This window comes from Dechloromonas denitrificans (genome assembly GCF_001551835.1).
GTDB lineage: Bacteria > Pseudomonadota > Gammaproteobacteria > Burkholderiales > Rhodocyclaceae > Azonexus > Azonexus denitrificans.
In genome coordinates, this window is record NZ_LODL01000019.1 from 193294 (window position 1) to 237848 (window position 44555).

The window sequence follows — 44555 nt, forward strand, 5'->3', positions numbered from 1 at the left end:
CCGCCATAGAGCTTGTCGGCCCGCAATTCGTTCCATGGCGCATCTTCCCGCAGGCGGCGCACCAGGTCGGGATTGCTGATGAAGGGCCGGCCGAAGGCGATCAGATCGGCCTGACCATCGTTCACAGCGGCTTGCGCCATGGCCCGGTTGTAGCCGTTGTTGAGCATCCAGGCACCGGCAAAACGCTGCTTGAGCGCCGCGTAATCGAAGGGCTTGGCCGTTGCCGGAGTGCGCTCACCGCCCGTTTCGCCTTCGATCACATGCAGGTAGGCGAGGCCGAGCGGCGCCAGTTGTTCGACGACGTAGTTGAACAGGGCCTGCGGATCGCTATCGAGCGGCGTGTCGCTGAAGGTGGTCAGCGGACTGAAGCGGACACCGGTCCGACCGCCACCGATTTCACCGGCCACCGCCTGCATCACTTCGAGCAACAGGCGGGCGCGGTTGGCGATGCTGCCGCCGTACGGCCCGCTGCGGTCATTGACGCTGTCGCGCAAGAACTGGTCGAGCAGATAGGAGTTGGCGGCATGTACCTCGACACCGTCGAAACCGGCTTCGATGGCGAGGGCGGCGGCGCGCCGGTAATCGGCGACCAGGCCGGGCAGTTCGTCATCGCGCAGGGCCCGCGGCGCGGAAACCGGGACGAAACCGTCGCGGGTAAAGGTCATCGCCTCGGGCCGCCGATTGGTCGGGGAAACCGGGGCGGCGCCGTCCGGCAACAGGGAGCTGTGCGAGATGCGACCAACGTGCCAGAGCTGGAGCACGATACGCCCACCTTCAGCATGCACCGCATTGGTCACCTTGCGCCAGGCGGCGACCTGCCCGGTCGTGTAGATGCCCGGGGTATCGAGATAACCCTGCGCCATCGGGCTGATCTGGCTCGCCTCGGCAATGATCAGGCCGGCACTCGCCCGCTGCCGGTAATACTCGACGGTCAGCGGACCCGGCTGCAAGCCTTCGACGGCACGGTTGCGGGTCAGCGGCGCCATGACGATGCGGTTGGCGAGCGGGATATCACCGACTTTGATGGGATCGAACAATGAACTCATGGATCTTCTCCTGGGTGGGAAATGCGTATGCTTTATTAGACCGGTCGTCTAATAACAATGGTAAAAAATAGGCCGCGGGCAACGGCGGCCGGTTCAATGCATGGCAACTCAGTGTGACAAAATCTTTTCCGTAACCTGCAGGGCGTTATCGAGGGCCTTGCTGTCGCGATGCAACTTGCCGAGCAAGCTGGCCCCCAGCCAGAGTTGGTAGAGCATCTGGGCGGTAGCGAGCGGTGCCAGGGCCGGCAGCGACCCGTCCGCCACACCGGCTTCGATCAATTGGGCGAGGCGGGCAACGATTTGGTCGGTGCCATCGCGCAGGGTTATCCGCATCGCGTCCGACAGGTCGGCCACCTCGGCACTCAGTTTGACGACCAGGCATTTCTGCTCGCTGCAGTCGGCACACTGCGAATGCCGCCACTGCTGCCAGAACTGCATCAGGCGTTGACGCCCCGAGACCTCTTCGTTGTGCAACAGGCCATCGATTTCGGCCAGGTAACAATCGAAATGATCCTTGAGCAAGGCCTGGCCAAACAACTCCTTGGATTCGAAGTAATGGTAGAACGAGCCCTTCGGCACGCCGGCCGTTTTCAGGATTTCGTTCAGACCGACACTCGAAAAGCCCTTGCCGGCAATAATCCGCTTGCCGGTATCGATAACGTGCTGCCGAGTGTTGTCGTGACGAATGTTCATGCGGACAAGATTGCCACAAATTAGACCGGTCGTCTAGTTCACGATTTATTTATTGCCGGCAATGGCTGGGCGACGCTTTCCGACCGGCTCCCCCGCCCTGGCTGGCGGATCAGTTCGAAGCAGCCCCGACGAAAGCCTCAATATCGACTTCGTCGATCTGCTCGGCTCGCATGAAGCGTTCGGCGTATTCCCGGTAAACGCCGGCCCGCAGGAAAATGTCGAACAGCTCGCCATCGATGTGCTGTTCCTTTTTCATCATCGCCATGATGCGGATCGCCTCCGACAGCTTCTTGCCTTTCTTGTACGGCCGATCAACTGCGGTCAACGCTTCGAAAATGTCGGAAATCGCCATCATCCGGGCGACCGGACTCATCTCCTCGCGGCGCAGGCGTTTGGGGTAACCGGTACCGTCCATTTTCTCGTGGTGGCCGCCGGCGATCTCGGGCACCTGGCGCAGATGCTTGGGAAACGGCAACTGGGTCAGCATCATGATGGTCTGGATGATGTGCTCGTTGATCTTGTAGCGTTCTTCGTCCGACAGCGTGCCGCGCGCCACGCCGAGGTTGTGCAGTTCACCCCGGTTGTAGAGCAGTTCCGGCGGCGGCATGCGGAAGCCCCAGCGATTATCGTCCGGCATCTGGTCGCGCACCCCGCGTTCGAAGCGATGCTCCGGCTTGTCGGCCAGCAACGGCTCGTCGACCGGCAGAGCGGACGCCGGTGTGCGTTCCTTGCGCGCCTTTTCCTCGTGCGAGATGCCGAGCCGGTCATCGAGCGTCCGCCGCCAGGTCCGGCCGGCAATCGCCTTGAGACGCTCGATTTTTTCCGGCGCCATGAATTCGCCGCCCTCGTTGCAGGTCGCGACGAAGGCAAAATCGGCATCGAGGGCTGCGAGCTGTTCGCTCAGCCTGTCCCGCGCCGCCGCTTCCGGCTCGCCACCGGCAATGGCTTGCAGGCAAGCGATTTCGGCATCGCGCTTGAGCACCTCGAAACGCATCCGGACTTCATGAATGCGGTCGTAAAGCGATTCGAGCTTGGTCGCCTTGTCGACGACATATTCGGGCGTCGTCACCTTGCCGCAGTCGTGCAACCAGGCCGCGACATGCACTGACTCCCAGCCCTCCTCGTCGAGTTGAAAGTCCTGGTAAGGGCCACTCGATTCGGCACAGGCCGCTTTCGCCAGCATCTTGGTCAGCTCCGGCACACGGGCGCAATGGCCGCCGGTGTAAGGGCTTTTGGCATCGATCGCGCCGGCGATCATCTGGATGAAGGACTCGAAGAGCACCTTCTGGGCATGGATCAATTCCTTGCTCTCGATGGAGACCGCCGACGATCCTGACAAGGCCTCAATGAAACGCAGGCGCGCCTGGTCGGTTTCGCTCAGCCGGAACAGCACCATGGCACCCACCAGATTATGCTGACGATTGAGCAGCGGCACGGCAATGGCATGATTTTTACCGGGCAGGCAGCTCGCATCGGCGACGCCCAGCGCCGTGAGGTCGGCCTCGCCGAGCAGGCCCGCCCGCGCGCAACCGGAGGCGATGGCCGAACTCAGCAGCGGCCCGGCCAAGGCCGGATCGAGCGCGGCGCTTTCGGCCAGCATCGGCGCCCCATCCGCTTTCATGGCGGCGGCCTGGACCAGCCGATCGTTCTCGGCCAGGTAGAGGATGCCGGCTTCGGCTTCGGCGGCCGAAATGGTTTCCCGCAACAAACTGGGCAGCAAGCGACTGAAATTGTTCTCGCTGGCGACCGCCATGCTGATATCGAGGAAACGCCGGATCGTCCGCTTCATGACGCCCATCGTCACCGCCAGTTCATTGACCTCGAGCACCATCGAGTCGACCGCGATCGGATGCGAGAACTCGAAGCGACGGATTGATTCTGCCTCCCCGACCAGTTGCTGCAATTCCTTGGAAATGCGGCGCGCCAGTGCCAGCGTTGCCGGGATGGCCAGCAAGATCACCAGCAGCATGGCGAAAACCAGCTGATGCATCAGCTTGTGAGCCGGCGCCATCAACTCCTGATCGGGAATCGCCGCTACCAGGAAAAGCGGATTGGTGCCTTCGAGCTTGAACGGGCGAATCGACGTGTGCCAACGCTCACCATCAAGCGTCAGCCCGCCGTTTTGCGCGGCCTGTTCATCCAGCTTGAAACTGGCGGACGTGAACTGGGCCAGCACCGGTACGCCCAAGTCCCGGATATTTGGTAGATGCAAAGGCTCCGGCGCCTGCCCGACCGTCGGCAGAGCTTTGCTGAAGTCATCGGCAGCGATGACCTGCCCCGCCGCATTGCTCAGCACCAGATGGGTACCAGGCGTCACTTTCTGCGCGGCAAGCAATTGATTCAGTGTTTCCAGGCCAATATCGGCCCCAACCACGGCGCCGCCCTTGCTGGCCCGGCTGGCGATGGTGGTGCCCGGCTTGCCGGAGGTAAAGAACAGGTAGGGCGGCGTCTTGATCTGGCCGCTGGCGCGCATGGCGGCGGTGTACCAGTCGCGGTTGCGCGGATCGAACTTCGCCGCATACTCGGGGCGTGTATCGCTGCGCAGCGTCACCAGCGCCGCGTCGAAATAGATGAAACGGCCGCTGCTGCCACCTTCGGCGCGCTCGATACTCTGCACGATGTAGGCCGTTCCCGCGGGCGCCGCAAAATACTTGAGTTCCGCCGCCTCCGTCACTCGCCGGAGCAGGAAGAAATCACCGCTCTCATAGCCGACATACAGTGAAGTCAGCGCACTTGAGCTATTCAGCAATTCGCGCATGAAATCGAGCTGGCTCAGGCGCCCCTCGAAAGTTCGTTGCTGCGTGATCTCATTGAGGCCAAGCAGGCGGGTCGCCACCTCGGCCGGCGCCAGCAGGCCGGTAAAATTACCGAGCATCTCGCGGTGGATGCGGGTACTCAGCTCGGCCGCGGTCGATTCAAGAATATCCTGGCTGATCTTGTAGCCGATGCCGCCGATCACCCCGCCGACCAGCAAGGTCAGGATCAGGAACAGGGTTGAGATATGAACCTGAAGCGGGAAACGGCGTTTCATGGCAGCCTCGACAAGCGAAGATATGCGGCCATGATACGCACACTACCGCCGCCAGGTCGATGGCGGAGGGCTTATCGCAGCGGAATGAACCGGCTTTTTGAAAATTGCCGTTTTTTAGCCGTCGACCGCAGCATCCTCATTCGGCAGCGGTGGTTGCGGCCGACTGATGACATAAAGCACCACGGTGCAGGCACCGAGAAAACCGACTGCGGCCAGGGCGCTCGGCACCCAGGTATCGGCCAGCCCGCGCTCCATCCACAACCAGACAAACAGGCCGAAGGCCGGCAGGGCCAGCAAGGCGCAAAAAACGGCAGTGGCCAAGGCCACTTTTTGTCCGATATGACGTTTCAGATCACTCACTCTACTTCCTCCACCATAAGCCATATTGAGCGATTGTCACGAGCATCGCTGGTTGAAAGACTGAGCGCTCCACTCTGATTACCACTGGCCTGGCGGCCGCTGCCGCCCAGCTCTATCCATTCGCCGAGGCGCCCGGAAACCGTCGTCGACAAGCGCTGGCTGTTGATACTGCCATAGCCGCCCTGACTGGCCGCCTGCTGGCTGATATCGAGCGTTACCCGCTCGCCGTTGAGGCGGGGTACGGCATAGAAGCCGCGTCCGACATCCTGATAAACCACCGTTTCATTGACCACTGCCCCACCCGGCCCGATCACCACCTGGCGCATCGGAATCGGCAAGGAACGGCCAACCTGGATAAAAGCTTGCCCACCTTCGACCGTCTGCACCATTTGCGCGGCGCTTTCGCCGCGCACGCTCTTGGTGTCCCAAACCCGGGCCTCGACATTGCTGCGCCGCGTGCTGCCGAGCACGACCTGGCCACTGGCCTCGCCGCCACGGGCGCTGTCCTCGGCCTGCCGGTTCTGGCTGACGCGAATGATCAAACGCCGCGTCGGCGTATCGATCGCCGCCAACGCCTTCTTGATGTCCGCCCGGTTGCGCGGCGAGGCACGCAGGAACAACTGGTTGTTCAGGCCGGTCAAGGTACCGCCCGGCTCGACCAACGGCAGCAGCACGGGCAGGACCTGCTCGACGCTCTTGCTCTTCAGTTCGATGACTTCCAGTTGCTGCGCCCAGACCGGCGCGGCAAACCACAGGCTCAGTAATAACAGGATTCTTTGCATGGCATGGCCTCCGTCAGAAATGCCGGGCTAGTTCTGGCACAGGGCGATGCGGTGGCACTGCGCGAGGTCCGCCGCCACCGCCGCGACGACGGTCGCGTCGGCCCGGCCGCTGGCCGCCCGTTCGTGCAGGATCGTCATGATCTGCGCCGGCGACATCGGCTTGCGATAGGGCCGCTCCTGGGCCAGCGCCTGAAAAATATCGGCGACGTTGATGATACGCGCCGCCAGCGGCAAGGCATCGCCACCGAGATGAAAAGGGTAACCGTGTCCATCCGGCGTTTCGTGGTGGTAAGAAGCCCAGCGGGCAATTTCATCGATCGCATGCAGCGGCTTCAAGACTTGCAGCGTGGCGTAGCTGTGCCCCTTCATGATGTCGAACTGATGCGGCGTCAGCGGGTCGTGGCCCTCGATGATCTCGTCGGGAATCTGTAGTTTGCCGATGTCGTGCAACAAACCGGCCACCTCGATTTTTTCGCAGGTGACGGCATCCAGGCCCAGGCGTTCGGCCAGGTAGCGCGACAGCCGGGCAACGCCACGTGAATGCTGCTCGGTATAGGGCGACTTGGCGTCGATGATGCGGGCAAAAATATCGGCGCAGCGCTTGAAGTCATTCCAGCCGACCATCTGCAAATCGCCATGGGACTCCATGTCCGTATGGTATTGATGCACGCACTCCGGCTGCAGCGCCAGCCAGAATGCCTCGCCCTCGGAGATCGCCATGAAGGCATCGATCAGCTCGGGAGCGAACATCCGGCCACGCTCCCTGGCCAGACGCAGGCGAATTTCCTCGACATGCGCCAACAGGGTCTGCTCGGCGTGAAACGGTGCAGCCAGCACGTCGATCCGATCGGCGAGATAGATCAGGTTGGCAAAGCGCGCCGTATTGTCCGGCAGGCTTTGTTGCAGCAACCATTCCCAACGGCTGTGGTGGAAACGGACGATATTGGCCAGATGTGCCAGCGGCGGAAAATCGACCAGCAAGTCGTAACCGCGAACGCAGTGCGCATCCGCCCCGGCCCACTCGAGATCGACGACCAACCGGCGATGGACGCGGGTCGATGAAACACCGCAGTCATGCAGCAGGCCGGCATCGTAGAGCAGCAGTTGCTCCGCTTCCGGCCAGCCCATGTGACAGGCCAACTCGCGCGCCAGCATGGCGACGCGGCGGCCATGCAGCACATCGTCGACACCGACCAGGTCGACGGCATGGGCGATGGTCATCACCAACAGCCTCAGGTCGATGGCCAGGTCTTCCGGAAGCGTGGCGGTAAGCAACGGTCAGCTCGCGTTATGCGGCAGGGCCAGATATTCCTGGGAATGCATTTCGGTCATCCGGCTAACCGTACGGGCAAACTCGGAGGCCTGCGTTCCCTCGGTGTACAGCGCCTCCGGGGCACAATCGGCGGTTGCGATCAGCTTGACCTTGTGGTCGTAGAAGACATCGACCAGCCAGGTGAAGCGACGCGCTTCCGAGGCCTGGTGCTGGGTCATCTTCGGAATATGGGAGAGCAGCACCGTGTGATAGGCGCGGGCAATTTCCAGATAATCGTTCTGCGAACGCGGTCCACCGCAGAGGGTGCGGAAATCGAACCAGATCACGCCATGACCGCGCCGCACGGTATCGACCTGGCGCCCGAGAATCTCGACATGGCCGCCCTTCTTACCCTCCTCGCCGGCCACCATCCGGAAGTAGTCGAGCATCTTCTTCTCGGCGGCAGAATCGGCCGGGTGATGATAGATCTCGACCTGCTCCAGCGCGCGCAGCCGGTAGTCGATACCGGCTTCGACTTCAAAGACGTTGAGGTGCTTCTGCAGCAGAGCAATGGTCGGCAAAAAGCTCTCGCGGTGCAGGCCGTCCGGATAGAGCTTTTCCGGCGGGTAGTTCGAGGTCATCACCAGGATGACCCCCTTGGCGAACAGCCCGTCCATCAGGCGCCCGAGAATCATCGCATCGGCGATGTCGGAAACGTGGAACTCGTCGAAACAGAGCAGTCGCACGTCACGGGCAATCTGCTCGGCCACCTTCAGCACCGGGTCCGTCTCACCCTTGAACTGCTCTAGATCGCGATGGATCTGCTGCATGAAGGCATGGAAATGGATGCGCCGCTTGCGCCGGTAAGGCACCGAGTCGTAGAAGCAATCCATCAGGAAACTCTTGCCGCGGCCGACCCCGCCCCAGAAATACACGCCTTGTGGCGGCGTCGGCGGTGCAAGCAGACGCTTCAGCGTACTGCCCCGCTTGACCTTGAAGGCAAGCAGGTTCGAATAGAGCGACTGCAGTGCGCTGGCGGCGGCCATCTGGGCGGCATCGGCAACATAGCCCCGCGTCGCGAGCAGGGCCTCGTAGGCATCCATCATGCCATGGGCGGAAACGTTCAGTTTTTTGTGCGGCATGACCAGATTTTAACAGGCCAGGCCGGCCCGCGCAGCGAAAGCGGGACTCGTCGGGAACTATCGGCGGCTGGCCAGCCAGCCGGACAACTCATCTTCCTGCATCGCCTTGGCGTAATACCAGCCCTGCGCCTCGTTGCAGCCGAGATCGATCAGCGTCTGCAACTGCGCCGCATCCTCGACCCCTTCGGCCAGCACGCGCATGCCGAGGCGCTTGCCGAGCTGGATCACCATTTCGGCGATACGCGCCCCCGACTGGTCCGAATCAAGCGCCGAAACGAAAGCCCGATCGATTTTCAGGCAATCGGCCGGCAGGCGATCCAGATAGCTGAGCGAGGAGAAGCCGGTCCCGAAGTCGTCGATGGCAACCGAAACGCCCTGTTTCTTCAAGCCCTGAAGACGCTCCTGGACCTGCCCCCAACCGTACATCGCCACCGATTCGGTAATTTCCAGTTCAAGCATGGCCGGATCAACCTGCGTATCGGCAAGGGCGGTCTCGACCAGACTGATGAAGTCCGGCTGGCGAAACTGGATGGCCGATACGTTCACCGCCATCCGCAAGGAAAAGCCGGCAGCAGCCAACTTGCGCTGGGCGCCCAGCGCCGTGCGCAGCACCCAGGCGCCCAGACCGACGATCAGTCCGGACTGCTCGGCAACCGGAATGAACTGGTCGGGCGAAACGAACTGTCCCTCGTCATTCCGCCAGCGCAACAAGGCCTCGACGCCGACCACACGGCCGCTGAGCAGATCGATCTGGGGTTGATAGGCAATGAACAGTCGCCGACTGTCGAAAGCGGCCCGCAAATCCTGCAACAATCTGACCCGCTCGCGGGTCTGTACGGCAACCTCGGCCGTGTAATAGGCATCGTTGCCGGTGCCGTCCACCTTGGCCCGCTTCAGCGCAATGGCGGCATTGCGCAACAGATCGGCACCACTGACCGGCGCCTCGCCTTCCCGGACGAAACCGAGCGAGAACGAGACCGACTGGAAGCCGGCTTCACTTTCAAAGGGATCGAACAGGATCTCCCGCAACACGACCGGATTGACGATGTCTTCAACGCCATAGACCCCGAATACGTCACCGCCGACGCGCGCCACATGAACGTCGGATGGCAGGCTGCTGCGCAGACGCTGGGCAATGGACTGCAACAACAAGTCGCCGAAACGGTAACCGAAGACATCGATGGTTTCCGAAAACTGGTCGATGTCGATCAAAGCGAGCAGTTTGCTCCGGGCGCCAGGCGGATGCACTTGACGATCGATCGCTTCGATCTGGGCTGCCCGATTCGGCAGTTCGGTCAAATGGTCGACATAGGCCGTGTTACGCAAGCGCTCGACTAGGCCGACGTTGTCGCCACATATGGCGATGTTGGCGCAGAACACTTCTAGTAAATGGCGATCGATTTCATGGATTGCTGCGGTCGACTCGATATAGGCGGCAAAATTGCGGCCGAGACTCCCCTGGAAAAACAGTGCCAGACTGCGTTCGCCCAACTGGTTGCGGCGCTCCCGCAGGCAATGCGTCAACATCTGGCTGACCGCAGAGTCGCCCAGATCACCCAGCGAGTGACTGACCAGGCCCTGGTAGCGGCCAGCCGCAGCCAGCACGATGCAGTGATCCTGCCCGGGGCCGGAACAGGCGCACATCATGCCTTCCGGCGGCACGCCGAGCAGCGCGGCAATCTGCGTAATCACCCCGGCCGCAAAGGCCTGCAACCCCTGCTCGGCAATGAAACGATTGGCGCCGTCGATAATCAGCTCCAGGCCGCGCCGGCTGGCGTCGAGCCGTTCAATCTGGTCATAGGAGCGAATGGCCGCCGTCACCGTCGTATAAAGCTTGTTGCGGGTCAGCTCGGACTTGGTCTTGTAATCGTTGATGTCGTAACTGCTGATCGCATCGAGCTCCGGGGCATACCCCGGTTGCCCGGTCCGAAGAATGATGCGGACATTGGCCAACGCAAGCTCACGGCGAATTCGTCCGACGGCCCGCAAGCCGGCATCCTCCGACTCCATCACGACATCGAGCAGCACCACGGCGATGCCGCGCTCACTACGCAGAATGTCAATCGCCGCATCGCTATCGTAAGCGTGCAGGAACTTCAGGCGCCGGCCGAGAACCAATACATCCTTCAGGGCAAACTCGGTCGCCTGATGGACATCCTCGTCGTCATCAACAATCAGGATCGACCAGAAACCTGCCGGATCATTACCCTGATCAAGCGGCTCGTCCTCGACGAAGGCAATGCAATCATCATCGATACTCGACATCCCCTACTCCCCTCTCTTCGATTTTTTTCGACGATCCCCCGCGCTGGAGTATGAATATAAAGCAGCCAAAAAAAAAGAGCCCATTGCGGGCTCTTTTTGACACCAGGGCAGATCAACTGCCGGCGATATGAATTTAGAAATGCAGGGGACGCTTGTCGCAGGCCAGCGCCGCTTCGTGCACCGCTTCCGACAGCGTCGGGTGAGCGTGGCAAATACGGGCCAGGTCTTCGGAAGCACCACCAAATTCCATCGCCACGACGGCTTCGGAAATCAGTTCGGAAGCATTGGCACCGATGATGTGCACACCGAGGATGCGGTCGGTCTGGGCGCAGGCCAGCATCTTGACAAAGCCAGACGGATCGCCCATGCCCAGTGCCCGGCCGTTGGCCAGGAACGGAATCTTGCCGGCCTTGTAGGCAATGCCTTCGGCCTTCAACTGCTGCTCGGTCTTGCCGACCCAGGCGATTTCCGGGCTGGTGTAAATGACGAAGGGGATGGTGTCGAAGTTGCAGTGACCGGCCTGGCCAGCCATCAGCTCGGCGACCATAACCGCTTCTTCCATCGCCTTGTGGGCCAGCATCGGACCGCGCACGACGTCACCAACGGCCCAAACGCCCGGCAGGTTGGTCTGGCAGTGACCATCAACCTCGACCATGCCGCGCTCGGTCAGCTTGAGGCCGACGGCTTCGGCATTCAGGCCATCGGTGTTCGGCACACGACCGATGGAAACGATCAGACGGTCGGCCTCGAGCTTCTCGGCCTTGCCATCCTTGGTTTCGTAAGCAATGGAAACACCCTTCTTGCTGGTTTTGATCTCGCCGATCTTGACGCCGCAATGAATGTCCAGACCCTGCTTGGTAAACAGCTTGAGGGCTTCCTTGGCGACATCCTGATCGGCAGCGCCGAGGAAGTCGGGCAAAGCTTCGAGGACGGTGACTTCGGCACCGACGCGACGCCAGACCGAACCCATTTCCAGACCGATGACGCCAGCGCCGATGATGGCCAGCTTCTTCGGCACGGATTCCTGATTCAACGCGCCTTCGTTGTCCATGACGATCTTCTGATCGACCGCCACGCCCGGCAGATGACGGGCCTTGGAACCGGTGGCGATGATGACCTGCTTGGCCAGTACTTCCTCGGCGCCAACCTTGACCTTCCACAGGTCGCCTTCCTTGCCGACGAAGGAACCGTGGCCGTTCAACAGGGTCACTTTGTTCTTCTTGAACAGGCCCTTGATGCCTGAGGTCAGCTGGGTGACGACGGTATCCTTGCGGCCCTTCATCACCGGCACGTCGATCGTCGCCTTGCCGACCTTGATGCCCTGGGCTTCGAAGCTATGATTGGCTTCCTCGAACAGGTGCGAGGTGTGCAACAGGGCCTTGGACGGAATGCAGCCAACGTTCAGGCAGGTGCCGCCGAGGCGCGGTTCGCCCTTCGGATCGGCATAGGGATTCGATTCGCAGCAGGCAGCGGAAAAGCCGAGCTGAGCAGCGCGGATCGCCGCAACATAGCCGCCGGGACCGCCACCGATAACGAGCACGTCAAATTGCTTGGACATGTGTAAACCTTTCAGATTTCAGATGTGCAAAAGCGCCAGCGCCCTGCACGGGACACTGGCGCCGGGCAACGTCGATTAGACGCCGAGCAGCAGGCGGGAAGGATCTTCCAGCGCTTCCTTCATGGTCACCAGACCAAGGACGGCTTCGCGGCCGTCGATGATGCGGTGGTCGTAGGACATCGCCAGATAGTTCATCGGGCGGACGACGACCTGACCGTTTTCAACCATGGCACGATCCTTGGTGGCATGAATGCCGAGGATCGCGGACTGCGGCGGGTTGATGATCGGAGTGGACATCATGGAACCGAAGATGCCGCCGTTGGAGATGGAGAAGGTGCCACCGGTCAGCTCTTCGATAGTCAGCTTGCCGTCCTTGGCCTTGGCGCCGAATTCGGCGATCTTCTTCTCGATTTCGGCGATGGACATCTGGTCAGCATTGCGGATGATCGGCACGACCAAGCCACGCGGCGAACCGACGGCGATACCGATGTCGATGTAGCCGTGATAGACGATGTCATTGCCATCAACCGAAGCGTTGAGGACCGGGAACTTTTGCAGCGCAGCGCAGGCGGCCTTGACGAAGAAGCCCATGAAGCCGAGGCGGACGCCGTGCGCCTTCTCGAACTTTTCGCCGTACTGCTTGCGCAGCGCCATCATCGGGCCCATGTTCACTTCGTTGAACGTGGTCAGGATGGCATTCGTTTGCTGCGACTGGAGCAGACGCTCGGCGATACGGGCACGCAGACGGGTCATCGGCACGCGCTGTTCGGTACGGTCGCCCAGAGCGACAGCAACCGGCGGCGTCGGCAGCGCAGCCTTGGCGGCGGCCGGTGCAGCAATCGGGCCGGCCTTTGGTGCAGCAGCAACCGCATCTTCCTTGGTGACACGACCACCACGGCCCGAACCAGCGACGTCAGCGGCAGCGATGCCCTTTTCGTCGAGGATCTTGCGGGCCGACGGGCTAGCCGTACCAGCCGGTGCAGCAGCGGCCGGTGCCGGAGCGGCAGCCGGAGCAGCAGCCTTCGGCGCTTCAGCCGCCGGCGCAACGGCGCCGGCGGTAGCAGCGGTGTCGATGCGGGCGATCAGTTCGCCGGAGACAACGGTTTCACCGTCGCCCTTGACGATCTCGACCAGGACGCCGGCACCCGGTGACGGGACTTCGAGAACTACCTTGTCGGTTTCGATATCGATCAGAATTTCGTCGCGGGCAACAGCCTCGCCGATCTTCTTTTTCCAGGATGCCAGCGTGCCTTCGGCAACGGACTCGGAAAGCTGGGGAACTTGGACTTCAATAATGCTCATAATGACTCCACTCTGCTTTAGTTATTAGTACTCGATCTTGCCCAGGGCGGACTCGATCAGTGCCTTTTGTTGCTCGTTGTGCTTGGCCAGGTAGCCAACCGCCGGCGAAGAGGAGGCCGGGCGGGAAACCAGCAGCAACTTCTGCTTGGCACCCAGTCCGCTGTCCAGGTGATGGCGCGAGGCGAACCAGTACCAGGCACCCTGATTGCGCGGCTCTTCCTGACACCAGACGACTTCGGTGGCTTTCGGGTACTTGGCCAGTTCCTTCTCGAGCGAATCCTTCGGGAACGGGTAAAGCTGTTCGATACGAACGATGGCGATATCAGTGATCTTCTTCTCGCGACGGGCGGCCAGCAGATCGTAGTAGACCTTGCCGGAGCAGAGAATCACCCGCTTGACCTTCTTCGCATCGATCGTGTCGATTTCACCGATCACACGCTGGAATTCGCCATTCGCCAGATCTTCCAGCGACGAGGCGGCATCCTTGTGGCGGAGCAGCGATTTAGGCGTCATCACCACCAGCGGCTTGCGCTGCATGCGAACAGCCTGACGGCGCAGCATGTGGAAAACCTGGGCGGCGTTGGACGGCACGCAGACTTCCATGTTCATTTCGGCGCAGGCCTGCATGTAGCGTTCGAGGCGGGCAGACGAGTGTTCCGGCCCCTGACCCTCATAGCCGTGCGGCAGCAGCATGACCAAGCCACAAGCACGACCCCACTTGGCTTCACCGGAGGCGATGAACTGGTCGATAACGACCTGCGCACCGTTGGCGAAGTCGCCAAACTGGCCTTCCCAGACAACCAGCTCATACGGGTTGGCAGTGGCGTAACCGTAGTCGAAAGCGAGCACGGCTTCTTCCGAAAGGACGGAGTCGTAGCACTGGAAGCCGGCCTGCTTTTCCTGCAGGTTCTTCAGGGTGTAGTAGGTACCTTCGTCCCAGCTGTTGCGGTTCTGGTCGTGGAAGGCGGCATGGCGGTGAAAGAAGGTGCCACGGCCGACGTCTTCACCGGAGATGCGGACGCCGTAGCCGGAAACCAGCAGCGAGGCGTAGGCCAGGTTCTCGGCCATACCCCAGTCAACAGGCAGCTTGCCATCGCCCATGGCAGCGCGGTCTTCGACGATCTTCTTGACGCGCGAGTGGAGCGTGAAGCTGTCCGGCAATGCGGTCAGGCGTTCGGCCAGGCGCTTCAGTTCCTTCATCGGCACCGAGGTATCGCAGGTTTCGATGTAATTCTTGGTCAGGAACGGCGTCCAGTCGATCATGTTCGGATGCTTGTAGCCAGCCAGCACCGGGTTGTAGAGCAGCCCGCCCTTGTCGAGGTGTTCGCGGTACTGCGCAATCATCTGATCCGGACCATCGGCGGCCAGCACACCTTCGGCAATCAGCTTGTCGCCGTAGAGCTTGCGGGTACCCGGATGCTTGCTGATGATCTTGTACATCAGCGGCTGGGTGACCATCGGCTCGTCCTGCTCATTGTGACCGAGCTTGCGGAAGCAGATGATATCGATGACGACGTCCTTCTTGAATTGCTGACGGAACTCGACAGCAATCTGGGTCACCAGCGCGACCGCTTCCGGATCGTCGCCATTGACGTGGAAGATGGGCGCATCGGCCATCTTGAAGATGTCGGTACAGTAGTGACCGGAACGGTAATCGCGCGGATCGCTGGTGGTGAAGCCGATCTGGTTGTTGACGACGATGTGCAGCGTGCCGCCCGTGCCGTAGCCGCGGGTCTGCGCAAAATTGAGCATTTCCTGGTTGACGCCCTGACCAGCCACCGCGGAGTCGCCATGGATCAGAACCGGCAGGATTTTGTTCTTGCTGGCTTCGCCGCGACGAACCTGACGGGCGTACACCGAGCCTTCGACGACCGGGTTGACGATTTCAAGGTGCGACGGGTTGAAGGCCAGCGTCAGGTGGCACGGACCTTGGGCAGTCGCCACATCGGACGAGAAGCCCATGTGGTACTTGACGTCACCCGCCGAGAGATCAACCTTCTTCTTGCCTTCAAATTCGGCGAACAGCATGGACGGTGCCTTGCCCAGCGTGTTGACGAGCACATTCAGACGGCCACGGTGGGCCATGCCGATGACGATCTCGTCGATACCGACCGTACCGCCGGTACGGATGGTTTCATCCATGGCGACGATCAGCGATTCGCCGCCTTCGAGCGAAAAGCGTTTCTGGCCGACATATTTGGTGTGCAGGTAGCGTTCGAGCGTTTCGGCTGCGGTCAACCGCTCCAGAATGCGCTTTTTCTGGTCAGCCGAGTAGTTCGGACGTGAACGGATGTTTTCGAGGCGCTCTTGCAGCCAGCGCTTCTCGGTGTACTCCGTCATGTACATGTATTCGACACCGATCGTGCCGCAGTAGGTTTGCTTCAGGGTTTCCAGAATATCGCCGAACTTGGCATTGTCCGGGAGGCCCTTCAGGGAACCGACATTGAAGGTCTGGTTGAGATCGGCATCGGAAAAGCCGTAGAAGGACGGTTCCAGTTCTTCAATTTTCGGACGAGCCAAACGCTTGAGCGGATCCAGATCAGCCCAGCGGGTGCCCATCGAGCGGTAGGCAGTAACCAGCTGGCCAACCGCCGATTGCTTCTTGTTATCACCACCGGTGGGTGCAGCCGGCTTGAAACCACCATCCTTGCCGAGCTCGGCAAAGGCGGCAATGACAGGAGCATGCGCCACGTCACGTGCAACAAAGCCCGGCATCTGGGCCAGGCGGTCAAAGTAATCACGCCACTCGGCTGGAACCGAAGTCGGATCATCAAGATAGTTTTCGTACAGCTCTTCTACAAACGGCGCGTTGCCGCCGAAGAACATCGTGCTGTCGAACAGGTTATTCATCGTAGTCATAGGCGTCCCCTTGAGGGTATTGTCTTTCTCTGTAGCTGCGGGCTGCAAAGCGATCAGGCTTTGCGGGTAAAAAAAGGGCGGCCATACGGCCGCCTTTTTCTATTTTAGCCGCGTTGAGCAAGCGGTACAACGTCGCGCTTGGCGGCGCCAATGTACAACTGACGCGGACGACCGATCTTGTATTCCGGATCGGTGATCATTTCTTCCCACTGCGTCATCCAGCCGACCGTACGAGCCAGCGCGAAGATACAGGTGAACATTTCGGTCGGAATACCGATCGCCTTCTGAACGATGCCGGAGTAGAAGTCCACGTTCGGGTAGAGCTTCTTCTCGACGAAGTACGGGTCTTCCAGAGCAATACGCTCAAGTTCCATAGCCAGCTTGAACAGGCGGTCATTTTGCAGACCAAGCTCGGTCAACACTTCGTTGCAAACCTTGCGCATCAGCGTGGCGCGCGGGTCGAAGTTCTTATAGACGCGGTGACCGAAGCCCATCAGCTTGAAAGAATCGTTCTTGTCCTTGGCGCGGGCGATGAATTCGGGAACGCGCGAAACGTCGCCGATTTCTTCCAGCATCTGCAGGCAGGCCTCGTTGGCACCACCGTGTGCCGGGCCCCACAGGCAGGCGATACCGGCAGCGATACAGGCAAACGGATTGGCACCGGAAGAGCCGGCCAGACGCACCGTCGAGGTCGAGGCATTTTGCTCGTGATCGGCATGCAGCGTGAAGATGGTATCGAGGGCGCGCACCAGAACCGGATTCGGCACGTATTTCTCGCACGGATTGCCGAACATCATGCGCATGAAGTTGGCGGTGTAATCCAGTTCATTATCCGGATACATGAACGGCGCACCGGTGTTGTACTTGTAGGCCATGGCGACGATGGTCGGCAGCTTGGCAACCAGACGGTTGAAACTGACGTTGCGATGTTCGGCATCGGAAAAGTCCATGGCGTCGTGGTAGAAGGCGGACAGGGCGCCGACCACACCGGTCATTACGGCCATCGGATGCGCATCGCGACGGAAGCCGGAGAAGAACTTGGCGAGTTGCTCGTGAACCATGGTGTGGTTCTTGATGGTCCTTTCGAAATCGGTCTTTTGCTTGGCATTCGGCAGTTCGCCGTTCTTCAGCAAATAGGTGACTTCGAGGAAGTTGCAGTTTTCAGCCAACTGCTCGATGGGGTAACCACGGTAAAGCAGTTCGCCCTTATCGCCGTCGATAAAGGTAACTTTCGACTTGCAACTGGCGGTGGAGAGAAAACCGGAGTCGTAGGTGAACAAACCGGTCTTGGCACCCAGCGTGCGAATATCGACGCAGTCGTTGCCGTGCGTCGGGGACATGATCGGGAAATCGACGGGAGCCTGTCCGTCAATTGTCAAAGTTGCCTTGCGTTCGGTCGTCATGGATTATTCCCTTTACAGGTGTTGGTTGTCACTGCAATGCCAAAAAAGCGGTAAACATTCGAAATTTAAAATGCAAACCTTACTCAACTCTTACGAAGCAACGCCACAACGGGCGCCAAGCGAGGATCATCAATCTCTGCCTTGCCGTTGATCAAGTCCCAGAGATCGTAATCCTCCATATCGGCAAGTTCCACGAACGCCTGCTGTTCCTCATCGTTGAGCTTGTCGAAACCGTTATCGAGAAAACGCGTCAGCGTGATATCGAGTTCGAGCAAGGCACGACGGATACAGCGCCAACGCAGGCGTTCGTAGTCCTTTCGTTCCATCAGACGGCGCGACGAACCATCATGTCCTTGATCTTGCCGATGGCCTTGGTCGGGTTCAAACCCTTCGGACATACGTCAACACAATTCATGATGGTGTGGCAACGGAACAGGCGATACGGGTCTTCGAGATTATCAAGACGCTCGTTGGTCGCTTGATCGCGCGTATCGGCGATGAAACGGTAAGCAGCCAGCAGACCGGCCGGACCAACGAACTTGTCCGGGTTCCACCAGAACGACGGGCAAGAGGTCGAGCAGCAGGCGCACAGAATGCACTCGTAGAGACCGTTCAGTTCCTCTCGGTCCTCCGGCGATTGCAGACGCTCGCGTTCCGGAGCCGGATCGTTGTTGATCAGGTAGGGCTTGATCGAGTGGTACTGCTTGAAGAACTGGGTCATATCGACGATCAGGTCGCGAATGACCGGCAGACCAGGCAGCGGACGCAGCACGATCGGCTGCTTCAAGCTATCGATATCGGTCAGGCAGGCCAGACCGTTCTTGCCGTTGATGTTCATGGCATCAGAGCCACAAACACCTTCGCGGCAAGAGCGACGGTAGGAAATCGCGTCGTCCTTGGCCTTCAGTTTGGTCAGCGCGTCCAGCAACTTGCGGTCAGTCGGTTCGAGTTCGACCGAGATGTCCTGCATGTAAGGCGCGTCATCCTTGTCCGGATCGTAGCGATAGATACTGAATTGAACCATGCGTTTGCTCATTCTGGACTCCAATTAGTACGAGCGCGTCTTGAGGGCTACGGCCTCGACGGTCAAGGGTTGCATGTTGACCGGCTTGTAGTTGATCGAGTTATCAACCGGTGAGAACAGCGTGTGCTTCAGCCATTCCTTGTCGTTGCGACCATTCGGAAACTCTGCGCTATCCGGGGCATCGTCGCGAACGTGAGCACCACGGGATTCCTTGCGGGCCTCGGCAGAAATCATCGTCGCTTTGGCAACCTCGATCAGGTTTTCCATCTCGAGGGCTTCGGTCCGGGCCGTGTTCCAAGCCTGCGACTTGTCTTTGATTTCGAGCTGGCGAGCAGCCTTTTCGACTTCGAGGATCTTCTCGACGCCCTGCTTCAGCATGTCGCCAAAACGGAAGACGCCAGCGTGGTCCTGCATCGTGCGCTGCATAGCCAGACGGGTTTCGTGCACGTTGGCACCACCCTTACGGTTGTCCAGTGCCGAAATACGGGCCAGGGTCTTGTCGGCAACATCCTTCGGCAGTTCGCGGTGAGCGCGACCAGCCTTGAGATCTTCAACCGCGGAATCACCGGCCGACTTGCCGAAGACCAGCAGGTCGAGCAGCGAGTTGGTACCGAGGCGGTTGGCGCCGTGCACCGAGGCGCAGGCGCACTCGCCACCGGCGTAGAAACCGGGAACGACGCTGTTCATGTCGCCATCCTTGGGCATCACGACACGGCCGGAGTAATGGGTCGGGATACCGCCCATCTGGTAGTGACAGGTCGGCACTACCGGCAACGGCTCCTTCAGGCAATCGACACCGGCGAACTGCAGACCGATTTCATGAATACCGGGCAGGCGCTTCATGATAGTGGCCGGATCGAGGTGGGTGATGTCGAGCAGGACGTAGTCCTTGTTGACGCCACAGCCGCGACCTTCCTTGATTTCGGTGGCCATGGCGCGGGACACCACGTCGCGCGACGCCAAATCCTTGGCGTTCGGCGCGTAACGCTCCATGAAGCGTTCCTTGCTGCTGTTACGCAGGATACCACCTTCGCCGCGCACGCCTTCGGTAATCAGCACACCGGCACCGGCGACGCCGGTCGGGTGGAACTGCCAGAATTCCATGTCTTCGAGCGGGATGCCGGCGCGGGCCGCCATACCCAGGCCATCACCGGTATTGATGAAGGCATTGGTCGACGAGTAGAAGATACGGCCGGCACCGCCGGTTGCGAAAATGGTGGCGCGAGCGTGAAAGATCACGACTTGGCCGGTTTCCATTTCCATGGCGGTAACGCCGAGGACGTGACCCTCTTCGTCACGGATCAGATCCAGCGCCATCCATTCAACGAAGAACTGGGTATTGGCCTTGACGTTGCGCTGGTACATCGCATGCAGCATGGCGTGACCGGTACGGTCAGCCGCTGCACAGGAACGACGCACCGGCTTTTCGCCGAAGTTCGACATGTGACCACCGAACGGACGCTGATAGATTTTTCCGTCGTCGGTACGGTCGAACGGCATGCCGTAGTGCTCAAGCTCGACAACCACTTCATTGGCTTTCTTGCACATGAACTCGATAGCATCCTGGTCGCCGAGCCAGTCGGAACCCTTGACGGTATCGTACATGTGCCACGTCCAGTGATCTTCCTCGGAGTTACCCAACGAGGCAGCCACACCACCCTGCGCCGCAACCGTGTGCGAGCGGGTCGGAAAAACCTTGGAAAGCACGGCGGTCTTCAGACCGGCTTCGGACAATTGGATTGCGGAACGCAGACCGGCGCCACCGGCACCGACGATGACCGCATCAAACTTCAGAACAGGAATACTCACGCTTACAGCCTCCAGAGAATCGCAGCAGTCCACGCGGTGTAACCCACCAGCGCGGCAATGGTCAGCACATGCAAGCTCAGGCGCAGGCCCGTCGGCTTGACGTAGTCCATCCAGATGTCACGCACGCCGATCCAGGCGTGGTAAAAAAGGCTGACGAAGAAAAGGAAGGTCATGAACTTGATGAAGCCGTTGGCAAAAACCCCCTGCCAAGCCTCAAACGATGACGGACGAACGACCAGCAAAACTGCCGCAATCAGGACCGAATAGACCGCCATGATCACAGCCGTAGCGCGCTGAGCAATCCAGTCCTTGAGGCCGTAATGGGCACCAACAACGATACGATTGATCACAGCAGAGCCCCCCAGAGGACCAGGGTCAGCGGAATACTGACCGCGAACACAACGCCCGCCGACTTGCGAGCAGCCTCTTTTTCGATACCAACATGCACATCCAGCAGCAGGAAGCGAATACCGGCACAGAAGTGATGAACAAAGGCCCAGAGCAGACCTGCCAGAACAACTTTTACAGGCAGCATCGCCGTTACCGCCTTGAAGGCAGCGAAGCTTTCCGCCGAAGCCAGGCTAGCCCCGAAGAGCCAAAGCATAAGCGGGAAACAAAGGAACAAACCCACACCGCTGACGCGATGAAGAATTGAAACCTTGCCCGGCAAAGGCAACCTGATAGTGGTCAAGTCCAAGTTTTTTGGACGTTTCTTGATGGTCATTTCTGCCATGAACGTCATCCCTCGCGTAAAGTTGCGGTTATCCGCTTGTACGTGGTTTGAAAAGAACCGTAATTATACATTCAAAATCGCCCAGAACACGCCAAAACACGTGCTTTCCGGCCAATATCGAAGAACTTTTTCTCTCACCCCAAATCGTTCCGGTAATAATGCTGACGCGTGCAATAAAGACCGCGCCGCCACTCAACCGGCTTGTTGCCATAGGTGTAGGCCGTCCGCTCAACCAGCAACAGCGGAGAGCCCTCGGGCACGCCGAGCAGACCTGCACTGTAGGGGTCGGCTGCCACTGCACGCAAATGCTCTTCGGCATTGATCATGCGCACCCCAAAATCACTCTCGAACAAGCTGTAAAGCGAACGCTCGCCGCCCCGCAGCTTCTCAAGCGACAAACCGGCAAACAGATCGGCAACCAGATAAATCTGATCAAAAACAACCGGCTCCCCGTTGAAACGCAGCAGGCGCTCGACACAGAGCACCCGATCACCAACCTGCAAACCGAGCACCGAAGCCACCTCGGGTGTTGCCGACTGCAACTCACAGGAAAACGGATCACTGACCGTATGCGTCACCGTCCCGTCGTCGGAAACCAGGCGGAGAAAGCGGTAAAAGGAGCGCGGGTCGTCATGGGTAGCAACAAAAGTTCCCTTGCCCTGGCGACGAACCAGCAGGTTTTCCGCCGCCATCTCATCGATCGCCTTGCGCACGGTCCCCTGACTGACACTGAAACGGGTCGCCAACTCCCCTTCACTGGGAATCGCATCGCCCGGACCCCATTCACCAACCTCAAGGCTGCGGATCAAAAAATCCTTGATCTGCCGATAGAGCGGACTAAAGGTGGGCGAAGGCATGCGGGCAGGACGGGAAGCGTCACGAGTCATGGTGCAAATTTCAGCACATTTCCACACAGGCGTCCACGAAAAGTTGTCTTATATAAGACAGATGATGAATTGACAGCCCCGCCCCGAACTTCTAACATCGTCATCCTCTCGAGCCTGCTGACTGCAAGGTAAGAACAAAGGCCGGTCTCCGAGCAGATTCAAATAATCTCAATCACGCTGTTTCATACAGGAGCGACATATGTCCAAAGCCCCCATGCGCGTTGCCGTAACCGGTGCCGCCGGCCAAATCGGTTATAGCCTGCTGTTCCGCATCGCCTCCGGCGAAATGCTCGGCAAAGACCAGCCGGTCATCCTTCAGTTGCTCGACCTGCCGCAAGCTCAGCAAGCCGTGAAGGGTGTGATGATGGAGCTCGACGACTGCGCGTTCCCGCTGCTCGCCGGCATGGTTGCGACCGATGACCCGAACGTTGCATTCAAGGATGCCGACGTCTGTCTGCTGGTTGGCGCCCGTCCGCGCACCAAGGGTATGGAACGTGCCGACCTGCTGACCGCCAATGGCGCCATCTTCACCGTTCAGGGCAAGGCCATTGCCGAGAACGCCAAGGAAGACGTCAAGGTTCTGGTCGTTGGCAACCCCTGCAACACCAATGCCTACATCGCCGCCGCCGCCGCCAAGAAGGTCGGCCGCACCAACCCGAACAACTATCACGGTATGCTGCGCCTCGACCACAACCGCGCCCTGTCGCAACTGGCCGAGAAGACTGGCCGCAGCGTTTCTTCCTTCAAGAAGCTGGTTGTCTGGGGTAACCACTCGCCGACGATGTATGCCGATTACCGCAACTGCGAGTCGAACGGCGACAACGTCAAGGCCCTGATCAACGATCACGCCTGGAACAACGACGTCTTCCTGCCGACCGTCGGCAAGCGCGGCGCCGCCATCATCGAAGCGCGCGGCCTGTCTTCCGCTGCTTCCGCCGCCAACGCTGCCATCGACCACGTGCGCGACTGGGTCCTCGGCTCCAGCGACTGGGTCACGATGGGCGTTCCGTCCGATGGTTCCTACGGCATTCCGGCCGGCATCGTTTACGGCTTCCCGTGCGAATGCAAGGGCGGCTCTTTCAAGATCATCCAGGGCCTGGAAATCGACGAATACAGCCGTGAAAAGATGAACTTCACGCTCAAGGAACTGACCGACGAAGCCGAAGCCGTCAAGGACATGCTGTAATCCAGCATTTCTCTTAGCTGCACTGAAAGGCCGCGGTAAAATGCCGCGGCCTTTTTCTTTTGTGACGATCGAAAATCATGCGCCATCCCACTGCGGTTCTTTTTGCCGGCGAAAAGCCCTTTCCCGTTCTTCCTGCGGTCGACCACTATGCCGGCTCGGAAAAGCTGATCCGCAAAGCGCTCCAGTTGCAGAAGGAACTCGGCCCTATCTTCGACATCACCTGTGACTGCGAGGACGGTGCGCACGCCGGTGCGGAACGTGAACATGCCGAAATGGCCGCCCGGCTGGTCATGAGCGAAGACAACCTGTTCAATCGGGTTGGTGCCCGCGTCCATGACGTGACCCATGCCCATTGGCGGCAAGACATGGAAATCCTGGTCGGCATCGCCGGCAATCGCCTGCCCTTCATCACGCTGCCCAAGCCGTGCAGTGCCGGCGATGTCAGGGTCCAGATCGAAGCCCTGCGTGAAATTGAGCTCAAATTGAACGTTGACCGCCGGATTCCGGTACACGTGCTGATCGAAACCCACGGCGCGCTCCGCGAGGTTTGGGAAATCGCCGCCCTGCCTGGTGTCGAGAGCCTGGATTTCGGCCTAATGGACTTCGTTTCCGGTCACCATGGTGCAATCCCCGGCAGCGCGATGAAAAGCCCCGGCCAGTTCGACCACCCTCTGGTCGCCCGCGCCAAATGCGAGATCAGCGCCGCCGCGCTGGCCAACGGCGTCATTCCATCGCATAACGTGACGACCGAACTCAAGGATCTCGAATACATCGGCAACGATGCCCGCCGCGCCCGCCGCGAATTCGGCTATCTGCGCATGTGGAGCATTCACCCCAACCAGATCCTCCCCATCGTCGAAGCCATGCGCCCCGATTTCTCGGAGGTCCAGGCCGCCAGCGAGATCCTGATCGCTGCCCAGGACACCGACTGGGGCCCGATCCAGCACGAAGGCAAGCTGCACGACCGCGCCTCCTATCGCTACTACTGGGAGTTGCTGGAGCGTGCCCACGTGACCGGGATGGCACTGCCTGGCGAGGCCAAGAGCCGTTTCTTTGGCTGAGCAACTGACGATACTGTTTCGCGACGCGCATATCGTCGTCATCGACAAGCCACCCGGCCTGCTCGTCCATCGCTCGGAAATCGATCGTCACGAAACACGCTTTGCCATCCAGATTCTGCGCGACCAAATTGGCCAGCGCGTCTGGCCAGCCCATCGCCTTGACCGGGGCACCTCGGGCATCCTGCTTTTTGGGCTGTCCAGCGAAATAGCCAGTCGGCTGGGCAAGCAATTCGAAGCCGGGACGGTCGCCAAGCGCTATCTCGCCGTCGTGCGCGGCCACCCGCCGGAGAGTGGCAGTATCGACCACCCCTTGCGCCGCCAGCGCGACGACTATGAGTTCGCCGGCGATCGCTGCAGCGAAGCCCCGCAAAGCGCCCTCACCCACTATCGCCGACTGGCCGAAGTCGAACTGCCGGTAGCCGTCGACCGCTACCCGAGCAGTCGTTACGCCTTAGTCGAGCTAAACCCGGTCACCGGCCGCAAGCATCAGTTGCGCCGGCACCTGAAACACATCGCCCACCCGATCATCGGCGACGCCACTCACGGCAAAGGGCGGCACAATCGATTTTTTGCCGAACACCTTGATTGTCACCGCCTGCTGCTGGCGTGCACACAACTGGATTTCCAGCACCCGGAAAGCGGCGCCCCGCTGCAAATAAAAGCGCCAGTGTCCGGCGAATTCGCCGCCACACTGGCGCGCTTGGGCTGGCAAGCTCCCGCTCAGTAACCGATCGAGCCCTCGAGTTCTTCGAGGCGCCGCATATCACGCTCCAGATCGACCATGTCCTGGCCCAGGGCATCGCGTGCCGAGACCATGCCGACCGGCCCGCCATCATCGTCAACCACCGGCACATGCCGGAAACCGCCTTCGGCCATCATGTGCAGCGCATAGGCCAGCGGTTTGTCGGCGCGGATCGTTTGCGGTTCGCGCACCATGACCTGATGCAGTTTTGTCGTATCGGGATCCAGGCTGGCGGCAAGAATCTTGTTGAGCGCATCACGCTCGGTAAAGATACCGGCAATCCGCTGATTTTCAACGACCAGCAGAGCACCGATTTTCTTTTCGGCCATCAGGCGGCACGCTGAGCGGACAGTCATTTCAGGACTGGCCGTAATCAAGGTGCGGCCGACCAGAATTTCGTTGATCGCGCGTCTTGGCATATTTGTCTCCTTTATTGATTTGGTGGTATTCGAATAGTGGCCAAACCTGCACCAATATGCAAGCCGCCCGATTACTGCGACCGGATGACGATCACTGCAATCACTACAAAGATAATGACCAGACCAATCAATTCAACGTTCAACGCCAACCCCAAATTATTCGCAAACCCGCTCAGGGCTTGAATTCGTAAACCACCCGAACGCGAGCATCGGCCTTAACAAGATCGACAAAACCGATCCCCCCCGGATGCGCACTGACCCATTTCATGACCTCATCGGGATTCGCCACACGCGGCGGCGGCTGCATGCGTCCCGAGAAGACCTGGCGCGACCAATAGGCATTGACGTCCGACAGATCCTTGCCGACCAATGCGCTATAGAAACGCGCCCGATCCGCGTGGCTATCGACCAGGTCGACCGGTTGCGCATCGACGCCATTGAAAAACTGGCGATAGCGCCCGAAGAAGATATTGATGATTTCGTTGCGCGTCATGACTGCGACACCGCTACGCGCGTTGACGACGACGACCAGTTCGGCCAGCGCCTCATGAGCCGGCAACAGGAGCAGGCAGGCGAAGAAGAACAGGAGGCGAAGTCGTTGGCTGTTCATGGTTCAGAAGACAAAATCCATGGTCACCGAAAACACATCCGTCTTTCCCGTCCAAGCCGCCCGCTCCTGACGGTAGGGAAAAATCGATGCCGGCTCGCCCCGAATAGCGTCCCACTGGGCTTTGATCGCCATATTGTGGGCAAAGTCCCAGCGCGCGCCGAGTATGGTGGTGTTCTGATCGGCGTGCGAATCCGCCATGATCGAAGCGACCACCGGATTCAGCGTATTGCCTCGCGAATCGCTATGAATCCAGGAATAGCCGAGATACGGAGTGACCTGCGCAATGCGGTAACCAGCCAGCACGTAGCCGCCCTCGGAGCTCTGGAAAATATTGCTGCCCTGCTTGATCTTGTTCAGCATCAACTGGAACAGCCACGGGCCGCTGTCGTAGATCGCACCCAGCGAATAATAGTGGCTGCGCGTATTGGCCGTGGTCAGATACTGGCTCGCCTGAGCCGCTTGCGCCGGCGGCAAATAGGCAGCCAGCACATCGTCGATCGGCATTTCATGACTAAATCGGATATTGGCATAGCTCAGGCGGAACAGCCAGGCGCCGGCCTGATAGTCGAGATAGCCACCCGCCATGGCCGAACCGTCGATTTTCCACTGCTTGTCGGCGAGCGGAATGTTGGCGTCGGAAACTCCGTAATAGACCTTGCCGCGCAGCACATCCTCACCGACTGGCACGGTCACCGCCAGATCTGCGCCATCAATCGCGTAAAAGGGCAGATACCAGAAAAAATCCCCCGGCGGACGTACCGGCAGGTAGGAATAGCCGACCAGCCGCGAATCGGCCAGCATGAAGAACTCCGTTCCCAAGCGGCCGGCACGCAAGCTCAGTTGCGGATTGGGGTCGTATTTGAGGAAGGCCCAGGAGATTTCCGGCGTAAAAGTCCGGTCGTAACGATAACGACTGGTTGCCTGAATCACCGCCTCCAATTGCGGCGTCAGTTGCCAGTTGGCCTGCAAGCCCAGGACGCTGTCCACACGAGCGTCCCAACGATCGGTCGCACCGCGGGGCTGCGACAGGTCACGGACAAACTCGGCCTGATTGCCGGTGGTCCGGGCCGCCCCCAGCGTCCCGAAGCCGTGCAGGCCGAACGCCGATTCCTCATTCGCAGTTGCCTGTGGCGCAACAAGAAGCTGAACGAGCAGGGTGGCAACGGCAAAAAAATTGCCAGCCGCCTGACGAAGAAGGATATCGGCGCGTTGTCGCGTCATCTTATTAATTTGGCTTACCGGGATTCAAGCTGCGCGATGATAAAGCCATATCGCATGGCCAGCAATCGCCGGCAGCTGCCTCAACAGGGCTTGCCCGCCTTGCAGCCTTTCAGTATCCACAAGGAAATCACGCCGGCCACCTCGTTGGCCATCACCTTGCGCGCCATTGACGTCGGGTCGCGGCCGGCATTGGTTTTGGCGTAGGGATCGGCCCCGGCTTCGAGCAAGAGCTGGGCGTGCCGGGCATTCTGGGTATAGGCCGCCATGTGGAGCGGAGTCAGGCCATCGACATCACGGGCATTCGCATCCGCCCCTGCCGCAATCAAGGCCTTGAGCGCTGCCGGATCCGGATTGGTGGCCGCCAGATGAAGCGGTGTCGAGCCTTGGGCCGTCCGCAGGTCGCGGGCACTCGGCTCAGCCTTGAGAAGACGCGCAACATCCTGGCCGGAACCGCCCCGCGCTGCATCGTGAATGGCATGGTCGTGCGCACCGAGCGTTGCATCGGCCAAGGCGACGGAACTGCCGAGCAGCAACGACAGAAGCAGGGCGAATATTTTTTTCAGCATGTGCATGAACTCAGTCTGGAAAGCGCTTCCGATTCTAGATGACACCCAGGAAAAACCATTGATACGGCTCAATCCGGCTGCTTTCGGCAGAAAAAAACCCGGCTACTGTGCGCCGGGTTTTTGGAGACTGCCGATCTCAGGCAGGCTGCTGTTCGGGTAGCGCGAGTTTCTGATCGGTGCTGAACTGGTAATCCTTGAAAATGTGTTCAGCCGAGAGAATCTGGTAGCTGCCATCGGCCAGCTTGTACGTCGTGTCTTTCAGGCGGTAGGTCAGTTGACCGCAGGTCCACAAGTCAAAATTGCGCATGTGGGTGCACAGACAGGTCTTGTCCATCACCGAGACCTTGCGGGCTCCCGGGTGAGCCGCCACTTCGCGGTTGTAGGCGGTGACGTAGGCACACTTGCCATTGGCGTCGAGCAGATAGCCGTAAGCTTCGCAATTCGGGCGAATGCCGTCGCCGATCGCCGGGCTGCCCTTGAGCATGCGCATCGGGTAGCCGGTCGGGGAAATCAGATTGACTTCGATATCCTCTTCGCTGGCCTTGAAGTATTCCTGCTGGACCTTTTCCGGCAGGCCGCACTCCTTGGCGACGGTGAAGCGGGTGGCGACTTGGACGGCGGCGGCGCCGGCTTCCAGGAAACCGGCCGCATCGCTGCCGGTGAAGATGCCACCGGCCGGAATGACCGGAATATCGAGATGCTCGTCCTGCAGGTACTTGATGACCTCGGCGACGATGGTCGCCAGGTCGTACTGGGCCCAGTCCAGGCCAAAGCCGAGGTGACCGCCGGCGAGCGGGCCTTCGACCACGATGTAGTCGGGCAGGCGGTTGGTGCGGGCGGACTTCTTCAGGAAGAGTTGCAGGGCACGCACCGAGGAAACGATGATGCCGAGCTTGGCGTCGCGGAAACGCGGGTGGTCCTCGATCAGCGCGAACGAGCCGAGATGCAGGCCGGCGGCCAGCGTGATGCCGTCGATGCCGGCGTCGAGCGCGGCCGTCATGCGGACCTTGAGCGTCTCTTTCGGCGCATTCATGGTCAGCTTTTCCATGCAGTTCACGAAGACCAGGCCGGAACCCTGCTTGCGCTCCATGGTGCTGGCGACGTGCAGGCGGGTCGCTTCGGCGATCTTGCCGAGGTCGAACTTGACCGGCGACTTGTCTTCGTTCTCGGCGTTGTACTTGTAGAGAGCCAGCTTTTCCTTGACGAACTTCGTCTTGTAACGGCGGTCGGTGACGGTCTTGATCATCGCGTCCGAGATATGCCCGACGCCGCCCAGCCGGGCCGCCTCAAGAGCCAGATCAGCCGTCGAAATATCAACGCCCATGCCGCCGATCATGATCGGTACAAGCTCATGCTTGCCCAACCGCAAGCGGAAATCGTCCACACGCTTCATTGCTATCCTTCAGAAAAGCAGCCGGACCCCATGCGATATCGCAGCCTCGGCTAAGCGCAGAATTTTACGCGAATGTGAAAGCTCTTGCTTGCCGAGCATGGGATAAATCAAGTCGAGACGAGGTAGTCATCGCTAAACTCGCCACTTTGAGTACCCCTAGTCGTGAAAGGTTCGCCATGCAGTTCTCGTCCCACCCACTCTGGCTGGTCGGCTTTCGCCCCTTCTTTTCGCTGGCCTGCCTGGCCGGAATGAGCCTGCCGGTGATCTGGGCGCTGGTCTTCAGCGGCTTGCTCGGCACGCCGGACAGCCCGTTCAGCACGGTGCAGTGGCACGCTCACGAAATGTTCTTCGGCTTCGGCTGGGCGGTGCTCGGCGGCTTCTTGCTGACCTCGACCAAGAATTGGGTGAATATTCGCGGCTACCATGGCCCGGCCCTGATGCTGCTGACCGCTGCCTGGCTGTTCGAGCGGATCGGCATGAGCTTCGGCGGTTCCTGGCCGACCGCCCTCTTCCTGTTTTCCAACAACGCGTTTCTCGGCGGCATCGTCGCCATGCTGCTGTGGACGCTGCTCCGCTTCCGCTCCCAGGACAGTTACCGCGACAACGCCTTCTTCATGGTGATGCTGCCTGCCTTCCTGATCGCCAAATACCTGATGCTGAACGGCGCCGACTTCAGTGCCGGCTACACGATGGCGATCGGCCTGTTCCGGATGGCTTTCCTGGTCATGCTGGAAAGAACGCTGACCGGCTTCATGAAAGCGGCCTTCCAGGCGCAGATCCTGCGCCAGCCGAAACTGGACATGCCGATCAAGGTGCTCGGCCTGCTGCTGGTCGTCGAATTTGCCCTACCCCGGCCGTTGACCGCAGCCATCGCCGGTCTGCTCGCCATCCTGCTGCTGGTCCGCTTCGTTTTCTGGAAACCCCAGCTTGCCTTCAAACGCATCGATATCGGCATCATGTATGTCGGCTATCTGGCCATCGTCGCCCAATTGCTGATCGAATCGCTCGGCCATGTCGTCAATTTCGTCTGGATCGGTAGCGTCTCGGTCCATGTCTTCACCTTCGGCGCCATGGGTTCGGTGATTCCCGCCATGCTGATCCGCATTTCCAAGGGCCATACCGGGCGCAAGGTGGTGTTCGACGGCCTGGACCGGGCGACGCTCTACATCATGCTGCTTGCCCTCATGCTGCGCGTCGTGCTGCCGCAGTTCCTCCCGGCGCTATACCTGCTCTGGATCCAGCTTTCGGCACTGTGCTGGTTTGCCTGCTTCGGCATCCTCGCCTGGCGGTATATTCCCTTCCTTCTCCAACCGCGCATCGATGGCAAGGAACACTAATGCAAATCTGGGTCGACGCCGACGCCTGCCCGGTCGTCATCAAGGAAATCATTTTTAGGGCGGCCGAACGCCTGCAGATATCGACCATCCTGGTCGCCAACCAGATGCTGCGCACGCCGCCGTCGCGTTTCATCCGGGCCATCCAGGTGCCCTCCGGCTTTGACGTCGCCGACCGCCACATCGTCGATCAACTGGCGCCGGGCGACCTCGTCATTACCGCCGACATTCCGCTCGCGTCCGGCGTCATCGAACGCGGCGCCCACGCGCTCAACCCGCGCGGCGAGCTCTATACCGTGGCCAATATCCGGGAACGGCTGGCGATGCGCAACTTCATGGAAGAACTGCGCAGCGCCGGCGTCGAAACCGGTGGCCCGGCCGCTTTCAGCCAGGCCGACCGCCAGGCCTTCGGCAACGCACTCGACCGCTTTTTGGCCAAAAACGGCAGTCGACCGCCGGCCTAAAGCACCGCCTCGAACAATTCGAGTTGCGGCGGGCCGAGGTAGAAATCGCGCGGCGACTGCCCGGCCACCATGTGCGCCTTGCGAAAGGCCGCCGACTGCGTCCAGTCGGCGAAAGCCTGTTCCGACGCCCACACCGTGTGCGATGCGAACAGCGTGTATTCCTCGTTGGGCTCGGCGCGCAGCAGGTTGAAGCTGATGAAACCGGGCACTTCGCTCAGGTAGCTCTCGCGCTTGCGCCAGTGCTCGACGAAGGCGTCTTCCTTGCCGAGCGCGATGCGGAAACGGTTCATGGCCAGAAACATGGGCAACTCCTTGGTTGAGTGGGTTCGAGCATTTCACGCCACCGCCAGTTCCATGCCGCGAAAGATCGAACAGCGGCGGAAGACTTCGACCGTCGGCGGCAACTGTTTCTGCTTGCAATACTTGGCGACCAGCTTGGCCAGGCCCTTGATGTCGCGCCCGGTCGCTTCTGGAAAGATATCCGGCAAACGCTCGAGCAAGGCCGGCTCGACTGCCAGGGAGAACTGTTCGGTCATCACACCCCAGATTTTCCGGCGGTCGTCGCGGGTCGGTGGATGGAACTTGATCAGCGCGATGCAGCGCGAGACGATCGCTTCGTCGATCTCGTCCACCCGGTTGGTGGTCAGGAACAGCAGGCCGTTGAAATACTCCAGCACACGCAGGAAAACGCCGACCACGGCATTCATCGTGATGTTGTCGTCGCGCTTCTTGATATAGACGTCGGCCTCGTCGATCAGCATCACCGCGCCCCAGCGCTGGGCGCGGGTCAACACTTCCTTCAGCGCCGTTTCCATCGCCGCCACGTTCAACCCGAGCTGACCGGAATGGACGCGGTAGAGCGGCCGACGGATGATTTCCGAATAGACCTCGGCAGTCAGCGTCTTGCCGACCCCGGCCGGCCCGGCGCACAACACCGTCGTGCCGCCCGACTTACCGGCAACGATGTCGTCCATCAGCACATCCATCTCGGCGGTCAGGATGTCGATCAGGTCGGTCTGCTCCGGCGGCAAGACCAGCTTATCCTTCAACGCCGGCTGGTAGGCATAGGGCTGCAGGTCGTCCACATGCACCCAGACGTAATGATGCAGGTCGAGGTGGAACATCAGCAGGTAAAAATGCACCGGCAGTTCGGTGAACAAGCCCTTGGCGATGCCGGCCTGGGTGGCCTCGACCTCGGCCTCTTCCTTGCCGGACAGCCGCGAATTGCGCGCCACCCGGCGGACGAACTTGGCCATGATGTCGCCGGTCGCATCGAGCGCCAGCACCCGCTCGCCGAGAATGCCCTCGTCGTTGACCAGGCGGGCCGGGCTGCCGGTCGAGGACAGGATGATCTGGTCCTTGCGCGAATAATCGGTATCGCGATGGGTCGCCGTCGGGTTCTCGGCGAAGTAGCCGACGCCGTTGCCGGAAAACTGCGCGCCGTACTGCGCCCGCCACTCGAAGTAACGCGCCGCTCCTTCGTCGTAACTTTGCAGCAATTCCGGCGTTTCCTTGACGAAGCCCTTGGCGGCGAGGATCTCGGGAATGGTCCGGCCGGCGATATCCGGCCCGGCGATACGTAGGGTCGCCGTCGCCAGCCGCGCCTTGGCGTTGGCTTTCAGTTCGAGAAAGATCTTGCCGGTTTCCTCTTCCGACGGCGGCGTGAAATCGAGCCGGGTCACGACATAGGCCAGCGGCTTGCCGGTAATGCTGGCCGAAAACAGCCAGCCGCGCGACGCGCCATCGGCCAGATAACGGGCGATGGCCGGCACCGCCATCTCCAGTTCTTCCGACTCGAAGCGCCGCCCGCCCTCGTGCAGGGCTTTCTGCAGCGTCGCGATCTGCGCCGCCCGCACCCGCAGTTCCGCCCCGCCCTCGGCATACAGGCCGCGCAGGAAGGCCAGTTCCTCGTCGTTCAGGTTGCCAAACGGAATCTCGACCTTGTTGCCGAAGCGCAATTGTTCCTCGACGTAGGCCAGCCGCGGAAAGGCCTGCAGCATCGCCGCGATGTGCGGCCGCTCGATTTGCAGCTTCATGGTGCCACTCCCCAATTGATCGTTTCGGGGAAGCCGAGCGAATTCCATGCCGAGCGGGAAAGCGGACAAAGCGACGTTGAAACAATAACTTGGCAAAAGCCGACTTTGTCGGGCAGGCAACATTCAATCCATGGGATACTCCGCCCCCTCGTCCCCGATCGGAAAACAACAAATGACGGCCCCTGCCCAGAAACCCGGACTGCACCCACGCAACAAGAATGCCGCCGGCTACGATTTTGCCGCGCTGACGGCGGTCGCGCCGGGGCTGGTCAAGTACGTGATCACCACCAAGGCGGGCACGCCGGGCATCGATTTCGCCAACCCCGCCGCCGTCAAGGCCTTCAACCGCGCCCTGCTCGCCCTGCATTACGGCATCAAGGGCTGGGAAATTCCGGCCGGCTACCTGTGCCCGCCGATTCCCGGCCGCGCCGACTACATCCACCACGCCGCCGACCTGCTCGCCACCTGCAACAAGAAGACGATCCCGACCGGTGCCGGCGTACGCGTGCTCGACATCGGCGTCGGCGCCAACTGCGTCTATCCGCTGATCGGTGCCGCCGAGTACGGCTGGCAATTCCTCGGGGTCGATATCGACGAAACGGCGCTGGCCAATGCGCAGATGATTTTGGGCAAAAACGAGCAGTTGACCGGCATGATCGAACTGCGCCACCAGCCAGTCTGGGAAAACATCTTCACCGGCCTGCTGCGCTCCGGCGAAAACTTTGAACTGAGCATGTGCAACCCGCCTTTCCACAATTCGCCGGACGACGTGCATGCGGTCAGCCAGCGCAAGTGGAACAACCTCAACAAGCCGGGTGCGAAAAAGGGCGCGGTACAGCAGCCCCGCCTCAATTTCGGCGGCGGCGGCACCGAGCTGTGGTGCAACGGCGGCGAGCGCGCCTTCGTCAAGAACATGATCGAGCAGAGCAGCGGCATCCCGAAACGGGTGATGTGGTTTACCAGCCTGATCTCCAAGGCCGAGAACGTCGAACATATCGAAGCCGCGCTGAAGAAGGCCAAGGTCGTCGACTCGCGCATCATCGCCATGGCGCAGGGCCAGAAGCAGAGCCGCTTCGTCGCCTGGACCTTCATGGGCAACGGCGACCGGGAAAAATGGCGGCGCGAACGCTGGCAAAGCAGCGCTCACTTCACGCCTTCGCCGGCCCCGGCCCCGACACCGACGGACGACGCAGCCCAGCCCTAAGCCGCGCCCTCCTCGCCACGCGCCTTGGCCAGATACTCGCGCCAACGGTGGCCGTGGCGGTCATCGAACGGATCGGCCAGGATATCGACGGCGCCGATCCGGTCCACCCGGAACGTCCGGAAGTCCTGGCGCAACTCGCACCAGGCACCCAGCGTCCAGCAATGCCCCCAGAAGACCAGGCCGAGCGGCCAGAGCATCCGCTCCGATAGCTCGCCGTCCGCCCGCCGGTAGCTGACCAGCACTTTCCGCCCGCTTTCCATGCCTTCGCGCAACAGCGCCATCGGCTCGCGCAGCGGCGCCGGCTGCAGGCAATCGGGTGCCAGAAAGCGCCGGCTGCTGGCACTGATGCGCTGCTCCAGCGCCTGCGGCACCACCGCTTCGATCCGCGCCATCGCCTGCTCCGCCGCCCGGCCGAGCGCCGAATCGCCCCAGGCCCGGACCAGCTTGGCGCCGACCACCAGCGCCTCCAGTTCGTCGCCGGTAAACATCAGCGGCGGCACCTGATAACCGCGCCGCAGCCGATAGCCGACGCCGGCCTCGCCATCGATCGGGGCGCCGGATTTCACCAGATCGGCGATATCGCGGTAGATGGTGCGCTCGGAGACTTCCAGCGTGCTGGCCAGCGCCGCCGCCGTCACCACCCGCCCGTGGCGCAGCAGCAGGATGATCTGGAACAGGCGGTCGGCTGGGCGCATGGCATGGCTCGAAAAACGGGAATTTCAGCATAACACGCGCTTTTTCAGGGCTGGCAAAGCCTCCTGACACCATGCTGTCAGTAGCCCCCGGCCACAATGCGCTGCATCAACGGCATCCCGCCGCTGAATTTGACCAAGGAAAACCTCATGGACAATCCATTGCGCTGGTTTGAAATCCCCACCACCGACCTCGACCGGGCCACTGCCTTTTATGAAGCCGCCTTCGCCACCACCCTGCGCCGCGAAAGCTGTGGCGGCAACCCGATGGCAATCTTTCCCTACACCTGCCCGCACCCGGGCGGCGCGCTGGTCGCCATGCCGCAACTGGCGCCGCGCGACAACGGCACGCTGATCTACCTCGATGGCGGCGACGATCTGAACGCCGTCCTCGCCCGCATTCCGGCGGCCGGCGGCACGGTGGTCATGGCGAAGACCGATCTCGGCAAGGGGATCGGCCATATCGGCCTGTTCATCGACAGCGAAGGCAACCGGGTCGGCGTTTACTCGCCGAACTGAGTTCGCTCCCCCCCCCCGCCGGGCCGGTAGCCCCGGTCGGGCCTGGCTCGCCATGCCAACGGAAACACGCCACCGGCAGGCGAGTCAGTATAATCACGGACCCTAGCTTCCAGTGATCAGCCCAGTGTCCGACCGCCTCGCCGTTCTCCCCCAGTATTTGCTGCCCAAACAGGCACTCACCATTCTCGCCGGCAAGCTGGCCAGCGCCCAGGCGGGTAGCCTGACCACCGGTGTCATCCGCTGGTTCGTCGGCCGTTACGGCGTCAATATGGCCGAAGCGGCCAACCCGGACATTGCCAGCTACCAGAGCTTCAACGAATTCTTCACCCGGCCGCTGCAAGCCGGCGCCCGGCCGCTGGCCGAGGCCGATTTCCTATGCCCGGTCGATGGCGCGATCAGCCAGTTCGGACCGATCGAACGCGACCAGATTTTCCAGGCCAAGGGCCACAGCTATTCGACCACTGCGCTGGTCGGTGGCGACCGCAAGCTGGCCGCGCAATTCGAGAACGGCAGCTTCGCCACGCTTTACCTCAGCCCGCGCGACTACCACCGCATCCACATGCCCTGCGACGGCCGGCTGAGCCGCATGATCTACATACCCGGCGCCCTGTTCTCGGTCAATCCGACCACGGCCCGCGGCGTGCCCGGCCTGTTCGCCCGTAACGAGCGCGTCGTCTGCGTCTTCGAGTCGGCGGCCGGTCCCTTCGTGCTGACCCTGGTCGGCGCCACCATTGTCGGCAGCATGGCCACCGTCTGGCACGGCCAGGTCAATCCGCCGCGCCCCGGCGTCGTCCGCGAATGGCGTTACGACGAGCAGAACATCGTGCTGAAGAAGGGCCAGGAAATGGGCCGCTTCCTGCTCGGCTCGACCGTCGTCATGCTCTTCCCGAAGAACAGCCTCGCCTTCAATGCAGCCTGGGCGCCGACCGGCGCCATCCGCATGGGCGAGCCGATGGGCAACAAGCCCGCCTGAGCCGGCCGATGAGCACCGAAAGCGGCGGCCTGCCGCGCATCGTTTCGCGCAGCCTGGGCCTGGCCATGCTGGGCGGGCTGATCTGGTACGCCCTCAAGCATTCCCCGGCGCCGCTCTTCGGCTTCCTCGGCATTGCCTCGGCCCTGGTTTCGATCCGTATCGGCCAGCGGGGTGAGGAGCGCTACGGTCGACGCGTCCCGGTCACCGAAATGCTCGCCCTCGGCCGGCAAGGCGACCGCGCCATGCTGGTCGGCGGCCTCACCGGCTACGCGATGATCGTTTTCTTCGGCATCGCTGCCTACTACGCGTTCTGAGGCAAAGGGGGCCAGCCCCCTGCCGACAATCCCATAGTCATGGGATACTCGGCTTCCCCAAACCAGGAGAATTGCATGAACGCACAGCCCAAATCGCTGCTCCGCAGCCTGCTCGCCAGTTGCTTCCTGCTCTGCAGCAGCCTTGCCCTCGCCGAGGCGCCGCAGCAGAAAAGCCAGGTCCCCGGCTACTACCGGATGCAGCTCGGCCAGATCGAAGTTACCGCCCTCTACGACGGCGCGATCAAGCTCGATACCAAGCTACTCAAGAACACCAATGAAAAGGAAGTGCAGCAGCTGCTCGCCCGCCTGTTCGTCAAGGGCCCGGCCGTGCAGACCGCGGTCAATGCCTACCTGATCAACACCGGCAGCAAGCTGGTGCTGGTCGATGCCGGCGCCGCCAAACTGTTCGGGCCGACGCTCGGCAACATCGTCAGCAACCTGAAAGCTGCCGGCTACGCGCCGGAACAGGTCGATGCCGTGCTCGCCACCCACCTCCACGGCGACCACATCAATGGCCTGATCGACGCCGACGGCAAGGCCGTCTTCACCAATGCCGAAATCTGGGCGGCGCAGGCCGACCACGATTTCTGGCTGAGCGAGGAAGTCGCCGCCAAGGCAGCGAAGGAAATGCAGGGCTTCTTCAAGATGGCCCGCGATGCCGCCGCCCCCTACCGCGCCGCCGGCAAATGGAAGACCTTCGCCAGCGACCAGGAACTGCTGCCCGGCATCAACAGCCTCGCCGCCAACGGCCACACGCCGGGCCACAGCGCCTACCTGATCGGCGGCGGCGAGGAAAAGCTGCTGATCTGGGGCGACCTCGTGCACAACCATGCCGTACAGTTCGCCCGTCCCCAGGTCGCCATCGAGTTCGACAACGACCGCAAGGCCGCCGTCGCCACCCGCAAGCAGATCTTCGCCAAGGCGGCCAAGGAAAAACTGCTGGTCGGCGGCATGCACCTGCCCTTCCCGGGCATCGGCCATGTCCGCAAGGACGGCAAGGGCTACAGCTGGGTGCCCGTCGAGTTCGCGCCGCTGCCCTGAGCGGGCTGGCTGGAACAACAGGAAAGCCGGCGCCGGCTTTCCTGCGGTCGACACCGCAAAAACGGCAATTTTCAGCCGCCGCCCGGCCTCACTGAAAAGCGCCGGGCGACAATGAACTGCTGACCCGCACCGGCCGGGTGCCAGCCGGGGCGGCAAATTCCGCGTTCGGCAGCAGGTCCATCTCGCCAGCCCGTCCCGGTACCCGAACCGTACCGCGCAAGGGTGACAGATTGGCCAGCCGCGACGGCACGCCGGCATACTCGATCAGCTCGCCGCGCCCCACCGTCCGGTTGCCTTCGAAACGGCCCTGCGCCGGCTGGAAAAAATTGCCATTGCCGACACTCAGGTTGTTGATCGCCCAGACATCGAGGCCGCCGGTAAAGCGCTCGGCCCAGACCGACAAGAAGCTGCCGGCGTGCGCATCGTTGAGCAAGGTGTTGTGCGCCAGGTAGAGGGCGTTTTCCGGCCAGCGCTGGCCTTCGGCACCGAAGGCGACCAGGCTCGGATTATCGGTACCCGCACTCTGCCCGATGACATTGCCGATGACGTAGGCGATGCCGCCGTTCGGAAATTCCAGTTCGTAGGACGCCCGCCCGTTGGCGCCATCAACCAGCATGTTGTAGAGAATATGGTTTTCACGGGCCCGCGACTTGACCAGGTGGCCGAGGTAGCCGTTCTCGAAACGGCTGCCGCGCAGCACGAACTTGCCGATAGCGCCGACATAGAGCAGATGATGCACATCGCGGGCATCGCGCGGCGCATCGGCGAACTCGCTGTCGCTGACGGTCAGCGTCATGGCGGCCTGGTTGGCGGTCAGGATGCCCATCTCGTTGTCGGCGAAACGGCAGCCCTGCACCGTCAACTCGCCGCGCTCGAAGCGAATGCCGGCGCCGTTGGCGTGGCTGCTCCGGGCGCCGCGAAACTCGATATTCTCGATCCGGACATGCCCGCCGCGCACGACCCAGGTCGCCTTGTCCTCGGCGCTGCGGCCATCGGCCAGCATCACCGGCCGTTCGCCGACACCGCGAATCAGCAGATTGTCCTGCGTCCACACCGCCGGCTGGCCGCGGTAGTTGCCGGGGCGGATTTCGATGACCTCGCCATCGCGCGCCAGACGCGCCGCCTCAGTCAAGGTGCTGATCTTTTCGCCGCTGCCGACCCGCATCGTCGCCTTCGGCGCCGCCTCGCCCCAGCGCTTCTGCAGCGCCAACTCCGCTTCCGGCAAGGCGATCAATTTGCCATCGGCACCGCGGCGGATTTCGCCGACATAGCTCGGTGCCTGCGGCAGCGTATCGCCCGACTGACTGATGGCAGCACTTGCCAGGCCAGCCCCAAGACAGGCCAGGCTGAGACGACAAAGCTTGCGGCAGAACGAATCACGGATCACGGGCATCTCCTTCGGCAAGGCCGGCTGCCTCATTCTAACGGCATTCGGAAAGCAGAAAAATCCACGGCCGCTTTCCCGGCGGGGCTATGCTGCAACCATGGAAACAATGCTAGGTCCTGCGGTCGACGGCCTGAAAGGGCCGATTTTCGTAAACCTCGCCTTGACCGAGGCAGCCGCCCGGCAAATCCTACCCCCTGAATAGCCACCACCTATCAAGCGTATCCAGCTAATCAATTAGCAAAAGATGTCCTGCTTTCCTAATATCAGTTTGCCTGCTTCCAATAACGTCATTCACTGAGGAGAGAAGAGAAATGGATCAAAAACATGCAAGTTCGGCTGGCAAGTGCCCCGTCATGCACGGCGGTGCCACAACGGCCAGCATTTCGAATACCGAGTGGTGGCCCAAGGCCCTGAATCTGGACATCCTGCACCAGCAGGATAGCAAGACCAATCCGCTGGGGCCTGACTTCAACTACCGCGAAGAGGTCAAGAAGCTCGATGTCGAAGCCTTGAAGAATGACCTCAAAGCCCTGATGACCGACAGCCAGGAATGGTGGCCGGCGGACTGGGGCCACTACGGCGGCCTGATGATCCGCATGGCTTGGCACGCGGCCGGCACCTATCGCATCGCCGACGGCCGGGGCGGTGGCGGTACCGGCAATCAGCGCTTTGCCCCCTTGAATTCCTGGCCCGACAACGCCAACCTCGATAAGGCCCGCCGCCTGCTCTGGCCGATCAAGAAAAAATACGGTAACAAGCTGAGCTGGGCTGACCTGATCATCCTCGCCGGCAACATGGCCTACGAATCGATGGGCCTGAAGACCTTCGGCTACGGCTTTGGCCGCGAGGACATCTGGCATCCGGAAAAGGACATCTACTGGGGCTCCGAGAAGGAATGGCTGGCGCCGACCGACAACCCGAACAGCCGCTACTCCGGCGAACGTGATCTGGACAACCCACTGGCCGCCGTGATGATGGGGCTGATCTACGTCAACCCGCAGGGCGTTGACGGCCAGCCCGACCCGCTGAAGACGGCGCGCGACGTGCGCATCACTTTCGCCCGGATGGCGATGAACGATGAGGAAACTGTCGCCCTGACCGCCGGCGGCCATACGGTCGGCAAGGCGCACGGCAATGGCGATGCCGCCAAGCTGGGTCCCGAGCCGGAAGGCGCCGACCTGGAAGAACAGGGCCTGGGCTGGAACAACCACAGCAGCCGTGGCGTCGGTCGCGACGCGGTGACCAGCGGCCTCGAAGGGGCGTGGACCACCCATCCGACGCAGTGGGACAACGGCTACTTCAAGCTGCTCCTCGGCTACGACTGGTGGCTGCAGAAGTCGCCGGCCGGGGCCTGGCAATGGCAGCCGGTCAACATCAAGGAAGAGGACATGCCGGTCGACGTCGAGGATCCATCGATTCGCCGCCCGCCGATCATGACCGACGCCGACATGGCGATGAAGTTCGACCCCGAGTACCGCAAGATCGCCGAACGCTTCCGCGACGACCAAGCCTATTTCACGGAAGTCTTCGCCCGCGCCTGGTTCAAGCTGACCCACCGCGACATGGGACCGAAGGCCCGTTACATCGGGCCGGATGTGCCGCAGGAAGACCTGATCTGGCAAGACCCGGTCCCCGTCGGCCGCAAGGATTACGACGTAGCGGCCGTCAAGGCCCAGATCGCAGCCAGCGGCCTGACAATCAGCGAAATGGTATCCACCGCCTGGGACAGCGCCCGCACCTTCCGCGGTTCGGACAAACGCGGCGGCGCCAACGGGGCACGTATCCGCCTTGCCCCACAAAAGAACTGGGAAGGCAATGAACCGGCACGCCTGGCCAAGGTGCTCGGCGTACTGGAAAGCATTGCGGCGCAGACCGGCACCAGCGTCGCTGACGTCATCGTTCTGGCTGGCAACCTCGGCGTCGAACAGGCAGCTCAGGCGGCAGGTTTCAATGTCAGCGTTCCCTTCGCGCCGGGCCGCGGCGATGCCAAGCAGGAAATGACCGATGTCGAGTCGTTCGAGGTGCTGGAACCCTTGGCCGATGGCTTCCGCAACTTCCTGAAGAAGGATTACGCCGTCAGCGCCGAGGAACTGATGCTCGATCGCACGCAACTACTCAGACTGAGCGCGCATGAGATGACCGCTCTGGTGGGCGGCATGCGCGTCCTCGGCACCAATTACGGTGGCACCAAACATGGCGTATTTACCGACCGTGTCGGGGTTCTGAGCAACGACTTCTTCGTCAACCTGACCGACATAGCCTACACCTGGCAGCCGGTTGGCAAAAACCTGTATGAAATCCGCGACCGCAAGACCGGTGCGGTCAAATGGACAGCCACCCGGGTCGATCTCGTATTCGGCTCGAATTCGGTTCTTCGTGCCTATGCCGAGGTCTATGCACAGGACGACAACAAGGAGAAGTTCGTCAAGGACTTCGTCGCCGCCTGGACGAAGGTCATGAACGCCGACCGCTTCGATCTGGCCTAAGCGCTTTCAAGGCATCGCCCCCCGCTGCAAAGCATCGCGGCGGGAACCTCAGGCGCGTTTAAAAGCCCTCGCCGGTTTCCCGGTGAGGGCTTTCAGTTTCCGGCGAACATAGAACCAACAGCGGTCCGACGGTCGACCGGCTAAAACGGCCTTTTTTTACCAAGCGGGTCGCCGTTTTGGCAGTCGGCTCAAGCCACCTTGAAGCGTGAAACCTCGCGCTGCAGGGCATCGGCAAATTCCTGCAACTGCTCCGCCGTAGCGTGGTTTTCCCCGACGGCGGCCGAGTTCTCTTCCGCCATCTGCGCAATCGTTTCGACATTGCGCGCAATATCCGAACTGGCGGCCGCCTGTTCGCGCAAAGCGTCCGAAATTTCCCGAACTGCGGCAACGACCTGCGCTGCGCCTTCGCGCACCTCGGCCATCGTCTGACCGGCCGAGGTGGTCAGCGCGACGCCCCGATCAACCTTGCTGACGCCTGCTTTCATCGCCTCGACGGCAGCGTAGGTTTCTTGCTGGACGCTGCCGATCATCGCGGAAATCTGTTGCGTCGACTTGGTCGTCCGCTCGGCGAGCTTGCGCACCTCGTCGGCAACGACGGCGAAGCCACGTCCCTGCTCGCCGGCTCGCGCCGCCTCGATGGCAGCATTGAGCGCCAGCAGATTGGTTTGATCGGCAATATCCTTGATCACTTCGACGATGGAGGAAATCTCCTGCGAACGCCGGCCCAGCTCTTCGACGGCATTGGCCGAGGCCGACACCGCCGCGGCGATTTCGCCCATTTCGGCGACCACGGTCTGGACCAGATCGCCGCCCTGCCTGGACAGCTCCCCGGAGCGCTCCGAGATTTCGTTGGCATCGCGCGCATTGGAACTGATGTGGTCAATGCCGACCGTCGTCTGCTCGACCGCCGCTGCCATGCTCGAAGCCGCTTCGCTCTGGTTCCGGCTGGACTGCGCGATCTGGCCCGATGACGTGGCAGTGCGCTCGGCGGCGCTGGCTACGGCATCGGCATTGGTCCTGACATTGCGAACGGTCTGATTGACCGCTTCTGCCATCTTGTTGAAGCTGTCGGCCACCCGCTCCAGTTCGTCCCGGCAGGCCAGCTTGATGCGGGTCGTCAGATCGCCCTGGGCAATCGCATCGGCGCCGACGGCAAGCCGGTGAATGTTGTCGGTCACCGCACGGTACATGCCGGCCACCATGTAGGCGGCGAACAGCAGGACAGCGCCGACCAGCAGGAAAGTCATCCACATCTGTTTCTGGAAGCGATCGATCCGCTGATCGATCAACTGCTCCAATGTCGGCAACAGCGTGTCGAACATCTGGGCATAGCCGGCATCGATTGTCGCCGTCGTATCTTTCAGAAAATCGGCGGCGCTGATCGAGAACATTTGCGTCAGGATATCGTCCCGCACGACGCCGACCGACTGCGCCAGCGCGAAAATGAACTTTTGCGACGAGGCATCCAGCGCTGCCGCCACCGACGGATTTTCCCGTTTCGTCTTGGCCAGGTTGCGTTCGTACTGTTCGCGCAGATCGCTAATGCTGGCCAATCCAATGTTCAGCATATTGGCCTGAGCCGGCTCGAGGACGCCGGCGGCCAGCACGCCGGTCCCGTTCGCCCGCATCCGGCCCAGCGTTTCGAGCAGCGCCGGCAATTTGACCAGTGCCGTATCCATCAGGTAGAACGAACCGATTTCCGGGTCCTGCGTCAGTTGGTAGTAATCGGAGACCTCCGCCGCGAAGACCAGAATCTTGCTGATCAGCACCCGATGCGCCGCGATGTTTGCGGAAAGGCGCATGGCGAAGCCTTCATTGGCCAGGCGGCTCCAGTCGGCACGGATCGCCTGCCAATCGGCACCGTTGCGCAAACTCTCCGACAAAGCGCTTTCGACCCTGGCCAACTCGGCTTCAAGCTCTTTCCCCTTTTGCTCGGCCTCCACTTTCTGCTCTGCTTTGCCGCCGAGCACGGCGGCCGACAGGCCGCGGTGCTGCTGCGCGAACTGAATGACCCGGATCAACGGCTTGACGGTTTTCAGGCCATCAAGCTCGTTGCGCGCATGCACGATGGAGGCGTCGAGGCGCAGGTAAAGCAAGGAGACCAGGAGGCTAACGGCGACCATCAGAACGAGAACGACAACAGCGAATTTCCCGGTAAACCGCAGGCGATTCATCAGCGCCACGGCCGGTGTCATCAGTAGGCTGCTCATTGAATTCTCCTAGTTGGTTGTTTGCAGTTAGTCGCCAAAGGCACGGATCGATCATTGGTCAGCCCCGGCCTTCGCCATGCCCGCACCGGTGCGAACTGTGCCACATCGAGAATGCTAAGTTTTTAATTTTTCTTATATTTCAGCCATAAATTTCAGCTTCTTCAGACCAGGTCCATCTTCGCTTGCAAGGCATCAAAATGGACACACGCATCAAGAGCGGACGTAATGAAAAAGCCCCCACCAGTTTCCCGGCGGGGGCTTTTTAATGTCCTGCGGTCGACGCCGTAAAAGCGTCGATTTTCGCAACTTACATCTCGACGGTCGCAGCCTGCTCGACGAACTCCGGAATCTGGTCGAAGTTCATGTAGCGATAGACTTCACCGGCCTTGGCGTTCACCAGCTTGATCTGCTCCATGTATTCCGGCACCGTCACGATACGACCGGCCAGGGCGCACATGGCGGCCAGTTCGGCGGAACCCAGATAAACCTGGGTGTCGATACCGAGGCGGTTCGGGAAGTTGCGGGTGGAGGTGGAGATCGCGGTGGAACCC

At 61.1% G+C, this 44555-nt stretch carries 40 protein-coding genes; 11 read left to right on the top strand and 29 right to left on the bottom strand.

Translation table 11 applies throughout. The features are described from left to right. The 18 genes from AT959_RS08710 to AT959_RS08795 all read right to left on the bottom strand — a co-directional run. A partial coding sequence (locus AT959_RS08710) for an alkene reductase (RefSeq protein WP_066883032.1) occupies nucleotides 1-1046 on the bottom strand: 1046 nt, incomplete at its 3' end. A 108-nt stretch (nucleotides 1047-1154) separates the two neighbouring features. Continuing rightward, nucleotides 1155-1739 (bottom strand): TetR/AcrR family transcriptional regulator, encoded by a 585-nt coding sequence (locus AT959_RS08715; RefSeq protein WP_066882600.1) that lies wholly within the window; start codon nucleotides 1737-1739, stop codon nucleotides 1155-1157. 109 nt (nucleotides 1740-1848) lie between these two features. Continuing rightward, nucleotides 1849-4770, bottom strand: coding sequence for an HD domain-containing phosphohydrolase (locus AT959_RS08720; protein WP_066882601.1), 2922 nt, complete (start codon nucleotides 4768-4770; stop codon nucleotides 1849-1851). A 114-nt stretch (nucleotides 4771-4884) separates the two neighbouring features. After that, a complete protein-coding gene (locus tag AT959_RS08725) occupies nucleotides 4885-5130 on the bottom strand; it encodes a hypothetical protein (RefSeq protein ID WP_066882602.1) in 246 nt (81 codons plus the stop codon). After that, nucleotides 5127-5912 (bottom strand): secretin N-terminal domain-containing protein, encoded by a 786-nt coding sequence (locus tag AT959_RS08730; RefSeq protein ID WP_066882603.1) that lies wholly within the window; start codon nucleotides 5910-5912, stop codon nucleotides 5127-5129. The genes AT959_RS08725 and AT959_RS08730 overlap by 4 nt, the downstream gene beginning before the upstream one ends. A 27-nt stretch (nucleotides 5913-5939) precedes the next feature. Then, nucleotides 5940-7187: an HD domain-containing phosphohydrolase gene (locus AT959_RS08735; RefSeq protein ID WP_066882604.1), complete on the bottom strand. Its 1248-nt coding sequence runs from the start codon at nucleotides 7185-7187 to the stop codon at nucleotides 5940-5942. A gap of 3 nt (nucleotides 7188-7190) precedes the next feature. After that, a complete protein-coding gene (gene zapE / locus AT959_RS08740; RefSeq protein ID WP_066882605.1) occupies nucleotides 7191-8306 on the bottom strand; it encodes a cell division protein ZapE in 1116 nt (371 codons plus the stop codon). A 57-nt stretch (nucleotides 8307-8363) separates the two neighbouring features. Beyond that, nucleotides 8364-10571 (bottom strand): putative bifunctional diguanylate cyclase/phosphodiesterase, encoded by a 2208-nt coding sequence (locus AT959_RS08745; protein WP_066882606.1) that lies wholly within the window; start codon nucleotides 10569-10571, stop codon nucleotides 8364-8366. 133 nt (nucleotides 10572-10704) lie between these two features. Beyond that, the gene (gene lpdA, locus AT959_RS08750; protein ID WP_066882607.1) at nucleotides 10705-12129 is read right to left on the bottom strand and encodes a dihydrolipoyl dehydrogenase; all 1425 of its coding nucleotides are present in this window, start codon (nucleotides 12127-12129) and stop codon (nucleotides 10705-10707) included. A 75-nt stretch (nucleotides 12130-12204) separates the two neighbouring features. Continuing rightward, entirely contained in the window at nucleotides 12205-13431 is a 1227-nt protein-coding gene (gene odhB / locus AT959_RS08755; RefSeq protein WP_066882608.1) for a 2-oxoglutarate dehydrogenase complex dihydrolipoyllysine-residue succinyltransferase, read from the bottom strand. Nucleotides 13432-13455: 24 nt separating this feature from the next. After that, a complete protein-coding gene (locus tag AT959_RS08760) occupies nucleotides 13456-16290 on the bottom strand; it encodes a 2-oxoglutarate dehydrogenase E1 component (RefSeq protein WP_066882609.1) in 2835 nt (944 codons plus the stop codon). Between the two features lie 104 nt (nucleotides 16291-16394). Beyond that, on the bottom strand, nucleotides 16395-17693 hold the full coding sequence (gene gltA / locus AT959_RS08765; protein ID WP_066882610.1) for a citrate synthase: 1299 nt from the start codon (nucleotides 17691-17693) through the stop codon (nucleotides 16395-16397). 83 nt (nucleotides 17694-17776) lie between these two features. Continuing rightward, a complete protein-coding gene (locus tag AT959_RS08770) occupies nucleotides 17777-18019 on the bottom strand; it encodes an FAD assembly factor SdhE (protein ID WP_066882611.1) in 243 nt (80 codons plus the stop codon). Beyond that, entirely contained in the window at nucleotides 18019-18729 is a 711-nt protein-coding gene (locus AT959_RS08775; protein WP_066882612.1) for a succinate dehydrogenase iron-sulfur subunit, read from the bottom strand. The genes AT959_RS08770 and AT959_RS08775 overlap by 1 nt, the downstream gene beginning before the upstream one ends. A gap of 12 nt (nucleotides 18730-18741) precedes the next feature. Then, nucleotides 18742-20526, bottom strand: coding sequence for a succinate dehydrogenase flavoprotein subunit (gene sdhA, locus AT959_RS08780; RefSeq protein ID WP_066882613.1), 1785 nt, complete (start codon nucleotides 20524-20526; stop codon nucleotides 18742-18744). A gap of 2 nt (nucleotides 20527-20528) precedes the next feature. Beyond that, nucleotides 20529-20876 carry a succinate dehydrogenase, hydrophobic membrane anchor protein gene (sdhD, locus tag AT959_RS08785; protein ID WP_066882614.1) on the bottom strand — a complete coding sequence of 116 codons (348 nt, stop codon included), beginning with the start codon at nucleotides 20874-20876 and terminating at the stop codon, nucleotides 20529-20531. Then, nucleotides 20873-21259: a succinate dehydrogenase, cytochrome b556 subunit gene (gene sdhC / locus AT959_RS08790; RefSeq protein ID WP_066883033.1), complete on the bottom strand. Its 387-nt coding sequence runs from the start codon at nucleotides 21257-21259 to the stop codon at nucleotides 20873-20875. The genes sdhD and sdhC overlap by 4 nt, the downstream gene beginning before the upstream one ends. A 134-nt stretch (nucleotides 21260-21393) precedes the next feature. Next, nucleotides 21394-22146, bottom strand: a complete 753-nt coding sequence (locus AT959_RS08795) for a GntR family transcriptional regulator (RefSeq protein WP_083518307.1) — start codon at nucleotides 22144-22146, stop codon at nucleotides 21394-21396. 199 nt (nucleotides 22147-22345) lie between these two features. Between AT959_RS08795 and AT959_RS08800 the strand changes: the two genes are divergently transcribed. From AT959_RS08800 to AT959_RS08810, 3 genes are all read left to right on the top strand, one after another. Beyond that, entirely contained in the window at nucleotides 22346-23332 is a 987-nt protein-coding gene (locus AT959_RS08800; RefSeq protein ID WP_066882616.1) for a malate dehydrogenase, read from the top strand. A 77-nt stretch (nucleotides 23333-23409) separates the two neighbouring features. After that, the gene (locus tag AT959_RS08805) at nucleotides 23410-24393 is read left to right on the top strand and encodes an HpcH/HpaI aldolase/citrate lyase family protein (RefSeq protein ID WP_066882617.1); all 984 of its coding nucleotides are present in this window, start codon (nucleotides 23410-23412) and stop codon (nucleotides 24391-24393) included. Continuing rightward, the gene (locus AT959_RS08810; RefSeq protein WP_083518308.1) at nucleotides 24386-25120 is read left to right on the top strand and encodes a tRNA pseudouridine(65) synthase TruC; all 735 of its coding nucleotides are present in this window, start codon (nucleotides 24386-24388) and stop codon (nucleotides 25118-25120) included. Before AT959_RS08805 ends, AT959_RS08810 begins: the two co-directional genes overlap by 8 nt. Here the strand turns inward: AT959_RS08810 and AT959_RS08815 are convergent. From AT959_RS08815 to AT959_RS08835, 5 genes are all read right to left on the bottom strand, one after another. Beyond that, nucleotides 25114-25554, bottom strand: a complete 441-nt coding sequence (locus AT959_RS08815) for a CBS domain-containing protein (protein WP_066882618.1) — start codon at nucleotides 25552-25554, stop codon at nucleotides 25114-25116. The genes AT959_RS08810 and AT959_RS08815 overlap by 7 nt on opposite strands. A 172-nt stretch (nucleotides 25555-25726) precedes the next feature. Beyond that, the gene (locus tag AT959_RS08820) at nucleotides 25727-26164 is read right to left on the bottom strand and encodes a hypothetical protein (RefSeq protein ID WP_066882619.1); all 438 of its coding nucleotides are present in this window, start codon (nucleotides 26162-26164) and stop codon (nucleotides 25727-25729) included. Between the two features lie 3 nt (nucleotides 26165-26167). Beyond that, nucleotides 26168-27385 (bottom strand): hypothetical protein, encoded by a 1218-nt coding sequence (locus AT959_RS08825; RefSeq protein WP_066882620.1) that lies wholly within the window; start codon nucleotides 27383-27385, stop codon nucleotides 26168-26170. Between the two features lie 80 nt (nucleotides 27386-27465). Further along, a complete protein-coding gene (locus tag AT959_RS08830; RefSeq protein ID WP_088178962.1) occupies nucleotides 27466-27951 on the bottom strand; it encodes an ankyrin repeat domain-containing protein in 486 nt (161 codons plus the stop codon). 136 nt (nucleotides 27952-28087) lie between these two features. Further along, nucleotides 28088-29344: a nitronate monooxygenase gene (locus AT959_RS08835; RefSeq protein WP_066882622.1), complete on the bottom strand. Its 1257-nt coding sequence runs from the start codon at nucleotides 29342-29344 to the stop codon at nucleotides 28088-28090. Between the two features lie 176 nt (nucleotides 29345-29520). On the opposite strand from AT959_RS08835, the gene AT959_RS08840 reads away from it, so the two are divergent. Together AT959_RS08840 and AT959_RS08845 are read left to right on the top strand one after the other, a co-directional pair. After that, nucleotides 29521-30681 (top strand): NnrS family protein, encoded by a 1161-nt coding sequence (locus tag AT959_RS08840; RefSeq protein WP_066882623.1) that lies wholly within the window; start codon nucleotides 29521-29523, stop codon nucleotides 30679-30681. Then, nucleotides 30681-31142, top strand: coding sequence for a YaiI/YqxD family protein (locus tag AT959_RS08845; protein ID WP_066882624.1), 462 nt, complete (start codon nucleotides 30681-30683; stop codon nucleotides 31140-31142). Before AT959_RS08840 ends, AT959_RS08845 begins: the two co-directional genes overlap by 1 nt. Here AT959_RS08845 and hmuQ read toward each other — a convergent pair. Both hmuQ and AT959_RS08855 read right to left on the bottom strand, forming a co-directional pair. Continuing rightward, nucleotides 31139-31444 carry a heme-degrading protein HmuQ gene (hmuQ, locus tag AT959_RS08850; RefSeq protein ID WP_066882625.1) on the bottom strand — a complete coding sequence of 102 codons (306 nt, stop codon included), beginning with the start codon at nucleotides 31442-31444 and terminating at the stop codon, nucleotides 31139-31141. The genes AT959_RS08845 and hmuQ overlap by 4 nt on opposite strands. 33 nt (nucleotides 31445-31477) lie before the next feature. Then, nucleotides 31478-33178, bottom strand: coding sequence for an AAA family ATPase (locus AT959_RS08855; protein WP_066882626.1), 1701 nt, complete (start codon nucleotides 33176-33178; stop codon nucleotides 31478-31480). 172 nt (nucleotides 33179-33350) lie between these two features. Here AT959_RS08855 and rlmF point away from each other — a divergent pair, with 172 nt between their 5' ends. Next, entirely contained in the window at nucleotides 33351-34382 is a 1032-nt protein-coding gene (rlmF, locus tag AT959_RS08860; protein ID WP_083518309.1) for a 23S rRNA (adenine(1618)-N(6))-methyltransferase RlmF, read from the top strand. Here rlmF and AT959_RS08865 read toward each other — a convergent pair. Next, nucleotides 34379-35077 (bottom strand): helix-turn-helix transcriptional regulator, encoded by a 699-nt coding sequence (locus tag AT959_RS08865; protein WP_066882627.1) that lies wholly within the window; start codon nucleotides 35075-35077, stop codon nucleotides 34379-34381. The two genes, rlmF and AT959_RS08865, sit on opposite strands and share 4 nt — an antisense overlap. Nucleotides 35078-35224: 147 nt before the next feature. On the opposite strand from AT959_RS08865, the gene AT959_RS08870 reads away from it, so the two are divergent. The 4 genes from AT959_RS08870 to AT959_RS08885 all read left to right on the top strand — a co-directional run bounded on the left by AT959_RS08870 (nucleotide 35225) and on the right by AT959_RS08885 (nucleotide 37921). Continuing rightward, a complete protein-coding gene (locus AT959_RS08870) occupies nucleotides 35225-35593 on the top strand; it encodes a VOC family protein (RefSeq protein WP_066883036.1) in 369 nt (122 codons plus the stop codon). Nucleotides 35594-35717: 124 nt separating this feature from the next. Continuing rightward, on the top strand, nucleotides 35718-36566 hold the full coding sequence (asd, locus tag AT959_RS08875) for an archaetidylserine decarboxylase (protein WP_066882628.1): 849 nt from the start codon (nucleotides 35718-35720) through the stop codon (nucleotides 36564-36566). Nucleotides 36567-36574: 8 nt separating this feature from the next. Then, nucleotides 36575-36880: a hypothetical protein gene (locus AT959_RS08880; protein ID WP_066882629.1), complete on the top strand. Its 306-nt coding sequence runs from the start codon at nucleotides 36575-36577 to the stop codon at nucleotides 36878-36880. 75 nt (nucleotides 36881-36955) lie between these two features. After that, nucleotides 36956-37921 carry an MBL fold metallo-hydrolase gene (locus AT959_RS08885; RefSeq protein ID WP_066882630.1) on the top strand — a complete coding sequence of 322 codons (966 nt, stop codon included), beginning with the start codon at nucleotides 36956-36958 and terminating at the stop codon, nucleotides 37919-37921. Between the two features lie 88 nt (nucleotides 37922-38009). Here AT959_RS08885 and AT959_RS08890 read toward each other — a convergent pair whose 3' ends face one another. Further along, nucleotides 38010-39308: a right-handed parallel beta-helix repeat-containing protein gene (locus AT959_RS08890; protein WP_066883037.1), complete on the bottom strand. Its 1299-nt coding sequence runs from the start codon at nucleotides 39306-39308 to the stop codon at nucleotides 38010-38012. 311 nt (nucleotides 39309-39619) lie between these two features. Here AT959_RS08890 and katG point away from each other — a divergent pair, with 311 nt between their 5' ends. After that, on the top strand, nucleotides 39620-41794 hold the full coding sequence (gene katG / locus AT959_RS08895) for a catalase/peroxidase HPI (protein WP_066882631.1): 2175 nt from the start codon (nucleotides 39620-39622) through the stop codon (nucleotides 41792-41794). A gap of 188 nt (nucleotides 41795-41982) precedes the next feature. Here the strand turns inward: katG and AT959_RS08900 are convergent, their stop codons facing one another. Together AT959_RS08900 and AT959_RS08905 are read right to left on the bottom strand one after the other, a co-directional pair. After that, a complete protein-coding gene (locus AT959_RS08900; protein WP_066882632.1) occupies nucleotides 41983-44004 on the bottom strand; it encodes a methyl-accepting chemotaxis protein in 2022 nt (673 codons plus the stop codon). A gap of 307 nt (nucleotides 44005-44311) precedes the next feature. Beyond that, nucleotides 44312-44555 (bottom strand): hypothetical protein (locus tag AT959_RS08905; protein ID WP_157651276.1); only part of this gene is annotated, 244 nt, incomplete at its 5' end.

What these genes read in the sequence shown, in the direction of transcription:
- AT959_RS08835 (WP_066882622.1), bottom strand. Translation starts at nt 29,344, where the DNA reads ATGAAGCGTGTGGACGATTTCCGCTTGCGGTTGGGCAAGCATGAGCTT.
- AT959_RS08880 (WP_066882629.1), top strand. Translation starts at nt 36,575, where the DNA reads ATGAGCACCGAAAGCGGCGGCCTGCCGCGCATCGTTTCGCGCAGCCTG.
- hmuQ (WP_066882625.1), bottom strand. Translation starts at nt 31,444, where the DNA reads ATGTTTCTGGCCATGAACCGTTTCCGCATCGCGCTCGGCAAGGAAGAC.
- AT959_RS08795 (WP_083518307.1), bottom strand. Translation starts at nt 22,146, where the DNA reads ATGACTCGTGACGCTTCCCGTCCTGCCCGCATGCCTTCGCCCACCTTT.
- AT959_RS08715 (WP_066882600.1), bottom strand. Translation starts at nt 1,739, where the DNA reads ATGAACATTCGTCACGACAACACTCGGCAGCACGTTATCGATACCGGC.
- AT959_RS08770 (WP_066882611.1), bottom strand. Translation starts at nt 18,019, where the DNA reads ATGGAACGAAAGGACTACGAACGCCTGCGTTGGCGCTGTATCCGTCGT.
- AT959_RS08745 (WP_066882606.1), bottom strand. Translation starts at nt 10,571, where the DNA reads ATGTCGAGTATCGATGATGATTGCATTGCCTTCGTCGAGGACGAGCCG.
- lpdA (WP_066882607.1), bottom strand. Translation starts at nt 12,129, where the DNA reads ATGTCCAAGCAATTTGACGTGCTCGTTATCGGTGGCGGTCCCGGCGGC.
- AT959_RS08775 (WP_066882612.1), bottom strand. Translation starts at nt 18,729, where the DNA reads ATGAGCAAACGCATGGTTCAATTCAGTATCTATCGCTACGATCCGGAC.
- AT959_RS08830 (WP_088178962.1), bottom strand. Translation starts at nt 27,951, where the DNA reads ATGCTGAAAAAAATATTCGCCCTGCTTCTGTCGTTGCTGCTCGGCAGT.
- rlmF (WP_083518309.1), top strand. Translation starts at nt 33,351, where the DNA reads ATGACGGCCCCTGCCCAGAAACCCGGACTGCACCCACGCAACAAGAAT.
- AT959_RS08865 (WP_066882627.1), bottom strand. Translation starts at nt 35,077, where the DNA reads ATGCGCCCAGCCGACCGCCTGTTCCAGATCATCCTGCTGCTGCGCCAC.
- odhB (WP_066882608.1), bottom strand. Translation starts at nt 13,431, where the DNA reads ATGAGCATTATTGAAGTCCAAGTTCCCCAGCTTTCCGAGTCCGTTGCC.
- AT959_RS08855 (WP_066882626.1), bottom strand. Translation starts at nt 33,178, where the DNA reads ATGAAGCTGCAAATCGAGCGGCCGCACATCGCGGCGATGCTGCAGGCC.
- katG (WP_066882631.1), top strand. Translation starts at nt 39,620, where the DNA reads ATGGATCAAAAACATGCAAGTTCGGCTGGCAAGTGCCCCGTCATGCAC.
- AT959_RS08800 (WP_066882616.1), top strand. Translation starts at nt 22,346, where the DNA reads ATGTCCAAAGCCCCCATGCGCGTTGCCGTAACCGGTGCCGCCGGCCAA.
- AT959_RS08900 (WP_066882632.1), bottom strand. Translation starts at nt 44,004, where the DNA reads ATGAGCAGCCTACTGATGACACCGGCCGTGGCGCTGATGAATCGCCTG.
- AT959_RS08815 (WP_066882618.1), bottom strand. Translation starts at nt 25,554, where the DNA reads ATGCCAAGACGCGCGATCAACGAAATTCTGGTCGGCCGCACCTTGATT.
- AT959_RS08760 (WP_066882609.1), bottom strand. Translation starts at nt 16,290, where the DNA reads ATGACTACGATGAATAACCTGTTCGACAGCACGATGTTCTTCGGCGGC.
- AT959_RS08730 (WP_066882603.1), bottom strand. Translation starts at nt 5,912, where the DNA reads ATGCAAAGAATCCTGTTATTACTGAGCCTGTGGTTTGCCGCGCCGGTC.
- zapE (WP_066882605.1), bottom strand. Translation starts at nt 8,306, where the DNA reads ATGCCGCACAAAAAACTGAACGTTTCCGCCCATGGCATGATGGATGCC.
- AT959_RS08820 (WP_066882619.1), bottom strand. Translation starts at nt 26,164, where the DNA reads ATGAACAGCCAACGACTTCGCCTCCTGTTCTTCTTCGCCTGCCTGCTC.
- AT959_RS08805 (WP_066882617.1), top strand. Translation starts at nt 23,410, where the DNA reads ATGCGCCATCCCACTGCGGTTCTTTTTGCCGGCGAAAAGCCCTTTCCC.
- sdhC (WP_066883033.1), bottom strand. Translation starts at nt 21,259, where the DNA reads ATGGCAGAAATGACCATCAAGAAACGTCCAAAAAACTTGGACTTGACC.
- gltA (WP_066882610.1), bottom strand. Translation starts at nt 17,693, where the DNA reads ATGACGACCGAACGCAAGGCAACTTTGACAATTGACGGACAGGCTCCC.
- AT959_RS08840 (WP_066882623.1), top strand. Translation starts at nt 29,521, where the DNA reads ATGCAGTTCTCGTCCCACCCACTCTGGCTGGTCGGCTTTCGCCCCTTC.
- AT959_RS08885 (WP_066882630.1), top strand. Translation starts at nt 36,956, where the DNA reads ATGAACGCACAGCCCAAATCGCTGCTCCGCAGCCTGCTCGCCAGTTGC.
- AT959_RS08825 (WP_066882620.1), bottom strand. Translation starts at nt 27,385, where the DNA reads ATGACGCGACAACGCGCCGATATCCTTCTTCGTCAGGCGGCTGGCAAT.
- AT959_RS08845 (WP_066882624.1), top strand. Translation starts at nt 30,681, where the DNA reads ATGCAAATCTGGGTCGACGCCGACGCCTGCCCGGTCGTCATCAAGGAA.
- AT959_RS08720 (WP_066882601.1), bottom strand. Translation starts at nt 4,770, where the DNA reads ATGAAACGCCGTTTCCCGCTTCAGGTTCATATCTCAACCCTGTTCCTG.
- AT959_RS08870 (WP_066883036.1), top strand. Translation starts at nt 35,225, where the DNA reads ATGGACAATCCATTGCGCTGGTTTGAAATCCCCACCACCGACCTCGAC.